We start from the raw sequence: 55,969 nt of genomic DNA, 5'->3' as shown, positions 1-55,969 counted from the left end.
CCCAGCGCACTTTCGCCTCGAAGGCGCGCTCGTAGGCGGCCAGGGAGATCGGGATGTCGGCACCGGGCACGAACGTGGCCAGGGGTTTGCCGCGCGGCTCCGGTTCCTGTCGATGCACCGGCACCACGCCCGCCGCGACCGTGACAGCGGACAGACTCCCCTGCTCCACGCCGACCAGCGGGCCCGCCTGCCCCGCTTGCACCATCGCCGCCAGGGCGAACAATCCAGAACTCGCGCCCAACGTCGGCAGCGGCGGCGGGGTGCCCACACACAGGTCGGCGGCTTGTTCGTGATCGACGCCTGCCACCGCGACGGGGGTGTCGAGCCAGGACGCGGCCAGCGATCCGAGTAGTCCACGTTCACGCAACAGTCGGGGGTCGCCGTAGTCGTGCACGACGCCGGTGGCATAGCGAGCCCGGACCGGCAGGCTCCGTGCGACGCGCGCCACGGTCCGCACCTGTAACCCCCGTTCGCCCGTGACCGCGGCGGCCGCACCAGCTGGATCGAGGTCGACGCCGATCACCAGAGTCCGCGGCCGCGCCGAACCGAGGGCGTCCAGGGTCGCGGGTGCCCCGCCGAGGCGCTCGGTCACCTCGAGTTCGGAATCCAAGCCGAGTCCCGCCAGCAGCACCGCGGCATTGCCGCCTTCCAGCAGCGGGAGATCCCGGCTGACCAGCACGACGTGTTCCACCCCGGACCCGGCGGCGATCGCGGCCCGACCCGCCTCGACCGCGAGCGTGATCGCGTCCTCGTCGTCACCGGGTACGCGCTTTTCGGCGGTACCCCAGCACGGCAGATAGGTACCGACCGAAGCGATCAACGGCATCGTGCTCTCCCGACCTAGATGGTAATCTCATTCTCATATTAGAGAATGCATTCTAATCGCACGGCCGATTCGACCACAATGCGGTGTCGAAGCCCGACACTACAGCAGCTTCAAGGAAGCGGAAATGCCCTCTTCCGGCAAGCCTAACCGCATGTAGATGACCCCTCTTGCGGGAAAATTCGTTGCGAGAGTAAGATTCTCCCATATTGAATGGAGAGTCTCCTTGATCGAGATGCATCCCCCATCGCCATCGCCGACCAACGGCAACGCCACCGTCGCACAGCGCCTGCGCGCGAGCTTCTTCCATTACGCCAAGGCGGTACTGCCCGACATGACGATCGCCGCCTGCGCCGTACTGGTCTCGGCGGAGGCCGGCCATCTCACCGTCGTGCCCACCCTCTGCGAAAGTGACCCGAAGCTATGACCAGTACCGGGTCCGATCTGGTGCGGCTACCGCACGACGTCCCGATCAGCTCCCACACCGTCGATATCGACGGTGTCCCGATGTCGGCGCTGCTGGCCGAGGCCGCCGATCCTCGTGCGGTCATCATCGCGGTGCACGGGGGCGTGACCACCTCCGCCTACTTCGACTGCCCCGGCCATCCCCGACTGTCGCTGCTGCGGACCGCACCCGCGCTCGGGTTCACCGTGCTCGCGATCGACCGCCCCGGCTACGGCAGTTCGGCACCGCACGCGAGGGAAATCGCGCCGGCCACCCGACGCGTCGACCTCGCCTATGCCGTCGTGGAGCGGATACTCGGGACGCGGCCCCGCGGCGCGGGGCTGTTCGTCCTCGCGCATTCGGCCGGGTGCGAGTTGGCTGTACGCATGGCCGCCGACGAGCGCGGCGCGACGTTGCTCGGTATCGAACTGGCGGGAACCGGCCGAGAACACCATCCCGATGCCATCAGTAGCCTGACGGCAGGGGGACCCGGTCGAGGCGACCGCCTGCGCGAACTGCTCTGGCAGCCCAGCCATCTGTATCCCACCGAGATCTTCGGCGGTGCGGCGATCGCGTCACCCGGCCCCGCCTATGAGGCCACCGTGATGCCGCGGTGGGCGACGCACGATTTCGCGCGCCTCGCCGCGAACGTCAGCGTTCCGGTCCAGTTCACCGTGGGCGCCTACGAGAGGGTATGGCGCACCGACCCGATCGCGCTGGGTGAGGTCGCCGCCCTGTTCACGTCCGCGCCGCGCGTGGTGCTCAACGAGCAAGCCGACAGCGGCCATAACCTGAGCATGGGGCACTCGGCGACCGCGTATCACCTCAAGGTTATGTCCTTCATCGAGGAATGTGTGATCGCGCGCCGGTGACATTCTCGGTCAGCGGGATCTGCCCCACGACAACGGTGGTCGTGGGGCAGATCTGCTCATCCCTTACAGACCGAGGGATTTGGCGATGATCACCTTCATGACCTCGCTGGTTCCGGCGTAGATGCGGGCCACCCGCGCATCGGTGTAGAGCCGTGTGATCGGGTACTCGGTCATATAGCCGTAGCCACCGAACAGTTGCAGGCAGCGGTCGACCACCCGGCCTTGCATTTCGGTGGTGAACAATTTGACGCGGGCGGCGTCGGGGCCGGACAGTTCGCCCGCCACCAGATCGAGAACGGCACGATCCACCATGGTCTGCGCGGCCTCGAGTTCCGCCGACATCGCGGCGAGTTCGAACTTGGTGTTCTGAAAGGACGAGACCGGTTTCCCGAAGGCCTTGCGCTCTTTGACATAGTCGATCGTCGCGGTGATCGCGGCCCGCGCCTGGGCGACCGAGCCGACGGCGACCGTCATCCGTTCCTGCGACAGATTGTTGCCGAGGTAGCCGAAAGCCGCGCCCTCGGCCCCGAGTCGATTCGCCGCGGGGACTCGGACCTGGTCGAACGACAACTCGACGGTGTCCTGCACCTTGCAACCCATCTTGTCCAAAACCCGCCCGCGCTCGAATCCGGGCATGCCGTCCTCGACCACCAGCAGTGTCAGACCCGCGCGCCGGTTGTCCGGGTCGGTCGAGGTCCGTGCCACCACGATCACCAAGTCGGCGAGCAGGCCGCCGGTGATGAAAGTCTTCGCGCCACTGAGCAGATAGTCGTCGCCGTCGCGAACGGCAGAGGTGCGCATTCCGGCCAGATCGGAGCCGGTGCCCGGTTCGGTCATCGCGATGGCGGTGAGCAACGCACCGCTCGCGAGGCCGGGAAACCAGCGTTCGCGTTGCTGCTCGTCGGCGTATTCCAGGAAGTAGGGCAGGATGACGTCGAGTTGGGTGCGCACCGTGCTCAGGGTCACCAGCGCGCGGGCCGCTTCCTCCTGCAGGACGGCGTTGTAGCGATAGTCCCGCAGCCCCGCTCCCCCGTACTCCGACGGGATCGCGACGCCGAGAATACCGAGCGCACCGAGCTTTTCGAAGATCTCTCGCGGCATCTGCCCGGCCTTTTCCCACTCGGCGTAGTGGGGTGCGATCTCCTTCTCGATGAATTCCCTGGCCAGCCCGCGGAAAGCTTCGTGGTCCTCGGTGTAGATGTCTCGGCGCACCGATATCTCCTTGTGGTCAGGCTGCCAGTTCGACGATGGTGGCGTTGGCGGTGCCGCCGCCCTCGCACATCGTCTGCAGGCCGTAGCGAATTCCGTTGTCGCGCATGTGATGAACCATCCGGGCGAGCAGGCCCGCTCCCGAACCTCCGAGCGGATGACCCAGCGCGATCGCACCGCCGAGCGGATTGACCAGTTGTGGGTCGGCGCCGGTTTCGGCGAGCCAGGCCAGCGGGACCGACGCGAACGCCTCGTTCACCTCGAAGACGCCGATCTCGGACAGATCCAGACCGGCTTTACGCAAGACCTTCTCGGTCGCCGGGATCGGACCGGTCAGCATGAGCACCGGGTCGGCACCGGTGACCGCGCCCGCGCGGTAACGCACCAGCGGTGTCACCCCCAGCTCGCGGGCGCGCTCCGGTGTCGTCACCAGCACGGCGGCGGCACCGTCGGAGATCTGGGAGGAGTTGCCCGCGTGGATGACTCCGTCGTCCTGAAAGGCCGGTTTCAACCTGGCGAGGGTCTCGGGGCTCGTCCCGCGGCGCACGCCTTCGTCGGCGGTCACCGTGGCGCCCTCGGTATCGACGGGCACGAGCTGTGCGTCGAACGCGCCTCGATCCTGGGCGGCGGCGGCCAGCTCGTGCGAGAGTGAGGCGAACTCATCGAGCCGATGCCGCGTCAGTCCCCACTTCTGAGCGATCAGCTCCGCGGAAATGCCCTGGTTGAACGAGAAGTCCGGGTAGCGCGCAAGGGCTTTCGGGCCATACGGGGACCCGCCGGCTTTCGCCGAACCCAGCGGTACCCGGCTCATCACCTCCACCCCGCCCGCCACGACGACGTCCTGTTGACCCGACATCACCGCCTGCACAGCGAAATCCACGGCCTGTTGGCTCGAGCCGCAGGCCCGGTTCACCGTCGTGCCGGGAATGCTCTCCGGCCATCCGGCGGCCAGCACCGCGTACCGTCCGATATTGCTCGACTGGTCACCGACCTGGGAAACACAGCCCCAGATCACGTCATCGATGACGGACGGGTCGATCCCGGTGCGCTCGATCAGTGCGTTGAGCACGACCGCGGACAGGTCCGCCGGATGGATCCCCGACAGGCCACCGTTGCGCTTGCCCCACGGCGTGCGCACCGCTTCGACCACTACTACCTCACGCATCGCGCTCTCCATTCGAACTAGTCATCGTTGGTTCGGCCTGCCGGGCGAGCGCCCAGCGGCCGGTGAACTCCGGCTCCCTGGCGGCGGCGAATGCCGCGAACGCCTCCGGTGCGTCAGCGGTCGCGAAGTTGACCCCCTGTGCGCGAGCCTCATTGGCCAATGCGTCGCGCAGGGTGCGGTCGGCGCCCTCGTTCAGCAGCGCCTTGGTCTGGGCCAGCGCGACCGGCGGTCCGGCGGCCAGCCGTTCGGCGAGCTCGACGACGAAGGCATCGAGCTCCGGCTCCGCGACGACCCAGGTCACCAGGTTCAGCGCGTGCGCCTGCGCGGCGTCGATCGTCTCGGCCAGCAGCGCCAGCCGCTTGGCCTGCTGGAGCCCGACGAGTTTGGGCAGCAGCCAGGACCCGCCGAGATCGAGCGACAGCCCACGGCGGGTGAAGATCTGCGAGAACCGCGAATCCGGTTCCGCGACCACCAGATCGCAGCCCAGTGCCAGATTCCAGCCCGCGCCGACCGCCACCCCGCGCACCTTGGCGATGGTGGGAATCGGCAACTCGTGCAGCAACAGCGCGACCTCGGTGAGCGCGCGCAACTTGTGGATCGGATGACTGGGGTCGGGCGCGGAGATATCCGCACCCGAACAGAACGCCCCGCCCGCACCGGTGAGCACGAGCGCGCGGACGCCGCGATCACGGCCCGCCGCATCCAGCGCCACGCGCAGGGCCACCCACAGTTCCCGGTTGATCGCGTTCTTGCGACGCGGGCGATGCAGGGTCAGCGTGCGCACCCCGTTCCGATCCTCGGACAGCAGTACCTGCTCGTCGAGCCCGTCACTGTCCTTGTCCCCCACCGTCATCAGGGCACGGCCGACGTAATGAGACCGTGCAGGCGCAGCAGTCCGATCTCGTCATCGGTGAGACCGAACTCGGCGAGCACGGCGTTCGTGTGTTCGCCGAGCGCGGGCACCGCACCCATGGGCGGGTCGAACCCGGTGATGATCGGCGGCGGTAGCAGCGCCGGGATCGGGCCGACCGGGGTGTCGATCCGGCGCCAGCGATCACGGTCGGTCAACTGGGGATGGACCAGCACTTCGCTCGGGGTGTTGTAGCGGGCGTTGCCGATGCCCGCGGTGTCGGCGGCCTGCTGGAGGAAGGCCAGGTCGTGGCGGGCGCACCAGGCGCCGATCTCGGCGTCGAGCTCCTCGCGGTGGCGAACCCGGTCGGGATTGGTCCGGAACCTCGGATCGACGGCGAGATCTGGTCGTCCCAGCAGTTCGCGCGCGAATCGTTGCCATTCCCCGTCATTGGTGGTGCCGAGCACCACGGTCTGCCCGTCACCGGTCGGGTACGCGCCGTAGGGCGCCACCGCGGGCGAACTCATGCCGAGCGGCTGCTGATCGATGCCCGAGTGCCGGGTGTAGGTGAGCTGGTAGCCCATCACCTCGGCCATCGTGTCGAACAGGCTGACACTGACCGCCGCGCCCCTGCGACCGCGTTGATCTCGCGCCGACAGCATGGCCAGAATCGAGATCGTCGCGTACAGACCGGCGCAGACATCGGCGACCGGTGGACCGGGCTTGGCGGGCGCGCCCGGTAGTCCGGTGACGGCGCAGACCCCTGATTCCGCTTGTGCCAGCAGGTCGTACGCGCGTTTGCCCGACAGCGGACCACCGGCGCCGAAGCCGTCGATCTCGACCGCGATCAGGTCGGGATGCTGTTGCGCCAGGTCGGTGGGTGTGATGCCGAGCCGAGCGGTCGCGCCGGGGGCCAGGTTGGAAACGAGCACGTCGGCGTGGTCGAGCAGCAGGTGCAGCACTTCCATTCCGGCCGACGATTTCAGGTTCAGCGCTACCGATTCCTTGCCCCGATTGACCCAGACGAAGTGCGCCGCGAGACCGTCGACCACATCGTCGTAATGGCGTGCGAAATCGCCGCCGTCCGGGTTCTCGATCTTCAGCACCCGCGCCCCGAGATCAGCCAGGGTGCGGGTGCACATCGGCGCGGACACCGCCTGTTCCAGCGCCACCACGGTGACACCGGCCAACGGCGCCGGGTCCGTCGCCGCGTGTGCGGCCATCACATCACCATGCCGCCGTCGACCGGCAGCACCTGCCCGGTGACGAAGGAAGCCGCATCCGAGGCGAGGAATACGAACGCGCCCGCCACCTCGTCCGGTTCCGCCCAGCGCCGCAACGGGATTCGGTTCAACATCTGCGCGGAGAACTTCTCGTCGGTGCGCAGGGTGCTGGTCATCGGGGTGGCTGCCAGCGGGGCGAGCGCGTTCACCAGGATCTGTTTGCGGGCGAGCTCGCGCGCCAGGGATTTCGTGACGCCGATGATCCCCGCCTTGGCCGCGGAGTAGTTCACCTGGCCGAGCGTGCCGACGATGCCTGCCGAGGAGGTGACATTGATGATCCGGCCGGTCCCGTCGGTCGCCAGTTTCGCCAGCGCGGCCTGGGTGCAGCGGAACGTACCGAGCAGGTGGATGTCGAGCAGTCGCAGCACCGATTCCTCGGTGGTCTGGGCGAACATGGCGGGATCGGTCACGCCGGCGTTGTTCACCAGAATGTGCAGGACTCCCCCGGCCAGCTCGGCCGCCGCCGCGACGGCGACATCCGCGGACGCTCTGTCGCGCACGTCGAGGGCCGCGCTGCGGGCGACGCCACCCTCGGCCACGATCTTCTCCGCGACCACGGCCGCGGCGGCGCCGTCGACATCGGTGACCAGCACCGCGGCGCCCGCGGTAGCCAAGGCCCGCGCGACCGCGGCGCCGATGCCGCCTGCCGCACCCGTGACCAGTGCCGATCGACCCGTCAGATCGAAAAGTGTTGTCTTGTCAGTCATTCAGTAGCTCCTCGGCATTCCCAGCGTGTGCGATCCCAGGTAGTTCAGGATCATTTCCTGACTGATCGGCGCGATCTTCATCACGCGCGCCTCGCGGAAGTAGCGCGCGACGTTGTACTCCTCGGCGTAACCCATCCCGCCGTGGGTTTGCAGCGCGCGATCGGCGGCGGTGAAACCCGCTTCCGCGCACAGATATTTGGCCGTGTTCGCCTCGCGACCGCACGGCTGGCCGTTGTCGTAGAGCCAGGTGGCCTTGCGCAGGACCAACTCGGCGGCGTCGAGATGGGTCAGCGAGTCGGCGAGGGGGAATTGGATGGCCTGGTTCATCCCGATCGGCCTGCCGAAGACTTCGCGGTCACCGGCGTAGCGCACGGCCCTGTCGAGGGCGACCCGGCCGATGCCGAGCGCTTCGGCGGCGATCAGCATCCGTTCGGGGTTCAGTCCGTCCAACAGGTACTTGAACCCCATTCCCTCGTCGCCGACCCGATCCTCGACCGGAATCTGCAGATCGTCGATGAACAGTTCGTTCGAGGTGACGGCGTTGCGACCCATCTTGGCGATCGGCCGGATCTCGACTTTGGTGCGGTCGAGATCGGTGAGGAACAGCGTCATCCCGTCGGTCTTCTTCGTGACGTCGTCGTAGCGGGTGGTGCGGGTGAGCAGCAGGATCTTCTCCGACTCCATGGCCTTGGAGATCCACACCTTGCGCCCGTTGACCACGTAGTGATCACCCTCGCGCCGCGCGAAGGTACTGATCCGGGTGGTGTCGAGGCCCGCGCCCGGTTCGGTGACCCCGAAACACACGTGCAGATCACCGCTGACAATGCGCGGTAGGGTCCGCCGCTTGAGCTCCTCGGATCCGTGCACCACCACCGGATGCATGCCGAAGATCGACAGATGAATCGCGCTGGCGGCGTTCATCCCGCCGCCGGAGCGGGAGACCTCTTCGAGCAACAGCGACGCTTCGGTGATCCCTAGACCGTGCCCGCCGTACTCCGGCGGAATCGTGATGCCGAGCCACCCGCCCGCCGCGATCGTGTCGTAGAACGCCGTCGGGAACTCGTGCGCCTGATCGCGTTCCATCCAGTATTTGTCGTCGAACTTCTTCATCAGCTCGGCGACCGAGTCGCGGATCAACTGCTGATCCTCGCTCAGCGCGAAACTCATCCCGCCAGACATAGGCGATTCCCCCATCAGTCCGAGGCAGGCAGCGCTTTGGCCGCCTTGACCGTCATCGGCTCGCCGTCGCAGCTCAACGCGCCCGCACCCGCCGCGATGCACAGCACCTCGACGTTCTCTTCGGCGTCCACATACCGCTTGCCGATCAACGTGACCGGCGTGCCGTCGGCTACGACAGCCCGGGCGCTGGCCGCGGGGACCATCGGACTCGCGCCGCAAGCGATTGCGGGCGTCCGGTTGGCCGGTACCCGGATCACGACAACCCTCGTACCGCAGACGGTGCTCGCGAGTTGATCACCGGGACGCAGTGGCACTGCGGTCATGGTGGATCTCCCTTCCTGAGGTTACATCGCTCTCTCCCTATGAAAACTAGCTTCTCCCTCAGCGAGAATCAATGATTCGTTGACTATCCGGCCAACCCGTGGAAATCTTACAGTTCAAATGTGAGAATGTGATTCTCCGAATCGAGAGGAGGAAGTATGCGCCTACCCCCGCTGCCGGCGGACCAATGGGACGAGCAGGTTCAGCGCGCCCTGTCCGGTCTGCTCCCCCGGGACCGGCAGAACCCGGCAGGCGCCGGAAACGCACTCGCCACACTGGTCCGCCACCCCGACCTGACCAAGGCCTACCTGAGTCTCGGTGTGCACCTGCTGTTCCGGTCGACGCTGCCGGCGAGGGTGCGCGAACTGGCGATCCTGCGCGTCGCCCATCGACGCGGCTGCGCCTACGAGTGGGCCCATCACGTGGAGATGGCCGGCGAGTCCGGCGTGACGGCCGCCGATATCGCGGCGGCGCAGGGCGCTACCCCCACCACCGAGTTCGACCGCGTGGTCTTCGACGCGACCGACGAACTCGATACGACATCGAACCTGTCCGATTCGACCTGGGCCGCCCTCGGCGCGCACCTCGACGAGCGGCAGTGCATGGATCTGGTCTTCACAGTCGGCGGCTACGGCATGTTGGCCATGGCTTTCAACACCTTCGGCGTCGAAGTCGAACAAACGGAAAGGTAACCCCTTGTCCCACTTCACCAAACCGACCGCGGGTAGCTGGACGGAGCATTATCCCGAGCTCGGCACCGAGCCGGTCGACTACACCGACTCCATCGACCCGGACTTCTACGAGGACGAGCGCAACGCCATCTTCAAGAAGACCTGGCTCAATATCGGTCGGGTCGAACGACTTCCGCGCGTCGGCAGCTACTTCACCAGGGAACTGCCCTCGGTCGGCACCTCGCTCATCATCGCCAAGGGCACCGACGAGGTCGTGCGGGCGTTCCACAACATCTGCCGCCACCGCGGCAACAAGCTGGTCTGGGACGACTTCCCGAACGAGGAAACCTCGGGCACGTGCCGCCAGTTCACCTGCAAATACCACGCCTGGCGCTACAGCCTCGAAGGCGAGGTGAACTTCGTTCAGCAGGAGAAGGAGTTCTTCGACCTCGACAAGCAGCTCTACGGCCTCAAGTCGGTGCGTTGCGAGGTGTGGGAGGGGTTCATCTTCGTCAACCTCGACGAGGACGCCGCACCGCTCACCGACTACCTCGGCACGCTCGTCGGCAGCGTCGAAGGGTATCCGTTCCACGAGTTCACCGAGGTCTACAGCTACCGGGCCGAAATCGGCAGCAACTGGAAGCTGTTCATCGACGCGTTCGCCGAGTTCTATCACGCACCGATCCTGCACATGAAGCAGGCGGTCAAGGACGAGGCCGACAAGCTGGCCGGAGTCGGCTACGAGGCACTGCACTACGAGTTGCAGAGTCCCCATTCGATGATCTCCTCGTGGGGCGGCATGGCCCCGCCCAAGGACCTGAACATGGTCAAGCCGATCGAGCGCGTGCTGCGCAGCGGTCTGTTCGGACCGTGGGACAAGCCCGACATCGAGGGCCTCGATCCGCTGCCCGAGGGGATCAACCCCGCCCGCCACCGGGCCTGGGGCGTCGACGAGTTCGAGATCTTCCCGAACATGTCGCTGCTGTTCTGGGAGCCCGGCTGGTACCTCACCTACCACTACTGGCCGACCGCGGTGGACAAGCACATCTTCGAGGCGAACCTGTACTTCGTGCCCCCGAAGACCGCGCGCGAACGCCTGGGCCAGGAGCTGGCCGCGGTCACCTTCAAGGAGTACGCGTTGCAGGACGCGAACACCCTCGAAGCCACCCAGACGATGCTGGCCACTCGCATCGTGTCCGAATTCCCCCTCAACGATCAGGAGATCTTGCTGCGCCACCTGCACAAGGTCGCCAAGGACAAGGTCAAGGAGTACCGAGATGCCACTGCTGCCCACTGAATTCGCTGATCTGGAGCGGTTCGCCGACTGGGTGCTGCCCACCGAGCCGGAGCGCTACGCCAAGCGTCTCGCCTCGAGCATGCCGGTGATGCAGGAGTTCTACGACATCGCGTTCCCGCGTCTTGAAGCCGCGATCACCTACTGCGACAAGTTCCCGCTCGACGACCTGCCCGACGATGCCCGCGCATTGCTGCACCTGATGCAGTCGCTGGTGAACGTGTCCTTCCCGATCGAGGTCTGGAAGCAGGCGCGGGTGCCCGACTCCGGCGCCGCCATGGTCCACCTGATCCGGGAGCCGGTGGTCTGATCATGCTGACGCTGTTGGCCGCCGGATACCTCGACATCGACACCGGCGAGATCGTCCGACCTGGAGTGATCCGGATCGACGGTGATCGGATCGTCGGCGTCGGCGGTCCCCCCGAGGGCGAGATCATCGACCTCGGTGACGCCGTCCTGCTGCCCGGCCTGATGGACATGGAGGTCAATCTCCTGATGGGCGGGCGCGGCGAGACCGGGCTGGCCTCCAGCGTTCAGGATGATCCGCCGCTGCGGATGCTGCGTGCGGTGGGCAACGCCCGCCGCACGCTGCGGGCCGGGTTCACCACCGTGCGCAACCTCGGATTGTTCGTCAAGACCGGCGGCTATCTGCTCGACGTCGCGCTCGGCAAGGCCATCGACGCGGGCTGGGTCGACGGCCCGCGCATCGTGCCCGCCGGGCACGCGATCACCCCGACCGGCGGACATCTCGATCCGACGATGTTCGCCGCGTTCGCGCCGCATGTGCTGGAACTGAGCATCGAGGAGGGCATCGCCAACGGTGTCGACGAGGTCCGCAAGGCGGTCCGGTACCAGATCAAGCACGGCGCGCAGCTGATCAAGGTCTGCGTCTCCGGCGGAGTCATGTCTTTGACCGGAGCCCCGGGGGCGCAACACTATTCGTCCGAGGAGCTGCGGGCGATCGTGGACGAGGCGCATCGGCGCGGGTTGCGGGTCGCCTCGCACACCCACGGCGCCGACGCGGTGCGCGCCGCTGTCGAAGCGGGAATCGACTGCATCGAGCACGGTTTCCTGATCGACGACGACGCCATCGCGCTGATGGTCGAACGCGGCACCTATCTGGTGCCGACCACCCGCCTGGCCGACGCCATGGACGTGTCCAAGGCGCCACCGGAACTCCAGGCCAAGGCGGCCCAGATGTTCCCGCTCGCCCGCACGTCGGTGCTGGCGGCCTACAAGGCCGGGGTGAAGATCGCGGTGGGCACCGATGCCCCCGCGATCCCGCACGGCCGCAACGCCGACGAGCTGGTCGCGCTCGTCGACCGTGGCATGAGCCCGTTGGCCGTGCTGCGCGCCGCGACCCTCACGGCCGCCGAGCTGATCGATGTCACCGACCGCGGCCGACTGGCCGAGGGACTGCTCGCCGACATCATCGCGGTCCCCGGCGACCCACTCCAGGACATCACCGTCACCCAACGGGTGCGGTTCGTGATGAAAGGCGGAAAAGTCTTTGTCCAGAAATGACGACGTGATCGAGCTCGAACAGCTGCTCGCACGGTACGCGGTCACCATTACCAAAGGTGATATCGAGGGCCTGATCTCGGTGTTCACCCCCGATGGCAACTACAGCGCCTTCGGCGACACCTATCCGCTCGACGAGTTCCCCGATCTCGTCGCCGCCGCGCCGAAGGGGTTGTTCCTCACCGGAACTCCGGCGCTCGAGATCGACGGCGACACCGCCAGCGGCACCCAGCCGCTGTGCTTCGTCGAGCAGTCGACCCACGACATGCGCATCGGCTACTACAGCGACACCTACGCGCGCACCGATGAGGGCTGGCGGCTGCGCACCAGGGCCATGACCTTCATCCGTCGCAACGGCGACCACGATTCCGGTCGCCCGCACGCCTTCGAACGACCGAGTGCGTGAACCGCACCGACTTTCGGGCCGGCCTGCGGTCCTGGCTCGATGACAACGACCTGTCCGCAGGCCCGGACCACTCGCTCGACGCGCAGGTCGCGCAACTGGCCAGAGTCCGGCGCGCGCTCTACGACGCGGACTGGATGCGGTACGGCTGGCCCGCCGAGGTAGGTGGCCTCGGCGGGCCCGCGGTGCTGCGCGCGATCCTCGGCGAGGAGGTCGCCACCCGCGACCTCGCCGAGCCCGGCATCTATTCGATGATCGAGGTGCTCGCGCCGACGATGATCTCCTACGCCACACCGCAATTGGCGGCGCAGATGGTGCCGCTACTGCTCAGCGGTCGTGAGCAGTGGTGCCAGGGGTTCTCCGAACCCGGCTCCGGCAGCGATCTCGCCTCACTGAGCACCAAGGCCGAACCCCGCGGTGACCACTGGGTGGTCTCGGGGCAGAAGGTGTGGACCAGCCTGGCCCAGTACTCGGCGCGTTGTGTCCTGTTGACCCGCACCGGAATCGGCCACGACGGGATCACCGCCTTCTTCGTCGACATGGACTCCCCCGGCATCACCCTGCGGCCGTTGCGGACGATGCACGGCATCGACGAGTTCGCCGAGGTCTACTTCGACGATGTCGTCGTTCCGGCCGACCGCATGCTCGGCCGACCGGGCGACGGTTGGCGGGTCGCGATGGATCTGCTCCCGCACGAACGCTCCACCTGTTTCTGGCACCGAATCGCCTATCTCTACACGCGTTTCGACCAACTGCTCGCCCAGACCCCCGGCGGCGACGCGGGCGGCGACGACGCCGACCTCGGTGGCGCCTACCTCGCTCTGCACACCATCCGCTGCCGGTCGCTGGCGACGCAGGAGCGCCTCGCCGCGGGCGGCAAACTCGGGCCGGAGACCTCCATCGACAAGGTGCTGCTCGCCACCGCCGAACAGCAGTTGTTCGACACCATCCGCGACCTGTCGCCCGGTGTCATCGAGCTCGCCGATTCGCCGTTGCGCGCGGAATACCTGTACTCGCGCGCCGCGACGATCTACGGCGGCACCGCCGAGATCCAGCGCAACATCATCGCGCGCCGACTGCTCGACCTGGGGAAAGAGTAAACCGTGGATGCTGCCGAACTCGACCTGCTGGCTCAGACATTGCGCAAGACGATGCGGGACGCCTCGGGTGCGGATCTCTACACCGCGCTCACCGACCTGGGTTGGCACGACATGCTCGTCGAAGCACCTGATTCCACTGTGCCCCTGGTCTTTCGGCTGCTCGGTGAGACCGGTTCGCACGCACCGCTGCTCAACGACGTCATCCATGCCGCCGCCGGTCAGCCTGCCGACGGGCCCGTCCCCCTCCCCTTCGCCGGGGGCACCTGGGTCCAGTGGGAACACAACGGCTCATCCCTTCCGGACTCCGGGCTCCTCGACGCCGACCTGCCCATCCGACAGCTATCGACGGGCGCCGAGATCCCACTCGCCGCGGGCCGTCGGGCGCTGGGCTGGTGGCTGACCGGCGCGAGCCGGGCGATGCTCACCCTCGCCCGCACCCATGCCGTCGACCGGGTCCAGTTCGGTCGTCCGGTGGCCTCGTTCCAGGCCATCCGGCACCGACTCGCCGAGACCCTGGTCGCCGTCGAAGGCGCCGAAGCGACCCTCGTGGCCGCCGCCGACGACCTCGGGTGCCTGCTCGCCAAAGCCGCCGCGGGCCGGGCCGCGCTGACCACCGCCCGGCACTGCCAGCAGACCCTCGGCGGCATCGGCTTCACCGCGGAACACGATCTGCATCGCCACATCCGGCGGGTCCTGATCCTCGACGGATTGCTCGGCAGTTCGCGCGAACTCATCCGCGAGGCGGGCGCGACCGTGCGTGCCGCGGGTTCGGCCGCACGACTGGTGCAGCTATGAGTGAGCGCGTGGAGCCCGCCTGGAAACAACGTGCGGTGGAACGCTCGATCAAGTCCACCCGGCAGCGGGCCGAGCAGCGGGTACAACGTTTCCTCGACGCGGCACAGGCGATCATCTCCGAGAACGGCAGTACTGACTTCACCGTGCAGGAAGTGGTCGAGCGGTCACGTCAGTCGCTGCGTAGTTTCTACCTGCAATTCGACGGCAAGCACGAGCTGCTGCTCGCGCTCTTCGAAGACGCGCTGCTGCGCACGGCCGAGCAGATCCGCGACGCTGCCGCGGCCGAGGCCGACCCTTTGGCGCGACTCGGGGTCGCGGTGCGGCTGCTGTTCTCGCTGTGCCGCTCCGACCCGAGCGACCGCCACCCATTGTTCACCGATTTCGCACCGCGACTGCTGGTCACTCATCCCGCCCACGTGAAAGTCGCGCACGCGCCGCTGTTGTCACTGTTCGTCGATCTGGTGACCGACGCGGCGTCGGCGGGCACGCTGCGGCCCGGTCTGAATCCACGCCGGGTCGCCGCCATGACGATGCAGACCGTCATGTTCACCGCCCAGTCCAGTGGCGCCCAGGATGATTCGACGATGCGCCCGGTCACCGCCGAGGAAGTCTGGGATTTCTGCGCGTCCGGCGTCACCGGCGCGCTGAGAATATAATTCTCATAGAGGTAGAGGATGAATTACAATTCGGGCATGGCCGATCTTTGGAACAACCTGCTCGCGAGCCTCGATCTCCGCGTGTCACCGCACACCGGGAACACCGCCGCAACCGAAGGCACCGTCGCACCTGAAAACGCCCCCGGCACCACGGTTCCCGGTGAGCCGCCGACCGCGTTCGAAGGTCCCAATCTGCCGTTGAACTACCGCAGGCTCTTCGGCGGCCAGATCCTCGGGCAGTTCGTCCGGGCAGCCGAACTCGCCTGTCCGGACAAGCAGGTCAAGTCCGTCCACACCTTGTTCGCCAGGGAGGGCAGCTACGACGAGCCGGTCCGGTACGAGGTCTCCTGCCAGCACCGGGGACGGTCCTTCGCCACGCTGTCGATCCTGGCCAGGCAATCCGCGCGGGTGGTCGCCAGCGCCGCGGTGTCGATGCACGTCGCCGAGGACGGCCCACAGACGCAGCACATCGAGGACGTCGCCGCGCTCCTCGCTCCCGAGTACCGGGTCACCTTCGACCTGCTGCCCTGGGAAACCCGCGCGTTCGACGATCTGAACTCCACCGCTGCCGCCATGCCCGAGTACGAGTTCTGGATGCGCACCCCGACGGTAGGCCCCGAACTCGCCCCCGCGCTGACCGCCTACGCCACCGATCTGAACCTCATCGGCACCGCGCTGCGTCCGTTCGACGGGGTGAGCCAGCGGGGCAACGGCACCGCGTTCACCTCCGCCGTCACCGCGCACACCCTGTGGTTCCACCGCCCGTTCCGCACCGACGACTGGCTGCTGCTGCGCCAGCACAGCCCGGTCCTGGCACACGGCCGCTCCTTCGGCCGAGGCGACGTCCTCACCGTGGCAGGCGAACTCGTCGCCTCCTTCGCCCAGGAAGCCCTCGTACGATTCGGCGCCGACGCGCCCCAGGCGATCTCGGCCCAGCCCGCCGCACAGCGAGCCTGAGCGCACCCGATCACCGCGACGGCTGCCGGACCGCACGTCTGGCCGCGCGCCAGAAAGGCCTCCCGTGCGCAGGATCCTCATTAGTCAACAGGTAGTGCAGCGAGCCTGTCACCAGCACATGTGCCGGTGACAGGCTCGTTCCTTTTCGGAGACGAATCACTCCATTCGTCCGGAAGCATTGTTCGACAACCAGCACTGGCACGTGGCTTCGTTCTGCGGACAGCTCAGGACTTTATCGATCGGTGAACATTCAGCCAACAGCTCTGCGGGAGCCTTTCCCCCGATCGAGGCGTTGATACCATCGGCCGCACATCATCCGGAGGGGGATCATGCAGGTTTCGCCGTCCGAGTTGCGCTCTGCCGCAACCGAAATGGACAGACTCGCAGACGACAAGATCGGCAGATTGCCGGTCATGGACACATCGGCCGGTTCGCTCGGCACGCTCAGTACCTTTCTCAACGGCGCCGACGTCGCGCCGCAGCTGGATCGGATCGAGCCCGCGCGCACCCGGAGCCTGAAGATCGTCGGTGGTCGCTACCGCGAATTCGGCTCGCTACTGCGCACTTCCGCCGAGTCCTACACCGACACCGACGTGGCCGCCGCGGCGCGAATCGCCGCCGTGAGCGACTTGAATTCTGGGGAGATGCCGCAATGAAGCGCCCCGCCGCCGAGCAGGTCCGGTTCTGGAACGTGGATCTCGCCTCGACCGCGACGAAAGCGACCACGATCGCCGACTGCCTGCGCGACACGGTCGACGGAATGCACCGGACGATCGATGCGATGAACTGGTCCGGCGAAGCGCGCAACACGGTGGACGGCCGCTGTACGCGCGAGGTCACCGAAATGCGGGTGATCGCGGCCGCGTACGAAGACCTGGCCGCCGCGTTGAACGACGGCCACGCACGGATGGGCCAGCTCGTCTCACAGCTGCGAACCGACTACACCTCGCTGACCGGCGCCGGCTACAAGATCGAATCGGACTGGACCGTTTCTGCCGAGGGTGAAGACGGCGCCCGGAAGCAGGAGGCGACCAACCAGACCATTCGCCTCCAGCGACTCGCGGATGAACTCGGGTGGGCGGATGCCGACTGCGCGGCCGGGGTGAAATCCTCGGTCGACGCGATCAACGAACTGACCCCCGAGAACGCGGGCGTGAATCCACGCCAAGCCCGCGAGGACGTCGACGCCTTCCGCAACGGCACCGCGACCCTCGAACAGGTCGAACGTCTGACGTGGGCGACGACACTGACCGATCAGCAGAAGGCCGACCTTGCCGCGGGCAGGCAGGTGAACCTGCCCCAGGAACGCCTCGACTACCTCAATTCGGTGATGCGCGACCTCGACGGTCTCCCCGTCGGCGAGATCAGCAAAATCGGCGCCGGCCTGCCCAACGGTGAGGACAAGGTGGTCGCCGCCGGGCTGGCCGACGCCTTACAGCTCACCTCGAATCCCCAGGTCACCGGCAACGGCCTGACAGCGGCCCAGGGAGGCAAGGCCGGGGTCGATTTCGGCGGACTCGGCGCGCTGCCCTCCTCGGTACGTACCGCACTCACCGATCCACCGAAGAACTCCTCGGTGAAACGGACCAATGTCGAAACCGTCGCCGAGATCCTGTCCAAGGGGTCGCCCCAGGTCGCCCAGGGCAGTGACGCCGACCGCGCACTGCTCAACCAGGCCACCGACATCACCAAGCAGATCGACGCCGAAGCGAATCCACTCGCCAGCAAGTTGTTCAGCCAGGTGAGTTCCGACCACATCGCGGTGAACGACTTCTTCACCGGTCAGGGCATGGACGCGGTGATGGCGCCGGGCGAGAAGTTCGACAACCAGGCCGCGATCGGCACCCTGCTCGACCACAATTGGCACGGCGAGGACGCGGGTGTCTCCGCGCTGCTGAAGACCGTCGACACCGACGCCTCCTCCCCGGACCAGCACATCAATACCGAGGCCGGTCAGTCCGCGCGCCAGATCGCCGACTACGTCGCCACCCATCGGGATACGTTGCTGCACATCACCAGCGAGTCCGGGCACTGGAACCCCAGCAACACACCTACCAGCATCGGCGCCCTGAATCCGAACCTCACCGCCCAGCTGGGCGACACCCTCGCCAACTACATACCCGCGATGGCCGGCGTCGACGACAGCGATCTCAACTCGCACGGCTTCGTCGACAGCAACTCACGTTCGTTCAGCGCCGAGTCGATGCGAAATGTCTTCGCGGTGATCGATTCCGATCCGGAAGCCGCCAAGATGTTCAACGCCAACGCCTATCAGCAGATCGCCGGGCTCAACCAGATCTACGGCGCGACGGGCCTGACCGACACTCGCTGGGCCGAATGGGGCGCCCACATCGACAAAGCCGCACAGGACGGCGCAAATCTGGAACTGAAGACGCGACAGGACGACAACACCACCACGCAGAAGAACACAACGCCGCTGTTCGACGGACTCCGCGAGGTCGCGGCGTACGAGCTGAAGAAGGTCCCGGTGGCGGGTGGTCTGCTCGAACTCGGTTGGAAGTCGATATCTTCCGAGGTCCGGCTCGAAACCATCGGGACGATCGCGACGGAAGGTACGCACGTCGATCTGCACAACGAGGGCAGTATCGCTACGCAGTCCTACAACATCTTGCAGGGGCTCGCGAGTTCGCCCGATCACGGCGATCTGCGGAACGACCCGAATATCGGAAAATACTTCGAGCCAGCAACCGGTGAACTTCGTTCGTTCACCGATATCGCCAATTCCTACGACAACCAGACGACCAGCTACGGCTATTTGAACCAAGACCTCGCGAAGTACGCTCCGAGCGTGCATGACTACAGAACAACATGGGGGAACAGCCGCTCGACGAACGAGCCGAAATGATATCGAATACGCGCAGGCGCGCGGCGGGTGCCGCCGCGATCGGGATGGCCCTCTATCTGCTACTGGGTGCCTGTGCCGGGCCGTCCGGACTGCCGAATCGATGGCCCGACCGCTTCGACTACAACTTCCGGTGGGTTGCCGGACCCGGTGTCGACCTGGAGACCGGGGCCGCTGTCCAGCTGCGTTCGGCGGTCGAGACAGCGTTCATGGGGGGAGCCGGACAATTCAGCGAAGACGAATTGAAAGAGCGGCAGGGTTTGAATATGCTCAGCTATGATCCGCCGACTCTGTGGCAATTGGATGAGCGAGCCGCCGACTACCGATGGAAGGTCCGAGGCACAATATTCGCCCAAATACGCCGCGTCGAACAAGATGGCGTCCTCGGCGGGTTTGAATCGTGGGCCGTGGACGCGTGCGTATGGGGGGGCGACGTGGCATTCGGGAACGAGGCCGGAGAATATTTCTCCAGCCGGAACGCGGCAGAACAGCCGTCCGGAGAAATATCCTACTTCGGCCAGAAGTCGACGGAACGGTCGGTCCATTTCATTGAAGGATTCGCTGTGCGGAGATCGAACGTTCCGAGCCCGGAGCCGCGCCTGACCGGCAGTTCGAAGTACCCCGTCCATCCCCTGCCCATTGTCTGGGAAACTTTGGGTTATCCTGCCACTCTCAATACCTCCCGTTGGAGAGAACAACCGTGTGAGTGGCCCGCGGAATTTCCCGCATCGCTGAACCCGGATAGATCCGGATATCAGCCGGGTGCCCGCGTTCCCGCCCCGGAGGTACTACCGCCCTACCCAGGCTGGCCGTAATAGACAGCGCGGAACAACAGCTTCTAGTGGGTCACCCCGACCAGCAACTGCTCCGCCGCGCTGTAGGGATCGCGGTCCCCGGCCGCGACCGCGGCGGCCAACTCGTCCAGGCCGGGATGGCCGCGCAGCCGTGACTGCGCAAGCGACAGGATCTGTGCCCGCGCGCGGGCCGTGCTGCGCGCGTCGGTGTCGGCCCGGTGGTAGGTCTCGATCGCCTCGATCAACTCCTCGACCCCGGTGCCGCGCGAGGCGACCAGGGTGAGGATGGGCAGACCGGTCTCGATGTGCAGTTCCCGCGCGGTCTGCTCGGCGCCGTCACGGTCGGCCTTGTTGACGACGAGGATGTCGGCCACCTCGAGCAGCCCGGCCTTGGCGGCCTGAATCGCGTCGCCCGCACCGGGATTGAGGATCACCACGGTCGGGTCGGCGACCGCGGCGATCTCGATCTCGGACTGCCCCACCCCCACCGTTTCCAACAGGACCAGCCCGTAGCCGAGCGCGCCGAGCAGCCTGATCGCGGCAGGCACGGCGGCGGCCAGGCCGCCCAGGTGCCCGCGCGTGGCCACCGAGCGGATCAGGACGTCGGGGTCGTCGATGTGCGCCGCCATCCGGATGCGATCACCGAGCAGCGCGCCGCCGCTGTAGGGCGAGGACGGGTCGACGGCGAGCACCGCCACCCGCTGCCCGCGCGCGCGATAGCCGGTCACCAGGACCGCGATGGTGGTGGACTTGCCCGCGCCCGGCGGCCCGGTGACCCCGATCACACGGACCGGGGCCGGATCGAGGTGGGCGAGCACCTGTTCGCGGCGCTCGCTCTCGACCAGGCTCAGCAACCGCCCGGCCGCGCGGATCGAACCCGCGCGGGCCGTGGCGATCAATTCGGCGATGTCGTCGGACAGACCTCTGTTCATCGACCGCTCCCCGCGCCTGTACTCCGATCGTTTCTCGCTCGACTATTTCTTGCCCGCGGTGAGCCGCTCGATGGTGGCGTGGAAATCCGCGGTCTGGAACGAGATCTCCTCGGCGGTGGTCGCGTAGTCGAGACTGGCCAGCACCGCCCGTTCCAGGTGAAGGTTGAGCAGTCGCTTTGTGCTCTCGACGGCCTGACGAGGCAGTTCCAGGATGCGCTTGGCACAGGCCAGCGCCTCGGCCATCGGATCGGCGACGACGTGGTTGACCAGGCCCATCTCCCTGGCCCGCGCGGCCGGGATACGCGCGCCGGTGAGCGCGAATTCCTTGGCGAAGAGCAGGCTGGTGTGCAACGGCCAGGTGAGCGGACCGCCGTCGGCCGCCACGAGCCCGACCTGTACGTGCGGATCGGCGAGATAGGCGGTCTCGGCGATGTAGACGATGTCGCTGAGCGAGACCAGGCTGCAGCCGAGGCCGACGGCGGGACCGTTGACCGCCGCGATCACCGGAATCCGGCAGCGCGCCATGCCGAGCACGATGTCGCGACCGTGCGCGATCGTCTTGGCGCGTAGATCCGCGTCGCGGCTCAGCTCGGCCAGATAGCCGAAGTCGCCACCCGCCGAGAAGGCTTTGCCGCTCCCGGTGAGCACCGCGACGCGGGCCTCGCGGTCCTCGCTCAGTCGCGGCCACAGGTGCGCGAGTCCGGTGTGCAGGTCGTCGTTGACCGCGTTGAGCGCGTCGGGCCGATTCAGCGTGATGATCCGCAGCGGGCCCTCGGCGCGAACGTCGATTTCGGCAGGCAGGTCGTACATGGTCATGCTCCCAATCCGAGAATGCGCGAGGCGATGATGTTCTTCTGAATCTGTGATGTCCCGCCCATGACGCTCTGCGCGCGGCTGTAGAGGTAGGCGCTGAGCAGTTCGGGATCGCGGGTGCCCCCGACCGTGAGGGCCGCGTGGCCGACCGACTGTTCCACCCAGGTCATGAGCAGTTTGTCGAGCGAGCCCTCTGGCCCGTGCGAGACACCGTCGAGCTGTTCGGACAGTCGTCGGCGCACGTGCAGGCGCAACATCTCGGTCTGCACCGCGGCCCAGGCCAGGTCGGCGGGCAGCGGACCCGAGGTCCTGGCCGCCATTTGCCGCACGAGCTTGCCGTATCGGGCGGCGTAGCCGAGCGTCGACGGCTCGCGTTCGTGCCCGACCACCGTCATCGCCAGGGCCCACCCGTCACCGGGGGATCCGACCATCTGGTCGGCGGGCACGCGGGCGCCGTCGAAGTGCACCTGCCCGAATTCGGTGGTGATCCCGCTCATCATCCGCAGCGGTCGCTGCTGCACGCCGGGTTGCTTCATCGACACAACGAAGGCCGAGATGCCCTTGTGCCGTGGCACTTCGGAGTCGGTGCGGGCCAGCAGCAGACACCAGTCCGCGACATCGGAATAGCTCGTCCAGATCTTGTGCCCTTGGAGCACATAGGAATCGCCGTCGCGGGTGGCCGTGGTCCGCAGCGCGGCCAGGTCCGAGCCGGCGTCCGGTTCGCTGAACCCCTGGCACCAGCGCTGTGTCCCGTCGATCATGCCGGGCAGGAAGCGCTGTTGTAGTTCCTTGCTCGCGTGCCTGCCCAGGCCCTGGATCAGGTAGCCGAGGCTGGGTCGCGGCGGTGCGCCGGCCAGGGCGAGTTCCTCGTCGAGGATGACGTCGTAGACCGGGGGCAGTTCGTGGCCGCCGTGTTCTCGCGGCCACGACAGCCCGAAGAACCCGGCTTCGTGCAGCGCTCGGTGCCATTCACCTTGCTTGGCCCAGTACTCGTCCCCCGAGGTAGGGAACTGCCCCGCGACACCGGACAGCCACTCGCGCAGGCGTTCTCGGAACGCGGCTTCCTCCGGCGAATCACGAAAGTCCACGGTCGATCTCCTCCAGGCTCGTGGGGAACAGCTCGGTGGACGTCAGCGTCCGCCGTAGATATAGATGCGCCAGGCACTCCCAGGTGTTGCCGATCCCGCCGTGCACCTGCACCGCGGTCTCGCACACGGTCAGTGCCGCTCTGGCGCAGTAGAGTTTGGCGATCACGGCCGCCTGCACGGCTCGCTCGGGGTCGAGCGCGTCCACGGCCCACGCCGCGTGCCGCAGCACGCTCACCGAACCTTCGATCAGCGCGAGACCCTCCGCGAGCAGATGGGCGACGGCCTGGTAGGAGCCGATCGTCTTGCCGTATTGCGCACGGACTTTCGCGTAATCGGTGGCCAGCGCGTGCGCGCCGCGCGCGGTGCCGACCAGATCGGCGCAGGTGGCCACGAGCGCGAGCGCTCGCCACTGAGTGACCTGCGCCGTGGACAGTTCGCCCAGCAGTTTCGGAACGCCGGTGAGCGCGGCCTCGGCCCGGGTCTGATCGGCGCCGGTCGAGGCGGTGGCGACCGAGCTGGCCAGCATCGACTCGCCCCGCACGATCAGGGCGCGCCGGGCGCCCCGGGCGTCGATCGCGCGGTCGTCGACGGCGACGGTCCAGTGCGGTACCGATTCGGGGGGCGACCAGAGGTCGTCGGCGAGGAGCGGACCCAGGAACGGCACGTCGACCAGTCCGCGGCCGAATTCCTCGGCGACGATGGCCACTTCGACGCCGGAGGCGCCGTCGGAGCGCAGGGCGCGCCAGCCGGTGCTCGCGACCGTCTGCTCGAGCCGCGCGATCCGCTGTTCGTCGGCCAGGTCGTTGACCGAGCCGGGGCCGAGGTCGTCGGCCAGTTTGGCAGCGGCGTCACGCAGCTGCCGCTGTTCAGAGGTCAGACGAACGTCCATGACGCTCCTTCAGTACTCGGCGCAGCACCTTGCCGGAGGGCAGGCGCGGGATTTCGGGCACGAACACCACTCGGCGCGGCCGTTTGTAGGAGGCGAGACGGGTGCCGACCAGGGCGATGAGTTCCTCGGCATCGACCGGTTCCGCGGTCGCGACGGCGGCGACGATCGTCTCGCCGTCGGCTGGATCGGGGACGCCGAACACCGCGCAGTCGGCGACCGCGGGATGTCCGTGCAGAACGGCTTCCACCTCGGCGGGCGCCACTTGGAAACCGCGCACCTTGATCATCTCCTTGAGCCGGTCGGTCAGCCGCAACCAACCGTCGTCGTCGAGATAGCCGACATCGCCGGTGCGGTACCAGCCGTCGGCGTAGGCCGCCTCGGTCGCGTCGTCGGGCAGGTACCCGGCCATCGACGACGGAGAGCGAGCTTGGATCTCGCCCGTCTCGCCGGTCTCGACTTCGTCGCCGGTGGTCGTCGAGACCACCCGGACTTCGACGCCGGCCACCGGGCGGCCCACGCTGTCCAAGCGCGCGCCGTCGAGCGGATTACAGGCGATGACCGGAAGCTCACTGGCGCCGTAGGCGGGCACCCACGCGACTCCGGTACGGCGCGTGACGGTCTCGGCGACGCTCGGTGTCACCGGCGTCGCGCCCCACATGATGTAGCGCAGCGAGGACAGGTCGTAGGACTCGAGGTCGGGATGGGACGCGATCGCGAGCGCGATCGGCGCGACCGCCATCTCCACGGTGATCCGGTCGGCCTCGATGTGGTGCAGCATCCGGTCCAGGTCGAACCGGCGATGCAGACGCATCCAGGCACCGGTGCGCAGCGCCAGCACGATATTGAGCAGCCCGAGGATGTGCGAGGGCGGGGTGGCGATCTGAATCCGGTCGTCGCCGGTGAAGCCGAGCGCCACCCGCCAGTGTTCCACCGCGGCCGCGAAGGACGCGTGGGTGTGGCGGACCGCTTTCGGCAATCCCGTTGTGCCCGAACTGAACACGAGCACCGCGTCGTCCTGTGGCACAGGTACGGGGAAGGTAGCGGCGCCGGGCGTGATCGATGCGTCGAGTGAGAGCATCGGCATCAACTCCGCCAGCACCGGTTGGTCGCCGACGGCGAAGGCAGGCCGGGTGACAGCCAGCGCGTGCTCGACATCACCACGCTTCCACGCCGGGCTGATGAGCACCACCGCGCCGCCCGCCAGCCAGATCGCGCGCACCGCGACCACGAATTCCGGCCGGTTCGACGCCATCAGCGCCACCCGATCCCCCTGCCGCACACCGTGATCGGTCAAGGTCTCGGCCAGCCCCGCGGTCAGCCCGTCCAACTCGGTGAGCGTGTAGTGCCGATCGTCGAAACTGAGTGCGATCCGGTCGTTCATCTCGCCTCCGCGGCCGGGATTGAGAAGATCCCATATTGCAAGAGAGAATAGTATTCTCTTTCCATAAGAATCTTCATACCAGAAGGAGCCGGTCCATGGCGAGAACTCCCCTGTTCCAACGCGCGACGGTGACCCGGATCATCAAGGAGACAGCCGATGCCCGCACCTTCGTGCTCGCTCCACACGAGGGCCCGGTGTCCTACCTGGCCGGCCAGTTCTGCACATTCCGGGTGCGGGTCGACGGCGTCGAGCTGTTCCGGTCGTACTCCATGTCGAGCGCGCCCGAAACCGACGCCGAGCTCATGACGACGGTCAAACGGGTCGTCGGCGGCCGGGTGTCGAACTGGCTGATCGACAACCTCGGCGAAGGCGACGTGGTCGAGATGAGCAGGCCGGCAGGCAAATTCTGCCTGCGCGAGAGCGAACGTCCACTGCTCGGCTTCTCCGGCGGCAGTGGCATCACCCCGGTCCTCTCGCTGGCCAAGAGCGCGCTGGCAACAACCGATCGGCGGGTACGCCTGCTCTGTGTCGATCGCGACCGGGCGTCCGCGATCTTCGACGCGACCCTCGACGATCTGGTCGCGCGCTATCCCACTCGGCTCGAGGTGCTCCGGCATCTGGATGCCGACAGCGGGTTGCTCGATCCCGCTACCGTCCGCGCTTTCGTCGGCGCCGACACCGTGGGCGACAGCTACATCTGCGGGCCCGAGGCCTTCATGGCGATGGTGGAGACCGCCCTGCCGGGGCCGGGCGCCGTCTACAGCGAGCGATTCGGCGCGGCCCAACCGATCCCCACGGCCGAACCGATAGCCGGGATCGAGCCGGAACCTGCCACACCGGCGCCCCCCGCCGACACGGCGGGCACGGTCACGGTCATCCTCGGCCGCAAGAAGGTGACGGTGCCGCGTAATGCGGGCGAGACGCTGCTGGAAAGCGCGCGACGCGGCGGCCTCACCCCGCCGTTCTCCTGCGAATCGGGCAACTGCGCGACCTGCATGGCTGTGCTCGCCCATGGTTCGGCGACGATGCGCGTCAACGACGCGCTCACCGACGACGAGGTGGCCGAGGGCTACGTGCTCACCTGCCAGGCGATCCCCGACACGGCCGAGACCACCGTCCGCTACGAGTAGCGACGACGGACCCCGGGACCTGCCCAGGTCCCGGGGTCCGTCTCCCCCTGGCTCCAAGAATCTCCGAGTTCGGCGGGTATTCAGTCGTTGTGCTCGCCCAAGCGGGGTGGCGGACCGTACGCGGGCTCATACCCCGCGATCCGAATCGGACTGCCCACCAGTCGATGTGGCCCCGCGTGTACCAACACTTCCGGCGTGGCCTCCAACGCCTCGGGCAGGGTCCGGACCGCAGCCGCCGGGATGCCCAGCGGTCGCAGCCGCGATTCCCAGCCCACCGCGGTGTCCGCCGCGAGCGCGGTGGTGACGACGGCGAGCACCTCCTCGCGCCGACCCGCCCGCTCGGCCATGGTGGCGAATCCCGTGACCGCCGCCTCCTCGGCGAAGCGCTGCCAGAAACCGTCATGGGTGATGAACAGCGCCAGGTACCCGTCGGCCGTCGGAAAGATCTGCGCGGGAACGTAATACGTATGCGCGCCGAACGGGCGACGCAGCGGTGCCTTGCCGTCGTTGAGATAGGCCGAGGCGTGGTAGTTCAGTTGCGAGAGCATGACATCGCGCAGCGACACCTCCACCTGGCCGCCGACACCGGACACGATCTTCGCGAGCAGGCCCAGCGCCGCGGTCAGGCCGGTGGAGTTGTCGGCCGAGGAGTAGCCGGGCAGCGTCGGCGGGCCCGCCGGGTCCCCGGTGAGCGCCGCGATGCCGGTGGCCGCCTGGATGACATAGTCGAAGGCCGGATCGTCACCGGCGTCCAAGCCGAACCCGGTGATCGCCACACAGACGATGCGCTCGTTCCACCGCCGCAACGCCGCGTAGGTCAGGCCGAGCCGGTGGATCGCCGACGGCTTCAAATTCACCAGCAGCGCATCCGCGTTCGTCACCAGCGCGCCGAGCTGGTCCTGGCCCTGCTCCGTGGTCAGGTCGATGCTGATGCTGCGCTTTCCCCGATTGAGGCTGGCGAAATAGCTGTCGCCCACCTGCCGTGAGATGTCGCCGCCCGCCGGCTCCAACTTGGTGACCTCGGCGCCGAGATCGGCGAGCATCATGGTGGCGTACGGACCGGCGAGCATGGTGCCCACCTCGAGTATCCGAATGCCCGACAGCGGCCCTTCGGTCGCGCCCGGCTCGACGCGCCCACCCGTTGACCCGACGCGCTCGCTCCGCGCCCCGATCACCGTAAGTCCTTTGCCAGGGCGGCGATCATCTCCCTGGTGCGCCGTTTGGAGGCGACCAGCTCGTCACGGGTATCACCGATCGGCAGCAGTCGCACCGACAGATCGGTGGCCCCGGCGTCGCCGTACCGGCGCAGCCCCGCGGCGATGGCGCTCTCGTCACCGGCGAGGCAGATGTCGCCGATGTCGCGAGCGTCGCCGGTTTCGAGCAGACGCTGATAGTTCGGTGAGACTTCGGCTTCGCCGAGAATGCGATTCGCCCGCGCCTTGGCCTCTTCGACTTCGGAGGGACGACACAGGCAGACCGGGAGACCCGCGACCACGCGCGGCGCGGGACGGCCCGCCTCGGCCGCCGCCTTCGTGATCCGCGGGACGACGTGGGCCCCCACCGCGCGTTCGTCGGCCATCCAGAGAATGGTCCCGTCGGCCTGCTCGCCCGCGATGCGCAGCATCACCGGACCGAGCGCGGCGATCAGCACCGGCACCGGAGCCACCGGCCCGAGGTCGAGCGGATTGTGCACCGTGAAGGTCGAGTTCTCGACGTCCACCGTGCCGGGCCCGCGCAATCCCGCGTTGAGCACCTCGAGGTAGTCCGCGGTGTAGGCAGCCGGCTTGTCGTAGGGCAGCCCGAGCATGTCGGCCACGATCCAGTGGTGTGAGGGACCGATACCCAGCGCCAGCCGTCCGCCGGCCGCGGCCTGCGCGGACAGCGCCTGCCGGGCAAGGGCGATGGGGTGCTGGGCCTGTAGCGGCACCACCGCGGTACCCAACTCGATCCGGGTGGTCGCCTGTCCCATCAACGCGATGGTGATCAACGCGTCGAAGTCGGTCGGGATCTGGGGTATCCACGCGGTGTCCAGCCCGGCCGATTCGGCCCACGCGATGTCGTCGAGCATCCGCGACAATTTGCGGGCCGCATCACCCTTCTCTGGCCCGATCATCACTCCGATACGCACGAATTCCTCCGTCTTCCACTACTTTTCGCGCGACCACGATGGTCGACGCCGCTGCGACCGACCCGACCCTCAGGTCGGGGACGGGGTGTTCGTGAGCGCCCGGATCTCGGTGACAAGGGTGTCGAGCGAGGTGCCGGTCGGGAACACCGCCGACGCTCCGACTTCGAGCAGCCGCGCGACATCGGACTGCGGAATGGTGCCGCCGACGATCACGGCGATATCGCCCGCGCCGGCCGCCCGCAGCGCCTCGACGGTGCGCGTGGTCAGCGACACGTGCGCACCCGAGAGAATGCTCAGCCCCACGACGGCGACATCCTCCTGCAGCGCGATCGACACGATGTCCTCGATGCGTTGACGGATGCCGGTGAAGACCACTTCGAACCCGGCGTCGCGCAGTGCACGGGCGACGATCTTGGCCCCGCGATCATGGCCGTCGAGGCCGGGTTTGGCGACCAGCACGCGCGCGGTCATCAGAACACCACCGGCTGCTGGAACTCGCCCCACACGCTCTTGAGCGCGGCGGTCATCTCCCCCACCGTGCAGTACGCGTTCGCGCACTCGATCAGGTAGTGCATCAGATTCTCGTTTCCTTCGGCGGCCGTGGACAAGGCGGTGAGACAGGACCGGACGGCCACGGCATCGCGTTCGGCCTTGACCCTGGCGAGCCGTTTCAGCTGCAGGTCACGGCCTTCCGCATCGAGTTCGTAGGTCGCGATCTCGGGTGCGGGCTCGTCGGAGACGAACCGGTTCACCCCGACAACCGGCTTGGTGCCCGCCTCGACGTCTTTGTGGAGTTGGTAGGCCTCATCGGCGATCAGACCCTGGAGGTAGCCGTCCTCGATCGAACGGACCATGCCGCCGTGCCGCTCGAGATCGTCCATGATCTCGATGATGCGAGCCTCGGTCGCGTCGGTGAGCGCCTCGACGAAGTAGGAACCGCCCAGCGGGTCGGCGACCCGGGTGACCCCGGTTTCGTAGGCGAGGATCTGCTGGGTGCGCAGTGCGAGCGTGGCGGACTCCTCGCTCGGCAGCGCGAAGGGCTCGTCCCAGGCCGCGGTGAACATCGACTGCACCCCGCCCAGCACCGAGGCCATCGACTCGTAGGCCACCCGGACCAGGTTGTTCTGCGCCTGCGGCGCGTACAGCGAGGCACCGCCGGCGACGCACCCGAAGCGGAACATCGACGCCTTGTCAGTGGTGGCCCCGTAGCGCTCGCGCACGATCGTGGCCCACCGTCTGCGTCCCGCACGGTATTTGGCGATCTCCTCGAAGAAGTCACCGTGGGTGTAGAAGAAGAAGGAGATCTGCGGGGCGACCTGGTCGATCGTCATCCGGCCGCGCTCGAGCACGGTGTCGCAGTAGGTGACACCGTCGGCGAGGGTGAACGCCATCTCCTGCACGGCGTTGGCTCCCGCGTCGCGAAAGTGCGCGCCCGCCACCGAGATCGCGTTGAACCTCGGCACCTCGGCAGCACAGAACTCGATGGTGTCGGCGATCAGCCGCAGCGACGGTTCCGGCGGCCAGATCCAGGTGCCGCGCGAGGCGTACTCCTTGAGAATGTCGTTCTGGATCGTGCCGGTGAGCTTTTCGCGGGGCACGCCCTTCTTCTCGGCCGCCGCCACATAGAACGCCAGCAAGATCGCGGCGGTGCCGTTGATCGTGAAGCTGGTGCTGATCTTGTCCAGCGGCATGCCGTCGAAGAGGACTTCGGCGTCGGCGAGGGTGTCCACCGCGACGCCGACTCGACCGACCTCCTCGGTCACCTCCGGATCGTCGGAGTCGTAACCACATTGGGTCGGTAGATCCAGGGCGACCGACAATCCGGTGCCGCCCTGGTCCAGGAGGTAGCGGTAGCGACGATTGGACTCTTCCGCCGTGCCGAAGCCGGAGTACTGGCGAAACGTCCACAGCCGCCCCCGGTAACCGGAGGCGAAGTTGCCGCGCGTGAAGGGGTAGCCGCCCGGTGCGGGCGGTTCGGCAGCTCGGTCCGCCGGTCCGTAGACCGGCGAGAGCGGGATGCCGGACGAGGTCTGTATCGGATCGTTCATCACTGAATACGGTACTTGCAAAAAATGAGAATGCCAATACCATCGAAGAGGAACGCTGCGTCAATCAGCGGAATCACCCAGTACTGAGGAGACCGATGTCCAGCGAGAATGCCGTACTCACCGACCGCACACTGGTCATCTCCGGCGGCTCCCGCGGGATCGGTCTTGCGATCGCGCTGGCCGCCGCGAGACAGGGCGCCAATCTGGTTCTGCTGGCCAAGACTTCGCAGCCGCACCCTCGGCTACCCGGCACCGTGCACACCGCCGTGGCCGAGGTGGAGGCCGCGGGCGGAAAGGCTGTCGCCGTGGTCGGCGATGTGCGCAACGAAGCCGATGTGCAGCGCGCCGTCGACCTGGCCGTCGAGCGATTCGGCGGCATCGATATCTGCGTGAACAACGCCAGCGCGATCGGCGTCGAACCGACCGAGAGCCTGTCGGCCAAGAAATTCGACCTGATGCAGCAGATCAATCTGCGCGGCACGTTCCTGCTGACCAAAGCTTGCCTGCCGCACCTGCGCTCTTCGGCGAACCCGCACATCCTCACCGTGTCACCGCCGGTGAATATGAACCCGTACTGGCTCGGCGCCCATCCCGCCTACACACTGTCCAAATACGGGATGACCCTGCTCTCGCTCGGCTGGGCAGCCGAGTTCGCCGACGCGGGTATCGCGGCGAATTGCCTGTGGCCCCAGACCTACATCGCCACCTCGGCGGTCGCGAACATGGCCGACGGCGAAAGCCTGATCTCGTCCGCGCGCAGCCCCGAGATCATGGCCGACGCCGCGATCGAGATCCTGTCCCGGCCTGCCCGCGAGACCAGCGGGAACTGCTACATCGACGCGGAGGTACTCACCGCGTCCGGAGTCGAGGACCTGTCCGGGTACGGCGGTGGCGCTACTCCGACACTCGACCTCTTTCTCGACTGACCGGCTGGAGGAGAACCGTGCACCCGACCATTCACATCAGCGTCCGACCGATCCTCGACTACTACGGAAAGTGCCAGAGCTGCGGTTATCCCGCGGGTGCGGCGGAGATGGTTCGCAAGTCGCTCGACGGTCGCGTCGAACGCCTCGTCGTGGCGACCTGTGAGCTGCCATGCGGGTGGTCCGGGCCCGCGACCCGCACCACCATGACCGGTGGCGCGGTCGCAGACGGCACCGCCGCCTGAGCGGATCTAGCTCTCGCGCAACACGATCGCCATCGTCGGGCAAGCCGACGCCGCCGAGTGGACCTCGGATTGTGTTGCACTACCGGGGTTCTCGTCTACCACCACGGCCAGATCCTCGGCGTTCACCTCGAACACCGTCGGCGCGATACCCGCGCACAGGGCATGGCCTTCACATTTGGTCCCGTCGACCGACACCCTCATGACCGTTCTCCGTCTTCGTTGTTTCTCGGGGCCGCGCCGACCACCACGGTCGGCGCGGCCGGGGTGACTACTTGAGCATTCCGCCCGCGTCGATCGGCAGGGGCACACCGGTGACGAAGCGAGCCTCGTCCGAGGCCAGATACAGCACCGCGTTGCTGACATCCTCGGGCTCGATCCAGGCCACCGGCAGCACGTGGAACATCCTGGCGATCGGCTCGAGGTCGGCGGGGCCCGGGCTCTCCAGATCAGGACGGAACAGCTTGTAGGTGCCCTCGTTCATCACCATCGGCGTGTTGACATGCGTGGGGTGCACCGAGTTGACGCGAATGGAGTGCTGCGCCAATTCCACCGCGAAGGTCCGCATGAGCCCGACCACACCGTGCTTGGCGGCGACATAGTGGCCGATGTTGGGGTAGGCCTTGAGCCCGCCCACCGAACTCGTCAGGATCACCGAACCGCCACGTTCACCGGCGATCATGTGCGGGACAGCGGCTTTCACCGACTTCCAGACCCCGCCGAGGTTGACGTCGATCATGTCGTCCCACAGGTTCTCCTGCAGGTCGATCAGCGCGCCGCCCTCGTTGCCGATGCCGGCGTTGGCGACGATGATGTCGAGCCGCCCGAGTTCGGCGACCGCCCCGTCGACCGCGGCTTTGAGTCCGTCGTAGTCACGCACATCCACCTCGGCGGTGACCACTCGCCTGCCCTCGCCCCGAACGAGATCGGCAGTGGTCGCCAGATCCTCCGGGGTCGACATCGCGAACGGCACGTTGTCGAGTTGTTTGCAGACATCGATGGCGATGATGTCCGCGCCTTCCTGTGCCAATCGCACCGCGTGACTGCGGCCTTGACCGCGCGCCGCTCCGGTGATGAATGCGACTTTGCCTTCGACCCGTCCGGTCATCGTTACCTACCTCTGTCGTTGTTGTCGTCAGGAATGGGGAGTGAAGTTGATGTGCAGTTCGCTGAGTCCGCGGAGCAGGAACGTGGGTTCGTAGCCGTAGGTGCGCGCGCCGACCGGTCCGTGTTGATCGGCGTTGATCTCGATGTCGAGCAGGCGGTCCAGGATTCGCTCGATCGAGACCCGGCCCTCCACGCGCGCGAGCGGACCGCCCGGGCAGGTGTGCACGCCGCGGCCGAACGCGATGTGCTCGCGGAAGTTGTCGCGGTCGAGGCGGAACTCGTGCGGATCCTCGAATCGGCGCGGATCCCGATTGGCCGCGCCGGGGCAGAACATCACCAATCCGCCGGCCGGGATGTCCACCTCACCGACGGTGGTAGCGCGGCGCGCGAGCCGGAACCCGCTCTTGACCGGCGCATCCATCCGCAGGGTTTCCTCGATGAAGTTCGGGATCAAGCTGCGGTCCTCGCGCAATCGCTGCTGCACGTCGGGGTGATCGCCCATGAACCGCACCGCGGCACCCAGCACTTTGGCCGTGGTCTCCTGCCCCGCGGCGAACAAGAAGGTCGCCGACCGCGCCACGTCGAGGACCTCCGGTGTGGTGCCGTCCGGATATTTCGCCAGCGCCAACGACGTCAGAACGTCCTCGCGTGGCTCGTTTCGGCGATCCGAGATGTAGGAAACGAATTTCTCGTCCAGCCAGGCCAACGGATTGCTGGAGAGAGCTTCGTTGTCGATCGCACCGGGTCGGGCGCCCGGCTGGGGCGCACCGAGCACGACACGGAATTGTTGGTGATCGACCTCGGGCACGCCGAGCATATCCGCGACGACCAATAGCGCGAACGGCTTGGCGTACTGGGAAAGGAATTCACAATGGCCCGCATCGGCGAATTCGTCGAGCTGCTGGTCCGCCAGCCGCCACATGAATTCTTCGTTTTCTTTCAAACGGGCCGGTGTGAGCAGACGATTCAACACCGACCGCGCGAAGGTGTGCTGCGGCGGGTCCATCGTCACCATGTGCTCGTACATCGGCAACTCGGTCCGGTGCTGTTCGATCAGCTCGCTGATATCGTCGCCGACCGGCGTGAACGGCAGTGGCGGGAAGGGTCCGCCGACCGCGACGGCCGAGGAGAAGATCGACGAATCCTTCAGTACCTCAGCCGATTCCTCGTATCCGGTGACGGCGTACACACCGTAGTGCGGTTCCTGGGTTACCGGGCACTTCGCCCGCAGATGATCGAAATAGGGATGTGGATCAGGAATGAGATCCGGGTCGGTGAAATAGTTCACGGTATCGAAATCGGTCACGGAGAACTCCAGACGATCGGGAAGCCGCGACAAAGGCGCGTACTTCGAGGGTAACAACCATATTCATTTTTGAGAACCCCATTCCCACCAGGCAGCACGGAATACCGCGCTATCGAGGGGAGGGAGTTAAGGCAGGTAGACCCGGCTGGCCAGCCAGCGTCCGTCGACGAGTTCCATCGTCATCTGGACCCGGCTGTGGTCGACGCGAGGATCGGCGGCGGCGATATTGGTCACCGTCTGATCGATGAACAACAGCACTTCGACCTTGGTCTCGGATTTCGATTTCACCGCGGCGTCGAGCACGGTTCCGGTGCCGGTCGCCTTGTTCTCCAACAGCAACTGCCGAAGTTGTCCGCTCGACCGGGTGTACATGTCCTTGAACTCGCCGGTCGACCCGTCGAGCACCGCCGCGAAATCACGATCGAGGTTGTTGGAGTCCACGCTGGTCAGAGTGACGGCGTAGGCCCGCGCCGCCGCGAGCCCGGCTTCGGCGGCGGCATCGGTGTCGGACTTCTGGTCCAGTTTCCAGCCGAAGAACCCGGCCGCCAGCAGCGCCACCACGGCGGCCGACACCGTGACGGGCACGGCGATCCGACGGGCGATCCCCACCAGCCGGTGCCGGGTCGTCGGCCCGGTCTGCTCGGGCTCATCGGCTACCGGCGTCTCGCCCGGATCCGTCGACGACTTCGCTGCCTTCGGCTCGAGAATCTCTGTGTCGGTGTCGGTGTCGGTGTCGGTCTTGGTCTTGGTGTCTGTGTCGTTCATAGCGCTTCCTTGCGTGGTGGTGTGCGGTGCGAGTCACTGAGCCCGGTCACCGCGGTACCGGTGTCGGCAGCTCCGGTCCCGCGAAGGTGAGCGGGATGGACCATGGACCGAGTGGAGTCGGGATCGCCTGGGTGTCGGCCGCCTGCCCCGGCGGCGGTGCTCCGGGGATACGTGCGCCCGGTGGGCGTGGCGCGTTGCGCGCGCCACGGACGAGGACGGACGGATCCTCGTTGGGGCAGTAGGTGTAGAGGTACGGCTCGGGAAAGTCGGGCCGCGACGGCGAATGCCGCGGCAGGTTGTAGTCACAGGAATAGCGGGGGTAGAGGTTGACCAGCCCCCAGAGTCCCCCGTCGTGGAACGCCGCGGTGAGGTTGCCCAGCGTCGATCCGGGGCGTTCTGTCGGGAAGAAGAACTCCTGCAGCGCGGGCACTCTCGAGTTGGCCATGTCCGCCACCGTGCCGAGGTTGCCGAGCAGGTCGACCACACCGCGCGAGTTCTGCGCCATCACCGCGTCCAGCGCGCCCAGCGTTCCCGGGGCCGCGCCGAGCAGATCGACGAATCCCCCGGTCTTCGCCTCGACGCCCGCCATCAATTCCGACGCGTCGCCGGCGAATTCACCGAGCCCCGGTGCGGCATCGGCGGCGGTGGCGAGCACCGTCCGGCTGTCTCGCAAGAGGCTCACCGTCTGGGGCAGCACCGAATCCAACGTAGAGACGAGGAAGATTCCGCCGTCGATGATGTCGGCGAGCTTGCGCGGACCTTGCTCGCTCACCCCGAGTTCCTCGACGATCACCGCCAGCCGCGCCGGATCCACCTGCGCGAGCGTGGTATCCAGCTGGGCGAGGGTCTGCCACAGCGGTACCGGCGTCGAGGTCCGCTCGACCTCGATCTCGGTGCCGTCGGTCAGGTAAGGACCATCGTCCCTCGCCGGTCGGAAGTCGAGATACTGCTCACCGGCCAACGACAGACTCGCGACCCGAACCGCACCGTCGGCGGGCACCAGCGCATCCGCGTCGATCGCCGCGGTGGCCACCAACCCGGTGGAGGTCAGTTCGATCGAGGCGACCTCGCCGATCGGTACCCCGCGCAAGGTGACGTTCTGCCCGGCCAGCAGCCCACCGGACTGCGCGAGGTGTACCCGAACGGTCATCGTGGCCGCCGTCGGATCGACACCGAGCGCACCGAACATCAGATACGCGATGCCGACGACCAGAGTCACCAGCAGCGCACCGCTCGACAGCGGCGAGCGATACCTGCTGCCGAACCTGGCCGACGCGACGACTACGCGAGCGGGCACGCCGAGCACCTGTCGAGTGCGCTCCGGGATGTTCATCGCCCCGCTCCCGTCACGCGCTGCTGCAGTTTGAGCAAGGTGTAGGTCAGAGTGCCGACGAGTGCCTGCCAGTCACTCGCGTCCGGTACCCGGCTGCCCGGATCACCGGGGTGCGCCGGGTCGGGCAGCGCACCGATCGTCACGTCCTGCAGATCGGCGTTCACGTGCGCGGACGTGCCGTTGGTGACCTTGATGATCGGCCCGAGGATCGAATTCATCGCCGCCAGACTGGCGTTGGGATCGGTCGACGCCGCATTGAGCCCCGCGGAGAGCCGGTTGATATCGGCAACCATGCCGACTGCGGCGGTCCCGTCGATGGCGGGGAACTTCGCCAGTTCCCTACTGATCTGATCGACCTGCCGGATCAGCCCCAACGCCTGCTGGGAACTGTCGGTCATGATCGTGAGCGCCGGACCCGCGACATCGACCAACTCGCCGAGCGGGCGACGCTGAGCCTGCAATTGCCGGGTGAGCTGGTCGACCTCGACGAGTGCCGTGCGGATATCGGCTGATCGCGCGGCAAGCGCCTGCACCACCCTCGTCGATCTGTCCAGCAGCGCGGCGAGATTCGCGCCGCGGTCGCCGACAGCCTGGCCGAGGCCGTTGACGATGTTGGTCAAATTCCGGATCACACCACCGTTGACCAGCAGCGACGCCGTCGTCAACAGCTCCTCGATGGTGGCCGCGGCCTGGGTGGCCGACAGTGCGATGGTGTCGCCGTCCTGGAGAAGCGGCCCCCCGGGCGCGGCGGCGTCCGGTGGGGTGAGCGCGACGAAGACATCGCCGAGCGGTGTCGCGGTGCGCAATTCGGCCCTGGTACCCACCGGCAGGATCACCCCGTGCTGGATGCGCATCGTGACCACCGCGGTGTAGTCGCGCGCCGACATCCGCTCGACCTGGCCGACGTCGGCGCCGAGCACCCGTACCTTCGCCTGCTCGGGCAGGTTCAGCGCATTGGCGAAACCGGCGTGAATCGTATAGCTGGCGCCACCGACGCCGGGAGCGGGCAAGGGCAGATCACCCAGGCCCACCGAGCAGCCGGGCACGGTCGCCAGCACCGCACCGGCGAGCAACAGAGTCCACGCGGACGACCATCGATGTCTCATCGCGGCAACCTCGACATCGCCTCGAGCATGTCGGTGATACCGAAGTCCGGCCCGAAGTCCTGCAATGTTCCTGTGCTGCAACCGAGTTGGCGCAGACCGAGAACGTTGCACACCTCCTTCACCAACTGGCCGTCGAAGAACACCTTGTCCAGCAGAGCATGCACCCGGACACCGCGGTAGTCGACATCGATGGCGTTGTAGGCGTTGTTCAGCAACAGCGGCGTCACGTCGATGAACTCGGCGACCTCCTCGCGGTAGTCCGCGAGCGCGCGAGTCACCGTCGTCGCGTTGTTCACGGTGGAACTCAGGCTTTCGCTGTTCTGAGTGAGCAGGTCGTCGGTCTGCTGCATGATCTGCACGATCTGTGCGCCGGTGTCACCCGCGCCGATCCCGAGCTCGGCCAGCACCGCACTCAATTGACCTGTGGCACTGCCGAATTCCCGGATCACCTGATCGTTGTCGGCCGCGGCGCGAACCAGGATCGCCAGATGCTCGACGATGTCGGTGATCGCCGCCTGGGTCCGGGCTCCCTCGTCGTCGCCGAGTCGTAGTGCGCCGGCGAGTTCGTTCATGGTGGCCCGCAGCTCCGGACCGCTGCCCGAGGCGATCTGCGCGGACACATCGAGCAGCCGCGCGATCGGACCGGTATCGGGACTCGCGCCCGCCAACTGCGCGGCCATCCCGTCCGCGGCGCCGAGCAAGCGGTCGAAATCGATGGGGGTTCGCGTGCGGTCGAGGCCGAGCTGCGCGTGATCGGCCAGGGTGGCGCCGCCGCGATAGGCCGGTGTGAACTCGACGTGGCGATCGGTCAGTACCGAGGTCGAGACGGTGACCGCGGTCGCGTCCGCCGGGATGAGCACCTCGCCCTCGACACGCATGGTGACCTCGACGTGCGAACCGCGCGGGGTGATCGCGGTGACCTCACCGACGGGCATCCCGAGGACGGCGACGGCATTACCGACGTAGAGTCCGGCGCCGTTGTCGAATCGGGCCGTCACGGTGATGGCCCGATTCGTATCGTCCGGGCTGCCCGCGCAACCGGCGAGCGCGCCGAGTGCAAGTACCAGCACGATCCTGACCAGCGTGACAAGTCTTCTCATTTGCAGTCCTGGAAGTAGGGTGCCAGCGCGACCTGGTCGGCTCGACCGCTCAGCGCGCACATCCAGGAGTCGATCAGCGGCCCGGCCGGCGCGGTGAAGTCGACCTCGTTGGCAGTGCCAGAGGCGTTCGCGAAATTGCGGATGGGGACGGGCAGGATCTGCAGGATGTTGCGCAGCAGGTCGTCGTGGCGGGCGAGGCTGCCGAGCAGTCCGTCGAAACCGCGCAGCAGTTCGTCGATCTTCGGCCGGTCCTCGACGACCAAGACCCTGACCTGATCCGCCAGCCGCCGCGTGGAATCCATCAGGGTCTGTAGCGCACCGCGGCGGGCGAGGATCTCGGTGACCAGGTCGCGGCCCTTGGTCACGATGGCCGAAAGGTCACCTTGTTGAGCGTTGACCACGGTGGTCAGCTGTTGCACACCCGTCAGAAGCGCACCGAGCTCGTTGCGGCGGCTGCCGAGCAGCGCGGCGAGCGAGCGCAGATTGCCCAGCAGTCCGGGCAATACTGTCGGCACGCCGTCGAGCTGGTCGGCCAGTGCGTCGAGCGAGGTAGCGATGCGACCGGCGTCGATCTGTTCGAACGTCGCGGTGGCGTTGTCGAGCGCTTGTTGCAGATCGTAGGGAACGGCGGTGTGAGTCAACCCGATCCGGTGATCGGCGATCTCGCCCTCGCCCGCCGGAGTCAGTTCGACGTAGCGAGCGCCGAGCAGGGTGGTCAGTTTGATGGCGGCGCGGGTGTCGGCGCCGAGCGCGGCGGATCGGTCGACGCTCAGGGTGACCAGCACCCGGTCACCGGCCAGCCGCTGACCCGAGACCGTGCCGACCGAGACGCCGGCGACGGTGACCCCGTCGCCGACGCGCAGACCCGCGGCTTGCGCGAACTCGACGTCGTAGCGCTGCTGCCCGACGCCGAGGGAATTGAATCCCACTGCCCCGGCGACGACGGCGAGCAACAGTCCGAGCGCGATCAGCCCCAGCATGCTCTTCGACGGATGTTTCGATGTCATTGCCTCACCTGCAGATCGGTGATTGTCGGATGGTGCCGGTCGGCGAGGCCAGCGCGACGATGGTCGGCACGAGGGTGGCGAGCGCGGGCAGGAAAGTCACACCCATGTTGCACAGGTAGGTGTTGAGGTAGGACCCTTCCTGGCTCGCCCTGGCCAGCCCCTTCAGCAGGGCGGGCAGGTTGAAACCCAGGTAGGCGAAACTGTCCTTGTTCTGCTCGAAGTGCTTGGTGAATCCCGGTTCGCGCGTGAGGAATTCGTTCAGCTGTGGCCGCACGTCGTCGACGACGGTAGCGAGGCGACCGGTCACCGACGCGACTGTCGTCAGCGACCCAAGCAGCTCGTCGCGGTGGCGCGAGAGCCCGTCGATGATCGACCGTGATTGCGTGAGCAGGGTGCTCACCTGGCCGCTGTGCGCAGCCAGATCTCCCACCACCTGGCTCAGGTTCGTGATCACCGCGCCCAGCACCTGATCCGGCCCCGCGACGGACTCGGCGAGGGTGGAGATCTGCGCGATCAGCAGGACCAGCGAGGTGTTGTCGCCCTGGAGCGCGGTGATCAGCGCACCGGTCACATTGTCGACCTGCTGCGGGTCCAGTCCGCCGAACAGTGGCTCGAACCCGTTGAGCAGCACCGAGATATCGAACGAGGGTTCGGTGTGCGCGAGCGGGATCTTCCCACCGGGCGACAACTCCTGTGGCTCGCCGAAGTCGGCCAGCGCCAGGCCGAGGTAACGCTGGCCGATGACGTTCTGATAGGTGATCGAGGCCTTCGTATTGCCGAAGACCTTCTGTTGTTCCTCTACTCGGAACCGCACCTCGGCGCGGTTGCCGACCAGCGCGATCCCGTCGACGCGGCCCACCCGCACTCCGGCCATCCGCACGTCGTCACCGACCCGCAGGCCGGTGACATCGCTGAAGACCGCGGAATACGTTCTCGCAGTGCCGTCTACGCCCCGGTGCAGCGTGACAAAGGTGACCCAGATCAGTCCGAGGGACACGATCAAGAACAGGCTCAGCCCGATCAGTGAACGACGAAAGCTCATCGGCCGCCCCCGAACGGCAGTGGAGCGTCGGAGAGCAGTTGGGCCAGTACCGATTCCGCGGCATTGGCCTCCCCGCCCAGAATCCGGCGGATCAGATCCTGCATCTCCGGACTCAGCTGGGGCACCGGATACGACCGCGGATTCATGCTGGGCGACAACTCCTGTTCGGGGATCGCAGTCGGCGCGGTGGCGCAACTCGGCGCGGCCAACTCGCCGTATCGAGGACAGTCCGCGCGGGTGTAGGCGGTGTGTGGGCTCAATCGGAACTGGAATTTCCCGGTGCCCATCTGGGTGTCGGAGTTCCAGAACTCGGCGAACCAGAGATCCGAGATCGTCTTGATCCGGACCACGATCGGCGCGAAGCCGGCGGCCCCCTCGCCCACCACATCGAGTACCGGGACAAGATCATTCGTCACGGTGACGATCTGATCGGTATGTCGGGTCAGGCCGCCGCCCACCGCGGACAGGGTGTTGTTGCCCGCCGAGAGCAGGTTCAGAAGTTCACCCTCGCGTTCGGCGGCCGTGCGTAGCGGAAGCACGGCGGAGTGCAGGGCATCGAGCAGATCAGGGGCCGCCGCGTTCAGGCCGTGCACCGCCTCGGCCATCGCGCCGAGGGTCGACGGACCACCGTCAGGCGTGAGGAGCGCGTCGAATTCCCTGGTGATCCGGTCGAGTTGGCCACCGGCGCGCACGATGTCGCCGCCCCGCCGATCGGTGGCCTGCGCCACCGCGGCGAGCATGCCGACGGTACTGTCGGATCCGACCCGCCCGGTGGCGGCGATGATCTCGCGCAGCTTGGTCAGTGCGGTCTGGAGTTGGACGGTCGCGAGGCTGCGGTCCTGGGCGATCTCGGTATCGGCGGTCAGCGCGGGGCCGGGCCCGTTGTCCACCAACTGGATCGAGGACACCGCGAAGACATTGCTCGGCACCACCCGCGCGGTGACCGTGCTCGGCACGCTCGACGCGTAGGCCGGGTCGAGCAGCAACTCGACCCGATTCGGACCGCCGTCGGTGGCGAGCGTCACCGCAGCCACGGTGCCGATCAGCAGACCACGGAACTTCACGTCGGATCGGTCGGGTAGGCCGTCACCGAGCTGATCCAGCATGGCGACCACTTCCACCTTGGCGTCGAAGCGGCCCGTCGACTTCATCAACAGCGCCGTGACCACAGCCACCGCGAGCGCGATGAGCAGCACGCCACGCAGCAGCAGCGAGAAGGCGCCTGGACCGCGCCCGTCCTTCTCGAACAGAGTCGCCGACATCTACCCTCCCAGCCGTGCGCTGGAACCGATGCCCCACAGACCCACGGTCAACAACAGATTGACGAGGATCATCACCGAGATCGACGCGCGCATCGCCCGGCCCGCCGCCGTGCCGACGCCCTGGGGGCCGCCTGCGGCGTAGAAGCCGTAGTAGCACTGGATCGTCGAGGTGAGGATCACGAACAGAATCGCCTTGATCAGCGAGTACACGATGTCGGGGCCGTTGAGCACCAACTGGAAGTAGTGCTGATAGGTGCCCGCCGACAGACCGCCGGACAGGCCGACCACCACTTCGACCGCCAGATAATTGGCGGCCAGGCACACCAGATACAAGGGAAACATCGCGACCACCGACGCCAGAATCCTGGTGCTGACCAGATAGGGAATGGCGCGAATGGCCATCGCTTCCATCGCCTCGATCTCCTCCGCGATCCCCATCGCCCCGAGTTGCGCGGTGAACCGGCAGCCCGCCTGGGCGGCGAAGGCCAGCGAGGCCATGATGGGCGCCAATTCCCTGGTCGACGCAGTCGACGCGATCAGCCCGACGGTGGGTTCCATGCCGAGCAGGTGCAGCGCGTTGTAGCCCTCCAGGCCCACGATCGCGCCGCCCGCCGCGCCGAGCACGATGATGACGCCCGCGGTACCGCCGCCGACGACGATCGAACCGTTGCCCCAGGTGATGTCGGACAGGATGCGCAGAAATTCCTTGCGGTAGTGCCGTAGCATCACCGGGATCGAGAACAGGGCCCGAAACAGGAACGTCCCCATGTGGCCGACGCGCATGGCCCCGGATCCCAGCCGGACCGCGACTCGGTAGATCGGCCTGACCCCCGGCGGATAGTACTGCGCGGCCATTACAACCCCTGCCGTGGCAACAAGATCATGTACAGCTGGGTGAAGGCGACGTTCACGATCATCAGCAGCAGGATCGAGGAGACCACTGTCGAGTTGACCGAATTCGCCACGCCCGCTGGTCCGCCTTTGGTCGTCAGCCCTTTCTCACAGGCGACCACGGCGACGATCGCTCCGTAGACAACGGCTTTGATCATGGTCAGCACCAAATCGTCCACGGTCGCGAAAGAGGAAAAGGTCGCGACGAAACTTCCCGGTGCCCCGCCCTGGACGAAGACATTGAACAGGTAGCCCGCGAGAAAGCCGACGAAGCAGACGATTCCCGTCAGCGATACCCCGATCAGCACTCCGGCCGCCAGCCGGGGCACGACCAGACGGCGGATCACCGAAACGCCCATGATCTCCATGGCATCCAATTCTTCGCGGATCTTGCGCGAGCCGAGATCCGCGCAGATCGCCGAGCCGACTGCCGAGGCCATCAGCAGCGCCGCGACCATCGGCGCCCCCTGCCGGATCACCGCGAGCCCGCTCGCCGCGCCGGCGAGCGAGGTGGCGCCGACCTGTCCGGCCAGCAACCCGAACTGGATGGACAGCGTCACCCCGATGGGCAAGGCGACAAAGATCGTCGGCAGGGCCGCTGACGATGCCATGAACGCGGCCTGTCGGACGAACTCCTGGAACGCGAATCGGCCGGTGACCACATCGATGGCAAGAAACCGCAACGCACGCATACCCAGGACGAATTGGCCGCCGACCGTTTCCAAGGCGGCAATCGGGTGCCGGCGGAGATAGCCGCGCACCCAGTCGGCGATCTCACGCTCGGCCGTTGCCATAGTCAACTCGTGGGAACCAATCCAGCAGTGGCCCGTGGCGCGCTGACGCGGAACACTTCGGTGGGGCCGACTTCTTCGGCGGGGAATCCCGCCGTTGCCAAGGCGCATGCTTTGAAAGCGCGCGCAGCGCGGCTCACTCGATGGTGTGTGATTCTCACCCGATCCTCGAGTTCGGCCGGAAGAGCACCGCCCCACAGCGACAGCTCGGCCGAACGGTGGTCGAGACAGTCCAGAATTCCGTCGCGAACACGACAGTCCTCGAACATCTGGGTGGGTACCGCCACAGCGTGCGGCCACGTGTCGTGTTTCGGTGCGGCCAGCGACTGTTCGATATCGAGGACTGTCGCACCCAGGATCTGCAACGGGCGGTCGTCGGAGTGGTCGTCGACCAATACGGTGACCTCCCACCCGGCGGTCGTCCGATCGAAGAGCCAGCCCCCGGCGTAGCGAACGACTTCCAGGGCATTCGGCGCGACGATGGCCAGGCGATATCGCAAGGGATGTCGGCGGGCGTGGGCTCTCCAGTGCGCGGAATCGACGAATTGTGCGGCCATGGGCTTCCCATCCAAACTTCGAATCTGAAGATCTCGACAGGTACGCCCCCGCGCCCGAAATGCGACCGCTCGGAGCCCCTGCCGACCACACGGTAATCCGGTTACTCCCGATGTGACAGCAGTCTCACCCAACTAACTTGTGATCTACATCACAGCGATTGTGCATTGACGTTCGGTGCCTGAATTCGCTCAACCGCAGGTCAGTAGGGTTATTCGCGCGGGCATCCGAGATACCAGCTGGTATCTAGCGGTCCGGTCCGTAGGGACCGGCCAGCGACGGATACACCGGGAACGGCGAGCCTGCCGTGCCGTCGGTCGCGCGGACGCTCTCCGGCGGAGCCACGCTATTGCTCGTCAAGCGGTCGATCGCTCGTTCGAGCGTGGGCAGGATCTCGGTCACATCGAGTTCCTTGTCGACGAATCGCCCGGTCAACGCGTAGATCATGTTCGTGACGATCAGGCCGATGTCCTCGACGTAAGCGGCGTCGTAGCCCTCGAACAACATCGCGGCGACCGGCAGCACGGCGCTGACGCCCTGGGCGTCCAATTGACGGCCACCGATACCCCGGCGCGCGCGGTGGTAGGCCTCGAGCATCCTGGGATTGCGTTCCCATGGCTCGAAGACGTGTCGGATGACGCGGACCAACCCGTCGCGCAGCGATTCGCCCGCGACAGGCAGCTCCAGCTCGGCGTAACTGTTGATCGCCATCCAGCGGGTGACAGCGGCGACGATCAGCTCGTCACGGGTGGCGAACTTCTTGTACACCGTCGCGAGCGAAACCTGGGCCCGACGAGCAACCTCCTTGAGCTGCAGCTCGTCGTACCCGTCCGACATCAACATCTCCATCACGACGTCGATGATCCGGACCGAGGAATCCGTTTCCGGTGACCGTTTCACCACCTAAAGGTATCGCCGCTGGTCGATCGTCCTGCTCCCGCTCCCTGGCTGATCGACGCGACGCCGCGGATCTGGCCGTATTCGTCGATGAACCGGGCCACGCCGATCTCGACGGCACCACCGCCGCCAGCAACCCGCCAGCTCGACCGGACCGTCGACATTCCGAGTTGGTCCGACCGAGAGCAGCGCCTGCAGACGAGTTCATCAACTTCGCCAGGAGCCGCCCGTTCGAACGGCGCACAGCTCGCGGAACCGGGACGCCCACTCGACGCGGGCGCGGTCCGCGTCGCGATCGACAGCACGTTCGCGCTCGCCGATGCCCGAGCCGCGCACGAACGCTCCGGGCAGGCTGGGGCGAGACATGAACTGACGCCTTCCCATTGGACGGGTGTTTCAATCCCGAAGTCCGAAACTGTCGCCGTCTCAACATCATCGACATATTCCGGTTTATTCGCCTCCACGGCGGTCAACCCTGAGCTCATGACCAACTCACGTCATCGGGCACCGAGTACGCCGAGCATGGACCCGACCGGCACAGCCATCGTGTTGGCGACCTGCGTGTTCCTTCTGTCGGGCCTGGCCGCCTCGACCCAGTCGCCGACCGTCGCCTCCTCGGGCGCCGCCGGCCTGGGCGCCGCGATGACGATGTCCTCCAAAATGCCGGGCCTTCACAGCCTTTAGTCACCTCCCCCCGTTGAGCATTACGAACATCAGGAGCTGATCCGCATGTCCACCACCGCCACCCGCCCCACCTACGAACACGCCGAACCCTTGTTCGTACACCTGGCGCTGACCGACCCGCGCAGCCCCGAACACGACGCTCTGCGTGAGGAGATCATCGAGATCTGCCTCCCGCTCGCCGAGCACATCGCTCGCAAATACACCGGCCGCGGTGAAGTGTTCGACGATCTGCTCCAGACCGCGCGGCTCGGCGTGGTCATGGCTGTCGACCGCTACGACGTGACCAGCGGATCACCGTTCCTGGGTTTCGCGGTCCCCACCGCCATGGGTGAAGTGCGTAGACACTTCCGCGACCACATCTGGCCGTTGCACGTTCCGCGTCGCGAGAAAGAACTACAGGGCAAAGTCCGGGCAGCGACCGAAGAGTTGACCCGTCGACTCCATCGCTCCCCCACCGCCCAAGAGCTCGCGACCGAACTCGATGTTCCGGTCACCGATGTCGCCCGCACTCTGGTGGCGGCCAACGCCTTCCAGACGCGAAGCCTCGACACCCCAGCCCGTGACACCGACGGCGATCCCAGCATGACTATCGCCGACACTTTCGGCGACGAAGACCCTCGCTACCAACTGACCGAAGACACGATCACCGTCGCACCCCTGCTGGCACAGTTGTCGCCGGAAGACCGCCAGCTACTGATCTGGCGGTTCTACGACACACTCACCCAAGGCGAGATCGCCGAACGCCTCGGCGTCTCCCAGATGAGCGTGTCTCGCAAACTCACCAGACTGCTCAGGGATCTGCGTGCCCAGACCACCGACGACCAACTCGTGCTCGCGGGCTGAACTCCTCCTTGGCCCTTCGGGGCGACTGATTGCCCGAGACCGCGCTGTCCTGGGGCAATCAGTCGCCGAAGCTATCAGTCGGCTATCGGGATATCGATAGCCGCGGCACCGTGGAAGGCGGACAGTGTCACCACGGTGCCGGGTTCGGTTTCGCCGGCGTACAAGGGGTCCTCGGTGGCGAGGATGACGGCAAGCCGGTGGTCGGCGGGAACCCGATAGTCCGTGGCCTGCAAGCGCAGTTCGACCGCGGTGGGATGTTCCGGTACGACGTTGCTCACGGTGGTCGCGGCATGGGTGATGATCTTCAGGTTGCCGGTGACCACGTCAAGGTCGAAGAGATAGGCGACGACGGTGGCGGCCTTGGTGGTGGGAGTCACCGTCAAACGAATTCGCGGGATGCCCGCGATGTGGTGCGGCGACGGGAGCGGGGCGCTCGTCCACACCGCCCCGGCGGATCGGTCGACCTCGGCGAGCTTGTGACGCACGGGCACGAGCAGCCGTTCACGGAAGCCATCCATGACCAGTTGATTCACGGCGCGGATATTCGGGTCACCGGAACGGACACTCCGACTGAAGTCAGAGGGCGGGTCGAGCACCAGCGCACCATCGCCGGATCCGCTCGCAGGTGCGGCGAGGTGGTAGGTGCGGATCGGGTTGGACGACCAATCTTCCACACCGACCGAGGAGGAGACGGTGAAGCTGTGCATAGTCTCGGTGTGCACGACACCGTCGTCATCGATGCCGTTGTCGACACCGTTGAGGAAGTGGTCGAGCCAGTCGTATGCGGCCTCGGTGGTGCGGGTGTACACGCCGAGCAGCAAGCCCGGGATCTCCACTGCCCCATGATCTCCGATGGCCAGATCCAGGCGCTTGGGGCCGGGGAACTCGGCGAAGTAGCTCAGCAGCTGGTTCTGGGGAAAAATGGTCTCGTGCCAGTAGCTGGTGAAGAAGGTCGGCACGGGGCGGCGCTCATCCGGAATGTGGGCGGGTGACCGCCGTCGCGCGTAGTCCAGCACACCGTCGATATTGGTGTTCGTCCGGAAGTCCTCGAGTACCTTCACCAGTTCGGCGCTGGGATTCTCGCTGATCGCGGCCAGCGCTTCGGCCGCGAGGATGTGTCGGGTCCGGTTGTCGTACAACGCTTCGCCGAGATCGGCCCATGTACTCAGGGCGACAACCGCTTTCACGCGCGGATCGGACTGGGCGACCAACTGGCCGATACCCGAGCCGTAGGAGATGCCCGCCAGGCCGATACGCTCCGGATCTACCTGGATTTCCGGGTGCTCGAGCGCCCAATCGATGACCAGCGAGCCGTCTGCGACGTCTTCGGGACCGGCCACCGTCAGCTCACCACCGGAACCGGGCAAGCCTCGCTCGGTATAGGCAACGACGGCGTAGCCGCGCATGAGCAGCCTGATCAGCGCCCCGGAGTACATTTTCCAGCCCGCCGGGTCCAAACCGGCGGGAAGCACGACAAGCGCATGGGGGCCACCGCTGGTCGGCCAGGCGGCCATCCCGTCGAGCAGATCGCCGTCGTAGCCGGGAATCAGGACCTGAGCGAACCGGCACCGCCCACGGACGGCGGCGATGTCATCGACCAAGTAATCGGGGACACCGGCCGCGTTCCCGGTGAGCAGATCGGAAACGACGGCCGACGCGGCGGCTTCCTGATCGGGGGCGAGCAGACGCAGGCGGTTCGGGCGAGCTTCTGGCATGGCGATCTCCTGTCGAATTGGTGTATTTCACGGCAGCAGAACAGTTTCGCGACAAGCAAGGGAGCCACTGCGGGATCAGATCCGAGCCCCCCGCTCGCCAGTTATGCTACATCGACATCAATCATCTGTGTGTTGTGTTGCGACAGTTGGTATCCGGATCTCCCACTCCGCGCTCGTTGACTGATCATGTTCTGCCCCAACGCTTCACAACGTCGATCGGTCCAGCGCTGCTCCGTCCCGCGCGAGCCGGTACTCGAGGTAGCCGAGGCCACTGCGCGAATTGGCCGAAGTGACCATGTCGTTCCGTGGCGGTTTGGACGAAACGTCCTATCGGCCCAGGTCGGCTGGAGGTAAGACTGCGCGAGGATTATCGGCACTCGTTCCGGATTCACACGCCGGCGATCGGATATTGATGGTGATTACTAGAAGGACCCTCCGAGGTCTGCTCGCATGGCGGCCCGAAAACACGGCCGTGACAGGCAAATTCGGCGTTCGCGCCAGTTTGATCGCGATCGTTCTGGTGCCCAGCCTCGCGCTGCTCGCGGTGGGGGTCGGCGCGGCGGCGTATCTGGTCGCGGCGGGGCGAGATGCCCGGCAATGGGCCGAATTGGCCTCCGGCACCACCGGTCCCGCGGTGCAGATGGTGCAAGCATTCCAGGAGGAGCGGCGCTTGTCGGTGCTGCACATCGCTGGGGAACCCACTGGCGGAGGATCGCTGATCGCGGCCCGTCAGCGGTCCAACGGCACGCTCGGGGAGGTCAAGTCAAAAGGTCAGGAAGCCAGCCGCATGCGGGCGGACTTCGCTACCGATATCGCCGGTTACGACAAGCTGTACGCCTTGTTGCCGGATCTACGCGCACAGATCGACTCCCGCAAACTGCCGGTCGAGGCGGTGGTCGCGACGTTCGGGTCGATAGTGGACGTCATCGTGGCCGCATCGGTGTTGGCCGCGCGTGCCGCACCGTCGTCGGATGTGTCCATCGAGCTGTTCAAAGGCGTCGCGGTACTGCGAGCCTCGGAGGCTCTGTCGCGGGCCAATGCTCTTGCGACCGTGGCCGACACCATGACCGGAGAGCAGTTCATCGAGTTCGCCGCCGAGGTGGGAGAGCAGCGTTCGGAAGCGGCGTTCGCCACCGCGATATTGCAAGATCAACAGCTCGGCGAGCTGCAGGCGATCATCGCCGGACCCTCCTGGGGTCTATTGACCCGGCACCAGCAGGAAACGCTGCTCGCCGGACCGGCGGAGTCCGCTCCCGGCGGCAGGTCCGGCGCGCGCTCCACCGCGGCGACGGTCCGCGTTGAAGTGCAGGCCGCGGCGGTTCAGGTGGGATCCGAACTGGCGGTGTTGTGGGAAGCCCAATCCCGCCGAGCACAGGCGATCGCGGTGCACGACGCGGACCGAACGGCGCGAGATTCGTTGCTCGGCGGGCTGGCGGTTCTCGCCGCCGCGGTCCTCGGCTTTCTTGCCGTGGTACTGGTGGCCAACCGGCTCATCGGCCGTATGCGTCAGTTGCGTGTGCAGACCTTGGCATTGTCGGACGAGCATCTTCCCGAGGCGATGCGGCGGCTCGAAGCCGGTGAAAAGCTCGACATGGACGCTGAGCTACATCGACTGCAGTTCGGGACCGACGAAATCGGGCAGGTGGCAGACGCTTTCAACCGGGCGCACAGTGCGGCGGTGACCGCCGCGGTCGCCGAGGCGAAGTTGCGTACGGGCGTCAATACCGTGTTCGTCAATATGGCACAGCGCAGCCAGAGCATCGTGCAAAAACAGTTGGAATTGCTCGATCCGGCCGAGCAGAGTGAGCAGGATCCCGCCCGGCTCGATTTGCTGTTCAGACTCGACCACCTCGCCACCCGTGCGCGGCGCAACGCGGAGAACCTCATCATCCTCGGCGGCGGGCAGCCGGGACGTCGGTGGCGAAACCCGGTGCCGCTCAACGACATAGCGCGCGGTTCTGTCGCGGAGAGCTTGGACTACCGGCGGATCACGGTGCATCGCTTGCCGCAGGTCTATGTCGTGGGTGCGGTGGTGGCGGACCTCATCCACGTGCTGGCCGAACTGATGGACAACGCTACCGCGTTCTCGCGTCGCCAAACCGAGGTGGAGGTCACGGGTCGAATCGTCGGCAACGGCGCGGTGCTCGAGATCATCGATCAGGGTTCAGGAATGACCGGCGACGAGCTGACCGCGCGCAATGCTCTCTTGGCCGAGCCCGCGAGTTTCAGCCTCGAGACGCTCGCTGAGAACGGTCGCCTCGGGCTGTTCGTCATCGCCTCGCTTGCCGCGCGGCATCAGATCTCTGTGCAGTTGAAGGAATCGGCCTACGGTGGCGTCCACGCCCTGGTGTTGATTCCGTCGAGATATCTCACGAACGAGCAGGCCGACGCAGATAGATCGGCTCGGCACGCTATGGCGCCGCTCCCCGCGGCGCCTTCGATCCCGGTCGCGACCTTCGGTCTGAACGGCCCACCGAACTCGGCCCACCCACCGTTCGGTGACACCCGCAACGGGCATTAGTGCTGCGCGCTGTCGAACTGATGTGGCGGCCCCCGGAGGGCCGCCACATTCGACATCGGTCCGATCCTCAGCTGGTGGCCCGTCGATGTTTGATCGCCCACCAGACCCGAGCGGCCGTCACCGGAGAACGCAGGTCGGCGTCGGCGAGCTCCTCGAAACGGCTGATCCGATAGCGAATCGTATTGGGATGGACCACGAGCATCTCCGCGGTGGTCTCGATGTGCATGCCGGTGTCCAGATGGCGTTCGACCGTGTCGATGATGGTGCGTGCCGCCGAACCCGCACCCACCGGCGCCAAATAGTGTTTGACCATTTCAGAGCCTATGTCGGCGTCGCCGACTACGGCAGCCAGTAGCCCGACCCTGGTCAACTCGGTCGGTCCTTGTAGATCGAAGACGTCCGCGGTCAGCAGGAGTCTGCTCGCCAGGCGGAACGAGCGTCCGAGATCTTCCAGTCGGCACGCGGGCCCGAGCCCGAGCGGGGCCTCGGTGCGCAGCGTCGCGGGCGCGGAAGTGAACCCGGCGATGTCATCGTCGATCGTGGTGGTGAAGACAACCTTGAATCCGTCCGACCGCAAGAGCTGCAGTAGCTCGGCGTCGGTATCACGCGATTCCGAACGAGTGCGGAACGCCTGATAGCTTCCATCGATGTCGAGGCCGTACTGGTGGGCTTGGACACGGATTCCGGCAGGGCCGAGGGTGCCGTGCAGTACCCGCCGCACGAACTCGGCCCGTACCTGGTGATCCAGACGCGCGATCTCGAGTTCCACTTCGCGATGGCCCTGGCCGTAGACGAGTGCGGCCTGATCGACCAGATCCAGCATCGCGTGGCTCAGTTCCAGCAAGACGCCATCGGACACCTGATGCGCTCGGCCGTCAGCTACCAACGCGGCACGAAAACTGCGCAGAGCGATTCTCCAGCCGTGTTGCACATCGACCAGCGAGATACCCTGCTGAGCGCGAGCTTCCCCATATTCACGCAGTTCGCGGCAGTCGTCGCCGTTCAGGTCACGTTCCTCGGACAGCGCCGCAAGCATCCGCTCGATGAGACCAGCCGCATGCGTTGTCACGGCGGCGTGGCCCAACGCCGCGTAGGAAGGCATCTGGGCTCTGGCCTCGCTGACGATCTCGCCCGTCACATCGGGGATGCGGTCCCTGATGCGGGAGACGACGTGGTGGCGAGCGGAAATCAGCGCCGGGAACGCTGGAATATCGGTCATGAACGACAGGCCTTCGATCTCCGTTTTGGAGTTGATCACAAATCGTGGGCAGCAGATTCGACATGAGGTCCATGGCGTCGCGATGCTGCCCGTCACTAGGGTTCAGTAACCTACCGCACCGGCTCCGGCGAGGGCGGTGTCCACTGCCTGGCTCACCCTCGGGGGGGAAATGACGACGTTGACCGTCGGGTCCGAGGCCGAAGCCTGGCTTCATCGTCTGGTGCCCGATCTCCTCGACAGCAACCAACTCGAGTCGATCGTCAGCTACACCGATACCCAGATCCTGCGGGACGTGCCAGAGATCGACACCTACGTTCTGCGTAACAATCTGCACGCCAGTTCCGCGGCGTTGGGGCGAGTCATGCTGCCCTCGCTGATCACCGGCGTCACGCCCAGTGAGCTGCCGGACGAGGCGCACGTGCTGGCGGAGTCCATCGCCTACGGCGGTCTGGATCTGAAGGTGTTGTTGCGGATCTATCGTTCCGGGCAGCAGGCGATGATCCGGACGCTGTCCGAGCAGATCGAGCTCTCGGTATCGGAGGTGGGTGAAACGCGCGAGCTGGTGATGCACTCGGCCGCCTGTGTCGCGGACTGGTCCGGTACGGCAATCGAGATACTCAGTGGCACTTTCGCTTTCGATCAGGACCCCGACCCGGCGGGCCGCTTCTCCCGTCGACGTGAGACGGTGCGCTCGATCATCGCCGGTTTACCGGTCGATCCGGCGACCGCGCAGATGCGGTTGGGCTACGTGCTCGATGACTCTCATCTGGCATTCGTGCTGCGCCTCGAGGACAACGCCAGTGGTGGCCTACCCGACCTCGAGCGGGCCGCGCAGCGCATCGTCGCGCATCTGGAAGCTCGCGGAAGTTTCACCTTGGCGTGCGGCCATCGAACCCTGTGGGGCTGGGCGCGTACTCATCGCTCGCCCACCGCCGAGCTCTCCGCCTGCTTGGCGGCGGGTGGCTCGATCCATGCGGCCTTCGGGCTGCCCGCGCACGGGGTGGCCGGATTTCGGCGTAGCCATCTGGAATCGCTTGCCACACAGAAGATGTCACACAGGATCGCGCGGCCCGGCCGACTCGTGCTCTACGACTCGATCGAGCTGGAGCATCTGGTCAGCCAGGACCAGGAGGCGATGGACTCGTTCGTCGAGCGAGAGCTCAACGGACTTCTGGGAGCGGACGCGAACGCTGTGCGACTGCGCAAGACCTTGACCTGCTATCTGGACTCGATGTGCAGTGTCGAGGCGACCGCGCGTGAGCTGGGCGTGCATCGAAACACTGTGCGATACCGACTCGAACGTATCGAGCAGCTGCTCGGGCATCAGGTCGCGAGCCGGCGACTCAAGTTGGAGGTCGCGCTCAGATTGGCTGCGGCACTGCACAACTGACACTGTCTTTGTCGCCGCCGCGGGTTCGTGGAGTACCAGATCACCGTCCGGGTCCCGACCGGCGGCAACTGGCAGCGATATTTGCGCCTCTGCACGATCAGCCTGATCTAGTCGAGACGCTCCAGCGCTTCGCCCAAATCACCGGCATGGACCACCGCTCAGGGGCTTTGTCGAGCGCGGCGCATCGCTTCGAGTCGATCGAGCAGTGCCTCGAGAGATTCTTCGAACTCATCGGCCGCGCGATTGGCTGCCAGTTGGCGCTGCAGGCGATAGACGTGAGGGTAGTCGGCCAGATCCGACGATTCGTGCTGTCCGGGCTCAGCGGTGGCGATAGGGCTCAACTCGACCCCCATCGTCGCTACCTCGAGAAGGAGGTGCCCGAGCAGGAACGTGGCGAAAGACCGATAGACCTGGACTGCCTGACGGTCGTCGAAGCCATAGTGAAGCATCGTGTCGAGGAAGGATTCCATCCAGTTCAGGCTGCGCAGCGGCGGGCACAGCCAAGGCGCCTGCGGTGGACTCGCGGCCATCAACGGGAAGACCTCGGGATGCTCGATGGCGACGCGGCGCACACCGTGCGCGAGGCGCTGCAGGTAGCCCTGCCAGCTGCCGCCCTCATCGTCGGGCTCCATCAGGTTCTGATCGTAGAGCTGGTCGACGAGGTGATCGACCACGCCGGCCAACAGGTCGTCCCGCCCGGAAACGTACCGGTACAGGGCCATGGCCTCGACGCCGAGCCACGAGCCCAGACGGCGCATCGTGAGATGCGCCAGGCCTTCCTCGTCGATCAGCGCAATCGCTGACTCCAGGATCAAGACACGATCCAACCGCGGGGAGCGGCGAGCGCCTCCGTCCCGTGGACCGTTGTCGCGCAGCTCGGCGCCCGAGTCGATCGTGTCCTCGCTCAGGGCTGAGCTCCTGTCAAAATCTTCGGCCCTGGCTTTCCAGCACGCCGCTATAACCCCAGAATACCGGCAAGTTCCGGCTGCTTTCAATGCACCCCGTCGCGTAGTGATCGTCACAAAGGTTTACAAGATAAACCGAAATATGTTTACCTTGTAAACGACAGCCGTGGAGCTGCCGACCCCGGGTTTCGCTCGCGTCACACGGGGAAGTGCTGGGCCGATCGAAGGGAAAGTCGTGTCTGACAACGACAGCGGAGTAGAGGCCGGAGTCAAGGGCGTCGTCGAGGGCGTGAAGGGCAAGGCCAAGGAGGTCGCGGGCGCCGTGGTGGGCAACGACTCGTTGCAGCGCGAAGGCCGCGCACAGCAGGACAAGGCCGATTCTCAGCGCGAGGTCGCGGAGAAGGAAGCCGAAGCCGAGAAGGCGCGACTCGAGGCGTCGGTCAACGAAGCGCGTCAGCGCGCCGCCGAGCAGGACTGACAGTTCGCGCCAGCGGGCCCGGCCGGGGGAACCGGCCGGGCACCCTCGGCTCATCGATAGTCACGAGCCACTCGGTTCGGAAAATGAGGAGTGACGTGATGGAAAAGCCCGCGATGCTGCGGTTGGACAGCACGGCGCGAACGACGCCCGGGTGCTCCGACCGGCAATGGGCTGCGCGCGAGGCGGTGCTGAAATGGGCACACAACGAAGACCTCCTCGACAACCCGGTGCCGGTGCTAGGCGCCTTCGTCGTCGGCGCATCGGTCGGTTGGCCGGGTGAATCGCTCACCGAGGACGAGGTAGTTCGAGCGTCACTGTGGTTGACGAGAATGGGGCTGTTCAACTCCATCGATCTCGACCCGGCATTCGGTCACCGCGCAACCATCTACCGCCCTCGGATCACCGCCGAAGGAATCCGCGTCGCTCGCGGCCCCGGTGGAGTTCGCGGCGTTTCCTGGCCAGGCGTCACGATTCGCTCGCTCGGCCGGCCGACACCGCCGCCGCGCGACCTCACTCCTCCCCCGCAGCAGACCGGGTAGACGACCGCTGCCGATTCTGTCCTTCCGGATACTTGGGCAGAAGGCACGGTTCAGCAGCCGACAGCGTCAGCGACCGCATCGACGAAGTCGTCGACGTCATCACTGCCTGGACGCAGAATCCACAACTCCGAACCACCCTGCAGCGAATCGAGTTCGGCATGGACAACGTCGTTCTCGACCCACAATCTCAAGGCGACTCCGTTGAGGAAGGCGAGTTCCCTTGTGGCGGAATCGCTGTGGGCGACCCGCTCCGCGAACTGGCCTGCCAGCTGCCTGTACAGCGTCTCCATGCTGTGCAACATACGACTCCCTGCGCGGGGCTGAACGAGCACCAGGTCTTGACCATTGCGCTCGCCGTTCGCCTGTGCTTAGTATCGACATCGCGATCTCACATCGCCGTAAGCGTTCACGTCAATCAACGCTCCGGCCCACCACCCGGTGGTGCCGTTGCCTGATAGCCGTTTACGGAGCAACGATGTCTTCCTTCAAGCTTCCCGCCCGCGCCGCCGGTGTGGTTCTGCCACTGCTGCTTTCGCTGCTCATGACCTGCCTGGTCTCCCTGATCAGCACCCTCATGAGCGACGGCATGAACGCCGTGCTGTGGCTGCGTTCCTGGGCGGTGTCCTGGCCGATCGCGTTCCCCATCCTGCTGCTCGTCCTGCCGATCGTCCGCCGACTCACTGCGCTACTGGTCCGACCGGCACGTCCATGATCGCCGGGCCCGGCGATCTCTCGTGTCCGGAGTTATCCGTGTGACAAACCCGGCGATCCTCGACCATGCTCGACCGTATGCTGATTCGCACCGGTGGCTCCGCCGACGCTGCGGCCATCGCCGCTCTCCATACCGCCAGTTGGCGCATCGCCTACGCGGGCATCTTTCCTGACGAGTACCTCGACGGCCCGGTCGACGCGGATCACTCCACCCGCTGGCACACCGTGTTGTCCGAGCCGGTCACCGCGGGTGTGTTCGTCGCCGAGAAGGACTCCGCCGTCGTCGGTTTCGCCTATTTCCGTCCGACCGAAGACGGCAG

58 protein-coding genes and 2 pseudogenes (1 of these 60 cut by a window edge) are annotated in these 55,969 nt (G+C 66.5%); 25 read left to right on the top strand and 35 right to left on the bottom strand.

Translation table 11 applies throughout. From position 1 onward, the window contains the following. Positions 1-826: the 5' portion of a Zn-ribbon domain-containing OB-fold protein gene (locus tag NS1_RS00880; protein ID WP_062980617.1), read on the bottom strand. The gene continues 365 nt to the left of window position 1, outside the view; 826 of the gene's 1,191 nt are visible here — the first part of the coding sequence; it begins with the start codon at positions 824-826; its stop codon lies beyond the left edge, outside the window. Positions 827-1,049: 223 nt separating this feature from the next. Here NS1_RS00880 and NS1_RS00875 point away from each other — a divergent pair, with 223 nt between their 5' ends. Together NS1_RS00875 and NS1_RS00870 are read left to right on the top strand one after the other, a co-directional pair. Next, complete coding sequence (locus tag NS1_RS00875) at positions 1,050-1,250, top strand: hypothetical protein (protein WP_056809187.1); 201 nt, start codon at positions 1,050-1,052, stop codon at positions 1,248-1,250. Beyond that, positions 1,247-2,140, top strand: a complete 894-nt coding sequence (locus tag NS1_RS00870) for an alpha/beta fold hydrolase (RefSeq protein WP_056809188.1) — start codon at positions 1,247-1,249, stop codon at positions 2,138-2,140. Before NS1_RS00875 ends, NS1_RS00870 begins: the two co-directional genes overlap by 4 nt. 63 nt (positions 2,141-2,203) lie before the next feature. Here the strand turns inward: NS1_RS00870 and NS1_RS00865 are convergent, their stop codons facing one another. The 7 genes from NS1_RS00865 to NS1_RS00835 are packed head-to-tail and all read right to left on the bottom strand — an operon-like array spanning position 2,204 to position 8,856. After that, positions 2,204-3,352 carry an acyl-CoA dehydrogenase family protein gene (locus tag NS1_RS00865; RefSeq protein WP_062980615.1) on the bottom strand — a complete coding sequence of 383 codons (1,149 nt, stop codon included), beginning with the start codon at positions 3,350-3,352 and terminating at the stop codon, positions 2,204-2,206. A gap of 16 nt (positions 3,353-3,368) precedes the next feature. Continuing rightward, positions 3,369-4,514, bottom strand: coding sequence for a thiolase family protein (locus NS1_RS00860; protein WP_056809193.1), 1,146 nt, complete (start codon positions 4,512-4,514; stop codon positions 3,369-3,371). Then, entirely contained in the window at positions 4,507-5,367 is an 861-nt protein-coding gene (locus tag NS1_RS00855; protein WP_062980614.1) for an enoyl-CoA hydratase/isomerase family protein, read from the bottom strand. The genes NS1_RS00860 and NS1_RS00855 overlap by 8 nt, the downstream gene beginning before the upstream one ends. Further along, on the bottom strand, positions 5,367-6,587 hold the full coding sequence (locus NS1_RS00850; protein ID WP_062980612.1) for a CaiB/BaiF CoA transferase family protein: 1,221 nt from the start codon (positions 6,585-6,587) through the stop codon (positions 5,367-5,369). The genes NS1_RS00855 and NS1_RS00850 overlap by 1 nt, the downstream gene beginning before the upstream one ends. Continuing rightward, positions 6,587-7,354, bottom strand: a complete 768-nt coding sequence (locus tag NS1_RS00845; protein ID WP_056809198.1) for an SDR family NAD(P)-dependent oxidoreductase — start codon at positions 7,352-7,354, stop codon at positions 6,587-6,589. The genes NS1_RS00850 and NS1_RS00845 overlap by 1 nt, the downstream gene beginning before the upstream one ends. Then, positions 7,355-8,533, bottom strand: a complete 1,179-nt coding sequence (locus tag NS1_RS00840) for an acyl-CoA dehydrogenase family protein (RefSeq protein WP_165610377.1) — start codon at positions 8,531-8,533, stop codon at positions 7,355-7,357. A 14-nt stretch (positions 8,534-8,547) separates the two neighbouring features. After that, positions 8,548-8,856, bottom strand: a complete 309-nt coding sequence (locus tag NS1_RS00835; RefSeq protein WP_056809202.1) for a hypothetical protein — start codon at positions 8,854-8,856, stop codon at positions 8,548-8,550. Between the two features lie 156 nt (positions 8,857-9,012). Here NS1_RS00835 and NS1_RS00830 point away from each other — a divergent pair, with 156 nt between their 5' ends. The 11 genes from NS1_RS00830 to NS1_RS00780 all read left to right on the top strand — a co-directional run bounded on the left by NS1_RS00830 (position 9,013) and on the right by NS1_RS00780 (position 19,117). Then, complete coding sequence (locus NS1_RS00830; RefSeq protein ID WP_056809204.1) at positions 9,013-9,546, top strand: carboxymuconolactone decarboxylase family protein; 534 nt, start codon at positions 9,013-9,015, stop codon at positions 9,544-9,546. A 4-nt stretch (positions 9,547-9,550) separates the two neighbouring features. Next, positions 9,551-10,822 carry an aromatic ring-hydroxylating oxygenase subunit alpha gene (locus NS1_RS00825; RefSeq protein ID WP_062980609.1) on the top strand — a complete coding sequence of 424 codons (1,272 nt, stop codon included), beginning with the start codon at positions 9,551-9,553 and terminating at the stop codon, positions 10,820-10,822. Continuing rightward, complete coding sequence (locus NS1_RS00820) at positions 10,803-11,129, top strand: hypothetical protein (RefSeq protein ID WP_062980607.1); 327 nt, start codon at positions 10,803-10,805, stop codon at positions 11,127-11,129. The genes NS1_RS00825 and NS1_RS00820 overlap by 20 nt, the downstream gene beginning before the upstream one ends. 2 nt (positions 11,130-11,131) lie before the next feature. Continuing rightward, positions 11,132-12,343, top strand: a complete 1,212-nt coding sequence (locus NS1_RS00815) for a metal-dependent hydrolase family protein (RefSeq protein ID WP_056809209.1) — start codon at positions 11,132-11,134, stop codon at positions 12,341-12,343. Further along, positions 12,330-12,746, top strand: a complete 417-nt coding sequence (locus NS1_RS00810; RefSeq protein ID WP_062980605.1) for a nuclear transport factor 2 family protein — start codon at positions 12,330-12,332, stop codon at positions 12,744-12,746. The genes NS1_RS00815 and NS1_RS00810 overlap by 14 nt, the downstream gene beginning before the upstream one ends. Beyond that, the gene (locus NS1_RS00805; protein ID WP_062980602.1) at positions 12,743-13,843 is read left to right on the top strand and encodes an acyl-CoA dehydrogenase family protein; all 1,101 of its coding nucleotides are present in this window, start codon (positions 12,743-12,745) and stop codon (positions 13,841-13,843) included. Before NS1_RS00810 ends, NS1_RS00805 begins: the two co-directional genes overlap by 4 nt. Before the next feature lie 51 nt (positions 13,844-13,894). Beyond that, positions 13,895-14,638 (top strand): acyl-CoA dehydrogenase family protein, encoded by a 744-nt coding sequence (locus NS1_RS00800; RefSeq protein WP_082843948.1) that lies wholly within the window; start codon positions 13,895-13,897, stop codon positions 14,636-14,638. Next, a complete protein-coding gene (locus NS1_RS00795; RefSeq protein WP_056809217.1) occupies positions 14,635-15,294 on the top strand; it encodes a TetR/AcrR family transcriptional regulator in 660 nt (219 codons plus the stop codon). The genes NS1_RS00800 and NS1_RS00795 overlap by 4 nt, the downstream gene beginning before the upstream one ends. A 36-nt stretch (positions 15,295-15,330) precedes the next feature. Beyond that, positions 15,331-16,251: an acyl-CoA thioesterase gene (locus NS1_RS00790; protein WP_062981410.1), complete on the top strand. Its 921-nt coding sequence runs from the start codon at positions 15,331-15,333 to the stop codon at positions 16,249-16,251. 329 nt (positions 16,252-16,580) lie between these two features. Next, positions 16,581-16,907, top strand: a complete 327-nt coding sequence (locus NS1_RS00785; protein WP_062980598.1) for a type VII secretion target — start codon at positions 16,581-16,583, stop codon at positions 16,905-16,907. Next, positions 16,904-19,117, top strand: a complete 2,214-nt coding sequence (locus NS1_RS00780) for a TPR repeat domain-containing protein (RefSeq protein WP_062980597.1) — start codon at positions 16,904-16,906, stop codon at positions 19,115-19,117. The genes NS1_RS00785 and NS1_RS00780 overlap by 4 nt, the downstream gene beginning before the upstream one ends. An 835-nt stretch (positions 19,118-19,952) precedes the next feature. Here the strand turns inward: NS1_RS00780 and meaB are convergent. From meaB to NS1_RS00750, 5 genes are read right to left on the bottom strand one after another with little or no spacing between them, the layout of a single operon-like run. Next, complete coding sequence (gene meaB, locus NS1_RS00770) at positions 19,953-20,840, bottom strand: methylmalonyl Co-A mutase-associated GTPase MeaB (protein WP_062980595.1); 888 nt, start codon at positions 20,838-20,840, stop codon at positions 19,953-19,955. A 42-nt stretch (positions 20,841-20,882) separates the two neighbouring features. Beyond that, on the bottom strand, positions 20,883-21,650 hold the full coding sequence (locus NS1_RS00765; RefSeq protein ID WP_062980594.1) for an enoyl-CoA hydratase/isomerase family protein: 768 nt from the start codon (positions 21,648-21,650) through the stop codon (positions 20,883-20,885). Between the two features lie 2 nt (positions 21,651-21,652). After that, positions 21,653-22,741, bottom strand: a complete 1,089-nt coding sequence (locus NS1_RS00760) for an acyl-CoA dehydrogenase family protein (protein ID WP_056809220.1) — start codon at positions 22,739-22,741, stop codon at positions 21,653-21,655. Continuing rightward, on the bottom strand, positions 22,728-23,630 hold the full coding sequence (locus NS1_RS00755) for an acyl-CoA dehydrogenase family protein (protein ID WP_056809222.1): 903 nt from the start codon (positions 23,628-23,630) through the stop codon (positions 22,728-22,730). The genes NS1_RS00760 and NS1_RS00755 overlap by 14 nt, the downstream gene beginning before the upstream one ends. Continuing rightward, on the bottom strand, positions 23,608-25,011 hold the full coding sequence (locus NS1_RS00750; protein ID WP_062980593.1) for a class I adenylate-forming enzyme family protein: 1,404 nt from the start codon (positions 25,009-25,011) through the stop codon (positions 23,608-23,610). The genes NS1_RS00755 and NS1_RS00750 overlap by 23 nt, the downstream gene beginning before the upstream one ends. A 95-nt stretch (positions 25,012-25,106) precedes the next feature. Here NS1_RS00750 and NS1_RS00745 point away from each other — a divergent pair, with 95 nt between their 5' ends. Then, on the top strand, positions 25,107-26,141 hold the full coding sequence (locus tag NS1_RS00745) for a ferredoxin--NADP reductase (protein WP_062980592.1): 1,035 nt from the start codon (positions 25,107-25,109) through the stop codon (positions 26,139-26,141). Positions 26,142-26,221: 80 nt separating this feature from the next. On the opposite strand, the gene NS1_RS00740 is transcribed toward NS1_RS00745, so the two are convergent. The 4 genes from NS1_RS00740 to NS1_RS00725 all read right to left on the bottom strand — a co-directional run bounded on the left by NS1_RS00740 (position 26,222) and on the right by NS1_RS00725 (position 30,317). After that, a complete protein-coding gene (locus NS1_RS00740) occupies positions 26,222-27,244 on the bottom strand; it encodes a CaiB/BaiF CoA transferase family protein (protein WP_255284399.1) in 1,023 nt (340 codons plus the stop codon). Positions 27,245-27,312: 68 nt separating this feature from the next. Continuing rightward, positions 27,313-28,269 carry an LLM class F420-dependent oxidoreductase gene (locus NS1_RS00735; RefSeq protein WP_056809228.1) on the bottom strand — a complete coding sequence of 319 codons (957 nt, stop codon included), beginning with the start codon at positions 28,267-28,269 and terminating at the stop codon, positions 27,313-27,315. A gap of 69 nt (positions 28,270-28,338) precedes the next feature. Then, positions 28,339-28,740, bottom strand: a complete 402-nt coding sequence (locus NS1_RS00730) for a cobalamin B12-binding domain-containing protein (protein WP_056809230.1) — start codon at positions 28,738-28,740, stop codon at positions 28,339-28,341. Then, positions 28,740-30,317, bottom strand: coding sequence for a methylmalonyl-CoA mutase family protein (locus tag NS1_RS00725; protein ID WP_062980590.1), 1,578 nt, complete (start codon positions 30,315-30,317; stop codon positions 28,740-28,742). Before NS1_RS00725 ends, NS1_RS00730 begins: the two co-directional genes overlap by 1 nt. A 95-nt stretch (positions 30,318-30,412) precedes the next feature. Here NS1_RS00725 and NS1_RS00720 point away from each other — a divergent pair, with 95 nt between their 5' ends. Both NS1_RS00720 and NS1_RS00715 read left to right on the top strand, forming a co-directional pair. Further along, entirely contained in the window at positions 30,413-31,243 is an 831-nt protein-coding gene (locus NS1_RS00720; protein WP_062980588.1) for an SDR family oxidoreductase, read from the top strand. A 17-nt stretch (positions 31,244-31,260) separates the two neighbouring features. Continuing rightward, positions 31,261-31,485, top strand: coding sequence for a hypothetical protein (locus tag NS1_RS00715; protein WP_062980586.1), 225 nt, complete (start codon positions 31,261-31,263; stop codon positions 31,483-31,485). 6 nt (positions 31,486-31,491) lie between these two features. Here NS1_RS00715 and NS1_RS00710 read toward each other — a convergent pair whose 3' ends face one another. From NS1_RS00710 to NS1_RS00645, 14 genes are all read right to left on the bottom strand, one after another. Further along, positions 31,492-31,686, bottom strand: a complete 195-nt coding sequence (locus tag NS1_RS00710; protein ID WP_062980584.1) for a ferredoxin — start codon at positions 31,684-31,686, stop codon at positions 31,492-31,494. Positions 31,687-31,753: 67 nt separating this feature from the next. Next, positions 31,754-32,590: a mycofactocin-coupled SDR family oxidoreductase gene (locus tag NS1_RS00705; RefSeq protein ID WP_056809239.1), complete on the bottom strand. Its 837-nt coding sequence runs from the start codon at positions 32,588-32,590 to the stop codon at positions 31,754-31,756. A 27-nt stretch (positions 32,591-32,617) separates the two neighbouring features. Continuing rightward, positions 32,618-33,895 (bottom strand): cytochrome P450, encoded by a 1,278-nt coding sequence (locus NS1_RS00700; protein WP_056815089.1) that lies wholly within the window; start codon positions 33,893-33,895, stop codon positions 32,618-32,620. A gap of 126 nt (positions 33,896-34,021) precedes the next feature. After that, entirely contained in the window at positions 34,022-34,660 is a 639-nt protein-coding gene (locus NS1_RS00695) for an Rv1363c family protein (protein ID WP_062980582.1), read from the bottom strand. 46 nt (positions 34,661-34,706) lie between these two features. After that, positions 34,707-35,993, bottom strand: a complete 1,287-nt coding sequence (locus NS1_RS00690; RefSeq protein WP_056809243.1) for an MlaD family protein — start codon at positions 35,991-35,993, stop codon at positions 34,707-34,709. Next, a complete protein-coding gene (locus NS1_RS00685) occupies positions 35,990-37,099 on the bottom strand; it encodes an MlaD family protein (protein WP_062980580.1) in 1,110 nt (369 codons plus the stop codon). The genes NS1_RS00690 and NS1_RS00685 overlap by 4 nt, the downstream gene beginning before the upstream one ends. Continuing rightward, positions 37,096-38,199 carry an MCE family protein gene (locus NS1_RS00680; protein ID WP_062980578.1) on the bottom strand — a complete coding sequence of 368 codons (1,104 nt, stop codon included), beginning with the start codon at positions 38,197-38,199 and terminating at the stop codon, positions 37,096-37,098. Before NS1_RS00680 ends, NS1_RS00685 begins: the two co-directional genes overlap by 4 nt. Next, a complete protein-coding gene (locus NS1_RS00675; protein ID WP_056809249.1) occupies positions 38,196-39,206 on the bottom strand; it encodes an MCE family protein in 1,011 nt (336 codons plus the stop codon). Before NS1_RS00675 ends, NS1_RS00680 begins: the two co-directional genes overlap by 4 nt. Before the next feature lie 4 nt (positions 39,207-39,210). Then, positions 39,211-40,248, bottom strand: a complete 1,038-nt coding sequence (locus NS1_RS00670) for an MlaD family protein (RefSeq protein WP_062980577.1) — start codon at positions 40,246-40,248, stop codon at positions 39,211-39,213. Then, positions 40,245-41,510, bottom strand: coding sequence for an MlaD family protein (locus NS1_RS00665; RefSeq protein ID WP_062980575.1), 1,266 nt, complete (start codon positions 41,508-41,510; stop codon positions 40,245-40,247). Before NS1_RS00665 ends, NS1_RS00670 begins: the two co-directional genes overlap by 4 nt. Beyond that, complete coding sequence (locus tag NS1_RS00660; protein WP_062980574.1) at positions 41,511-42,365, bottom strand: ABC transporter permease; 855 nt, start codon at positions 42,363-42,365, stop codon at positions 41,511-41,513. Then, positions 42,365-43,195 carry an MlaE family ABC transporter permease gene (locus NS1_RS00655; RefSeq protein WP_062980572.1) on the bottom strand — a complete coding sequence of 277 codons (831 nt, stop codon included), beginning with the start codon at positions 43,193-43,195 and terminating at the stop codon, positions 42,365-42,367. The genes NS1_RS00660 and NS1_RS00655 overlap by 1 nt, the downstream gene beginning before the upstream one ends. A 2-nt stretch (positions 43,196-43,197) precedes the next feature. Further along, positions 43,198-43,692 carry a hypothetical protein gene (locus NS1_RS00650; RefSeq protein ID WP_056815092.1) on the bottom strand — a complete coding sequence of 165 codons (495 nt, stop codon included), beginning with the start codon at positions 43,690-43,692 and terminating at the stop codon, positions 43,198-43,200. Between the two features lie 301 nt (positions 43,693-43,993). Beyond that, entirely contained in the window at positions 43,994-44,647 is a 654-nt protein-coding gene (locus NS1_RS00645) for a TetR/AcrR family transcriptional regulator (protein WP_235569261.1), read from the bottom strand. 87 nt (positions 44,648-44,734) lie between these two features. On the opposite strand from NS1_RS00645, the pseudogene NS1_RS41415 reads away from it, so the two are divergent. The 3 genes and pseudogenes from NS1_RS41415 to NS1_RS00640 form a co-directional block, all read left to right on the top strand. Further along, positions 44,735-44,944, top strand: a pseudogene (locus NS1_RS41415) (hypothetical protein); the annotation flags it as partial. A 183-nt stretch (positions 44,945-45,127) separates the two neighbouring features. Beyond that, positions 45,128-45,328 carry a hypothetical protein gene (locus tag NS1_RS41410; protein WP_169812730.1) on the top strand — a complete coding sequence of 67 codons (201 nt, stop codon included), beginning with the start codon at positions 45,128-45,130 and terminating at the stop codon, positions 45,326-45,328. Between the two features lie 45 nt (positions 45,329-45,373). Further along, entirely contained in the window at positions 45,374-46,171 is a 798-nt protein-coding gene (locus tag NS1_RS00640) for a SigB/SigF/SigG family RNA polymerase sigma factor (protein ID WP_056809258.1), read from the top strand. Positions 46,172-46,245: 74 nt separating this feature from the next. Here NS1_RS00640 and NS1_RS00635 read toward each other — a convergent pair whose 3' ends face one another. Then, positions 46,246-47,886, bottom strand: coding sequence for a CocE/NonD family hydrolase (locus tag NS1_RS00635; RefSeq protein ID WP_062980570.1), 1,641 nt, complete (start codon positions 47,884-47,886; stop codon positions 46,246-46,248). 289 nt (positions 47,887-48,175) lie between these two features. Here NS1_RS00635 and NS1_RS00630 point away from each other — a divergent pair, with 289 nt between their 5' ends. Then, the gene (locus tag NS1_RS00630) at positions 48,176-50,407 is read left to right on the top strand and encodes a sensor histidine kinase (protein ID WP_255284398.1); all 2,232 of its coding nucleotides are present in this window, start codon (positions 48,176-48,178) and stop codon (positions 50,405-50,407) included. A gap of 67 nt (positions 50,408-50,474) precedes the next feature. On the opposite strand, the gene NS1_RS00625 is transcribed toward NS1_RS00630, so the two are convergent. Continuing rightward, positions 50,475-51,626, bottom strand: coding sequence for a PucR family transcriptional regulator (locus NS1_RS00625; protein WP_157125049.1), 1,152 nt, complete (start codon positions 51,624-51,626; stop codon positions 50,475-50,477). Positions 51,627-51,795: 169 nt separating this feature from the next. Between NS1_RS00625 and NS1_RS00620 the strand changes: the two genes are divergently transcribed. Next, positions 51,796-53,016 carry a PucR family transcriptional regulator gene (locus NS1_RS00620; RefSeq protein ID WP_062980563.1) on the top strand — a complete coding sequence of 407 codons (1,221 nt, stop codon included), beginning with the start codon at positions 51,796-51,798 and terminating at the stop codon, positions 53,014-53,016. A gap of 158 nt (positions 53,017-53,174) precedes the next feature. Here the strand turns inward: NS1_RS00620 and NS1_RS00615 are convergent, their stop codons facing one another. Then, entirely contained in the window at positions 53,175-53,909 is a 735-nt protein-coding gene (locus NS1_RS00615; protein ID WP_084503397.1) for a TetR/AcrR family transcriptional regulator, read from the bottom strand. Positions 53,910-54,156: 247 nt separating this feature from the next. Between NS1_RS00615 and mbp1 the strand changes: the two genes are divergently transcribed. Both mbp1 and NS1_RS00605 read left to right on the top strand, forming a co-directional pair. Continuing rightward, positions 54,157-54,399: a microaggregate-binding protein 1 gene (mbp1, locus tag NS1_RS00610; protein ID WP_062980561.1), complete on the top strand. Its 243-nt coding sequence runs from the start codon at positions 54,157-54,159 to the stop codon at positions 54,397-54,399. A gap of 98 nt (positions 54,400-54,497) precedes the next feature. Next, a complete protein-coding gene (locus tag NS1_RS00605) occupies positions 54,498-54,938 on the top strand; it encodes a hypothetical protein (protein WP_157125048.1) in 441 nt (146 codons plus the stop codon). A 50-nt stretch (positions 54,939-54,988) separates the two neighbouring features. On the opposite strand, the gene NS1_RS00600 is transcribed toward NS1_RS00605, so the two are convergent. Beyond that, positions 54,989-55,228 carry a hypothetical protein gene (locus tag NS1_RS00600; RefSeq protein WP_157125047.1) on the bottom strand — a complete coding sequence of 80 codons (240 nt, stop codon included), beginning with the start codon at positions 55,226-55,228 and terminating at the stop codon, positions 54,989-54,991. Between the two features lie 185 nt (positions 55,229-55,413). Here NS1_RS00600 and NS1_RS00595 point away from each other — a divergent pair, with 185 nt between their 5' ends. Further along, positions 55,414-55,650: a DUF2798 domain-containing protein gene (locus NS1_RS00595; protein WP_056809267.1), complete on the top strand. Its 237-nt coding sequence runs from the start codon at positions 55,414-55,416 to the stop codon at positions 55,648-55,650. 77 nt (positions 55,651-55,727) lie between these two features. Continuing rightward, positions 55,728-55,969, top strand: a pseudogene (locus NS1_RS00590) (GNAT family N-acetyltransferase); the annotation flags it as partial.

The organism is Nocardia salmonicida NBRC 13393 (assembly GCF_001613085.1).
GTDB lineage: Bacteria > Actinomycetota > Actinomycetes > Mycobacteriales > Mycobacteriaceae > Nocardia > Nocardia salmonicida.
The sequence above is the reverse complement of the archived record's forward strand: the minus strand, read 5'-3'. Positions and strand labels throughout refer to the sequence as shown.

Excerpts from the sequence above, each read along its gene's own strand:
- NS1_RS00635 (WP_062980570.1), bottom strand. The coding sequence starts at position 47,886 with ATGCCAGAAGCTCGCCCGAACCGCCTGCGTCTGCTCGCCCCCGATCAG.
- NS1_RS41410 (WP_169812730.1), top strand. The coding sequence starts at position 45,128 with ATGACCAACTCACGTCATCGGGCACCGAGTACGCCGAGCATGGACCCG.
- NS1_RS00665 (WP_062980575.1), bottom strand. The coding sequence starts at position 41,510 with ATGTCGGCGACTCTGTTCGAGAAGGACGGGCGCGGTCCAGGCGCCTTC.
- NS1_RS00870 (WP_056809188.1), top strand. The coding sequence starts at position 1,247 with ATGACCAGTACCGGGTCCGATCTGGTGCGGCTACCGCACGACGTCCCG.
- NS1_RS00595 (WP_056809267.1), top strand. The coding sequence starts at position 55,414 with ATGTCTTCCTTCAAGCTTCCCGCCCGCGCCGCCGGTGTGGTTCTGCCA.
- NS1_RS00780 (WP_062980597.1), top strand. The coding sequence starts at position 16,904 with ATGAAGCGCCCCGCCGCCGAGCAGGTCCGGTTCTGGAACGTGGATCTC.
- NS1_RS00830 (WP_056809204.1), top strand. The coding sequence starts at position 9,013 with ATGCGCCTACCCCCGCTGCCGGCGGACCAATGGGACGAGCAGGTTCAG.
- NS1_RS00670 (WP_062980577.1), bottom strand. The coding sequence starts at position 40,248 with ATGAGCTTTCGTCGTTCACTGATCGGGCTGAGCCTGTTCTTGATCGTG.
- NS1_RS00640 (WP_056809258.1), top strand. The coding sequence starts at position 45,374 with ATGTCCACCACCGCCACCCGCCCCACCTACGAACACGCCGAACCCTTG.
- NS1_RS00620 (WP_062980563.1), top strand. The coding sequence starts at position 51,796 with ATGACGACGTTGACCGTCGGGTCCGAGGCCGAAGCCTGGCTTCATCGT.
- NS1_RS00845 (WP_056809198.1), bottom strand. The coding sequence starts at position 7,354 with ATGACTGACAAGACAACACTTTTCGATCTGACGGGTCGATCGGCACTG.
- NS1_RS00685 (WP_062980580.1), bottom strand. The coding sequence starts at position 37,099 with ATGAGACATCGATGGTCGTCCGCGTGGACTCTGTTGCTCGCCGGTGCG.
- NS1_RS00800 (WP_082843948.1), top strand. The coding sequence starts at position 13,895 with ATGCGGGACGCCTCGGGTGCGGATCTCTACACCGCGCTCACCGACCTG.
- NS1_RS00690 (WP_056809243.1), bottom strand. The coding sequence starts at position 35,993 with ATGAACATCCCGGAGCGCACTCGACAGGTGCTCGGCGTGCCCGCTCGC.
- meaB (WP_062980595.1), bottom strand. The coding sequence starts at position 20,840 with ATGAACAGAGGTCTGTCCGACGACATCGCCGAATTGATCGCCACGGCC.
- NS1_RS00850 (WP_062980612.1), bottom strand. The coding sequence starts at position 6,587 with ATGGCCGCACACGCGGCGACGGACCCGGCGCCGTTGGCCGGTGTCACC.
- NS1_RS00835 (WP_056809202.1), bottom strand. The coding sequence starts at position 8,856 with ATGACCGCAGTGCCACTGCGTCCCGGTGATCAACTCGCGAGCACCGTC.
- NS1_RS00730 (WP_056809230.1), bottom strand. The coding sequence starts at position 28,740 with ATGACCGCGCGCGTGCTGGTCGCCAAACCCGGCCTCGACGGCCATGAT.
- NS1_RS00660 (WP_062980574.1), bottom strand. The coding sequence starts at position 42,365 with ATGGCCGCGCAGTACTATCCGCCGGGGGTCAGGCCGATCTACCGAGTC.
- NS1_RS00720 (WP_062980588.1), top strand. The coding sequence starts at position 30,413 with ATGTCCAGCGAGAATGCCGTACTCACCGACCGCACACTGGTCATCTCC.
- NS1_RS00680 (WP_062980578.1), bottom strand. The coding sequence starts at position 38,199 with ATGAGAAGACTTGTCACGCTGGTCAGGATCGTGCTGGTACTTGCACTC.
- NS1_RS00765 (WP_062980594.1), bottom strand. The coding sequence starts at position 21,650 with ATGTACGACCTGCCTGCCGAAATCGACGTTCGCGCCGAGGGCCCGCTG.
- NS1_RS00710 (WP_062980584.1), bottom strand. The coding sequence starts at position 31,686 with ATGAGGGTGTCGGTCGACGGGACCAAATGTGAAGGCCATGCCCTGTGC.
- NS1_RS00600 (WP_157125047.1), bottom strand. The coding sequence starts at position 55,228 with ATGGAGACGCTGTACAGGCAGCTGGCAGGCCAGTTCGCGGAGCGGGTC.
- NS1_RS00705 (WP_056809239.1), bottom strand. The coding sequence starts at position 32,590 with ATGACCGGACGGGTCGAAGGCAAAGTCGCATTCATCACCGGAGCGGCG.
- NS1_RS00750 (WP_062980593.1), bottom strand. The coding sequence starts at position 25,011 with ATGAACGACCGGATCGCACTCAGTTTCGACGATCGGCACTACACGCTC.
- NS1_RS00820 (WP_062980607.1), top strand. The coding sequence starts at position 10,803 with ATGCCACTGCTGCCCACTGAATTCGCTGATCTGGAGCGGTTCGCCGAC.
- NS1_RS00790 (WP_062981410.1), top strand. The coding sequence starts at position 15,331 with ATGGCCGATCTTTGGAACAACCTGCTCGCGAGCCTCGATCTCCGCGTG.
- NS1_RS00745 (WP_062980592.1), top strand. The coding sequence starts at position 25,107 with ATGGCGAGAACTCCCCTGTTCCAACGCGCGACGGTGACCCGGATCATC.
- NS1_RS00840 (WP_165610377.1), bottom strand. The coding sequence starts at position 8,533 with ATGTCTGGCGGGATGAGTTTCGCGCTGAGCGAGGATCAGCAGTTGATC.
- NS1_RS00695 (WP_062980582.1), bottom strand. The coding sequence starts at position 34,660 with ATGAACGACACAGACACCAAGACCAAGACCGACACCGACACCGACACC.
- NS1_RS00795 (WP_056809217.1), top strand. The coding sequence starts at position 14,635 with ATGAGTGAGCGCGTGGAGCCCGCCTGGAAACAACGTGCGGTGGAACGC.
- NS1_RS00860 (WP_056809193.1), bottom strand. The coding sequence starts at position 4,514 with ATGCGTGAGGTAGTAGTGGTCGAAGCGGTGCGCACGCCGTGGGGCAAG.
- NS1_RS00675 (WP_056809249.1), bottom strand. The coding sequence starts at position 39,206 with ATGACATCGAAACATCCGTCGAAGAGCATGCTGGGGCTGATCGCGCTC.
- NS1_RS00815 (WP_056809209.1), top strand. The coding sequence starts at position 11,132 with ATGCTGACGCTGTTGGCCGCCGGATACCTCGACATCGACACCGGCGAG.
- NS1_RS00855 (WP_062980614.1), bottom strand. The coding sequence starts at position 5,367 with ATGACGGTGGGGGACAAGGACAGTGACGGGCTCGACGAGCAGGTACTG.
- NS1_RS00725 (WP_062980590.1), bottom strand. The coding sequence starts at position 30,317 with ATGAACGATCCGATACAGACCTCGTCCGGCATCCCGCTCTCGCCGGTC.
- NS1_RS00785 (WP_062980598.1), top strand. The coding sequence starts at position 16,581 with ATGCAGGTTTCGCCGTCCGAGTTGCGCTCTGCCGCAACCGAAATGGAC.
- NS1_RS00755 (WP_056809222.1), bottom strand. The coding sequence starts at position 23,630 with ATGGACGTTCGTCTGACCTCTGAACAGCGGCAGCTGCGTGACGCCGCT.
- NS1_RS00655 (WP_062980572.1), bottom strand. The coding sequence starts at position 43,195 with ATGGCAACGGCCGAGCGTGAGATCGCCGACTGGGTGCGCGGCTATCTC.
- NS1_RS00605 (WP_157125048.1), top strand. The coding sequence starts at position 54,498 with ATGGAAAAGCCCGCGATGCTGCGGTTGGACAGCACGGCGCGAACGACG.
- NS1_RS00625 (WP_157125049.1), bottom strand. The coding sequence starts at position 51,626 with ATGACCGATATTCCAGCGTTCCCGGCGCTGATTTCCGCTCGCCACCAC.